Source organism: Sinorhizobium sp. GQ132 (assembly GCF_059758575.1).
Map to the genome: position 1 here is coordinate 1 of NZ_JCAXDX010000015.1, position 55,252 is coordinate 55,252.

Below are 55,252 nucleotides of genomic sequence, written 5' to 3' on the forward strand. Positions count from 1 at the left end.
GGTGGAAATACCCGATCCTGTTGGCGACGACCCAAAGGGTGCCGAGTGGCTCCGTCCGTCCTATATATAGGGGAACGAGCAAAACCTCTGGCAGCGACAAGCCCGCTGGTATCCAGTTATAGACGCGTTCCGGATGGATCGCCAGTGTTGGTGCGCTGCGGTCGAGCGTAATGCCACACGGCGAGTAATCGCGGGGAGTAGTCGCCCCGTTGAACGGCGACAGAATTCCCTTCAGATTATGCCAGCGGAACACCGAAAACGACTCTGTCTGTTCGAGCAGGCTGACACCCGCGGAAATCGCGCCTGTCAGCTCCATGGCGAGTTCGACGAACTTTGGGAGCATTTCTCCAGGCGCATCGTGCAGGCGTCCGGCGAGCTGAAGTAGTGCGGCCTTCTCGAGCGCGGCATCTCCGCGTGGCACTGGCCGCTCACTCAGGTCGACCGTGTAGACCGCCGAAACGTCGGGCTTAGACACCTTCGCCGCTTCCATCTTCTCGCTTCCCTCTCGGTGCGCAGCCCCTCAAGCGTCATCGGCATCCTATTTACACGATGGAGGCAAAGCAGCTGACATGGGCCAGTCTTCAAGACGCACCTATTTGTGACGGTCATCTGCGCTCGCTTAACTGCCCCAGTAACGCCACTTGGGCACGTGTGGCATTGTGCAGGAGCTCGCGAGACGGTGCAAGCGCTTGCGTGCCAGCATGCGTGCTCGCTATGAGTCGCGGTCGTTGGCAAATCCCGAGCGATAACGAAGCCAGGCTCAGCTCTTGCTCAAAATCCATAGCGTTCCGTCCCGGTGCGGAAACAGGAGGTTCTGCGCGCCGCGCAGTCCAACCGGCGCTTCCAATTTCGGATCAGTTTGGCAGTCGGGGACCAGAGCGGCACGCTGCTTGCCGACGCGCAGACCGATGGCGCATTGCCTCGTCGAAAACTTCCTGAATATTCACCAAAGGATCGCATAACATATCAAAGGGAATTGCTCGTCGAATCTGGCAATGGAGAGGCCGTCCGGTCGGACGGGAGAACAAGCGTCCACATTTGGCTGGGTCTCCTCCGGCCTCTGAAACCGCGGCGACCACCCGTGCGAGATCCCAACGCTCGTGAACTGCTCGGCGATCGCAAGGTGTTCGCGCAGATGCTTGCAGTCGAGCAACGGTGTGACGATCGTTGGCCGCGGATCTTCATCGTGGCATGCGAGCGCTGCCTCGACGTCCAATCCAGATTGGCGTGGTCTGCCTCTTCGAGATAGTCCGGTTTCTCCGACCAAGCGACCATAGCGACCCGTCCAGGACTCTGCGTCCGGGACGTTATAGACCACCAGTCTCCTGCGAATTTCGGCGGCACGGCGTTCAGAAGACAGCTTGCCACGTGCTTTCCGCCGTTCCCTTCAACTGCGCCAGAAGTTGAATGGCGGGGTCCCAAGTTCTGCTCACATTAAGGCGAGGGACCTGTCCGAAGTTCAGCGCAAGCTTATTCTGATATGCGGCCTGTTTGGCCTTCGTTAGGATTGGGAGCTGCGGATACATCGATGCGGCTCAAAATATGTTCCGAGATGCTCCGCGCGATTTCCCGCTCGCCCATGATGATGAGGTTCGCTCCCAACCTTGTCAGGTAATCGACCTCAGCGTCGGAATGCGCGCGGGCGATGATCTCGAGTGTCGGATTCACTGTGCGGGCGCGCTCGATGAGGTTGCCACTTTCGAACGGACTTGGAATGGCGCTGATCAACCATTTGGCTGCGCCAACGTTGGCCGCCTCAAGTAACCCGGGCTGAGCGGCATTTCCAATAATGACTTCGGCGCCAAGCGCCCGAAGTTGATCGGCAACCGCTTGCCGCTCCTCAATTATCAGGTAAGGCAACCGTGCTTTTTGCAACGTCTCTGCAACCAGGCTCCCAACCCGCCCATAGCCGACAAGGACAGCATGGTGGGTGAGACGGGTACCCGTGAGCTCGGGTGTGTCTGTCTTGCGGTCTTCTTGTACGGCGCCGACCGGCTCGCGTTGCTTGAGCCATGGCGTTAGGCGACCGAATCCGGCGAATAGAAGAGGGTTGATGAGAATGGACAGGATCGCTCCGGCAAGCACCAGGTCCCGCCCTGCCTCCGGAAGAAGCTTGAGTTCAACTCCCAGCGCCGCAAGTATGAAGGAGAACTCGCCGATCTGTGCGAGGCTGAGGCCGAGTGTCAGAGCTACAGGCAGGGAATAGCCGAACGTGATGGCGATCGCGGACGCGGCTGTAGCATTGCCAATCACGATGATCAGGAATGTTGCTCCGACGAGCAGCGGCTGCTCGACCAGAATCATGGGGTTGAACAACATGCCTACCGAGACAAAGAAGAGCACGGCAAATGCGTCGCGGAGCGGCAGCGTTTCCTGAGCGGCCCTTTGGCTCAACTGTGATTCGGCGAGGATCATTCCCGCGAAAAATGCGCCAAGAGCGAAGGAGACACCGAACAGTTCAGCTGCTCCGAAAGCGACTCCCAGCGCAATCGCCAGTACCGCCAGACGAAAAAGCTCTCGCGAACCGGTGTGAGCAACATAGTGCAGTACCCACGGAATGACGCGCCGGCCGAAGATAGCCATCGCCGCAAAAAATGCAGTCAACTTGGTCAACGCAAGTGCAAGCGCGCCGGACACAGTTTGCGGCTCAAGAAACGTGAAGAGGCCGCCATCGCCTGAACTCGGCCGAGTTGTGCTGCCGCCAAGACTGCCAGCGAAGGCCGGCAATAATACGAGGGCGAGGATCATGGCGACGTCTTCGACGACCAGCCATCCGACGGCAATACGCCCTCCATCGGTTTCGAGTTGTCGCTTTTCCTGGAGGGCCCTTAGTACCACGACCGTGCTTGCAACCGAGAGTGCCAACCCGAACACCACTCCAGCTGCAACTGGCCATCCGATCGCTTGCGACACAATGAACCCGAGCGTTGTCACCAGAGCCATTTGGCCGAGAGCCCCAGGAAGCGCGATAGTCCGCACGGAAAGTAAGTCGTGGATGGAGAAATGTAGCCCTATGCCAAACATCAGCAGGATAACACCAAGCTCGGCGAGTTGGCGCGCCAGCGATTGATCTGCAACAAAGCCAGGCGTAAACGGGCCGATCAAAACACCTGCCAAGAGGTAGCCGACCAGCGGCGATAGGTGAAGTCGATTTGCCACAGTGCCGAAAATGAAGGCCAGCCCAAGGCCGGCAACGAGGGTGGCAATAAGTGGTGTGTGAGGCATTTCTCCCAGTCCGGCCGCGTTCCATTAAGAGGCCAAGTGCAGCACGAGCATAGACATAATGGACTATGGCGCGAGTGTCTCGTTATCTTTCGCTCGAATATGTGAGGGTGCTTTCGCCGGCGTCGCGTACGGTTATATGACAATTTGGCGTGTGGGTTCGGCATAGGAGCCATGCTGAATAACCGACGGGAGATCGCCATGTGCCACCTGGTAGTCGATTCCACCATCATCCGCGCCCATCAGCACGCCGAAGGCGCAAAAAAAACGGGTGAAGATCTAAAGCCGCCGTTGGGCGCGCTCGTCGGCCCGTGCAACAGGCCCATCTACGTCTCCGAATCGGCGCGCTGAGATCAGCAGGCTTAAGGCGCATAGATGAAGCCCTGACCGTTTCCGGTCAGGGAATTTCGTTGGAACTGTCGTTCTGCAGTATGAAGCAAGGACACGGAAATACGGTCCGCCGCAAAGCCCACTACAAGCACTGGCAATGCTAGAGGGTGTGTCAATGCGGGGTCGATCTTATACGAAGGTATTAGGTGTACCAGTAACAATTTAGGGGTTTTGTATTTTAACCCTTTGTCGAATTGGCCGGAGTGTGCTTGTCCGGCGAAAACAGTCCGAGCAAAGGCTTCATCGAACGGCAAACGCTCAGCACCAAGCGTGCCCAACACCATGGGTCGACAGGAGGATCCGGGGACGCAACCCAGTCGGGCCGGCCTTCCTCGATGCGCTGGCCACCACGCACTAGCAGTGCTCGAGCGGCCGAGGCTGACGACGATCGCCTCGAGCAGCTTGCGTAACTCCGTCGACATCCGTCGCGAAAAGGCCGTACCGACTTCGCCGACATAGACGGGCGACCCCCTTGCGTGCTTCCATCCTGGGTTCGGTTCAAAGGGGATCGCGCCCATTCGAACCCAAAAAGAGTGAGGCATTTGCAGCGAGCAGCGCCGAAAGCCGGTCTGCGACCGTGCGCACGGCTTCCCGGCCGCGTTCGTCGCCATGCAGGACCATCCAGAGATCATGCCCGAGCTCATCGATCACCCGCCCCGCCCGGACGAAGCCTGGATCGCTATCGCCGATGAAACATGGCATCACGCTGATGCCCGCTCCCGCCTTCACTAGATCGAACATCATCCGCGGTGAGTTTACCCAGTTCGTGATGTGCCGGCCCGGCTGTTCGAATGCCCACCTTTTCCACGGCTGGTTGGCGACGTCCGTACCCAGCAGACACTATACCTGCAGGGTCTGCGCAGGTTGACCTGCTGCGCGCACGGATGGGTGGCTATAGGAGCTGATGGATATCTGTGAGTCCTAAGACTGCAATCTGATATATAATTCTATATATATCAGCGTTTTTGATACGGCTTTGTATATCGAGATTGCATCGCTGTGAGAATCCTCTTATATATTATCCTGTTGTTTCGCGTCGTGCGATACAGGATAATGATATGGCATATAAAACGGAGCATATAAGGCAGCAGCTGCGCGCAGCGCGCGAAGCGCAGAAAATGAGCCAGCGCGAGCTGAGCGCACGATCGGGCCTGACGCAAAGCCATATTTCTCAGATAGAACGGGGCACCATGGAGCCCGGGCTTGGCAGCCTAGTGGATGTGGCGCGCGCGCTCGACCTCGAGATCGTCCTTGCCCCGAAAAAACTGATGCCGGCAATGCGCAATATCCTCGATAGTGCATCGCCATCGAGTGATGTCGTGACATCCGACCAGCGCAAACTGGTGGGGCGCCTTGAGCGGTGGTTTGCGCAGCACAGGGGCGGGTTCGGTAGTGCTTCCGAGGCAGATAGATTCAAAGATAGCCTCGCGCTCTTACGGCATCTTCCTCTGTCGGCCGAGGAGATGGACACATTCAACGAGGCGACTGCACGCCTCGACCGGTGGCAGGCTGATCCTCCGTCCCGTCAGGAGCTGAGCAGGATCGCACATGTCGTAAGACACCTACGCAATGCCGCGGTGCACCGCGAGCGTGACGACGCGGTCCCTCGCTCGGCCTATGCGCTGGATGAGGAAGACGATAATGCCTAAGGTCACGGTACTCGATGTCAGGCTGTATGGGGAACCGGTTGCGACCCTGACGAATCTGCAGGACGGGCGCACCATCTTCGCGTTCAACGATGCTTATATCGAAGACGAAAAGCGGCCGACGCTTAGCCTGTCCCTGAAAGACCCGTTCGGGGCGCTCATCACGAAGTTCAGGCCGTACAACATGGTAGTCCCGCCCTTCTTCTCGAACCTACTGCCGGAAGGACCGCTGCGCAAATACCTCGCTGATCGTGCGGGTGTGAAGCCGTCGCGGGAATTCTTCCTGCTCTGGATGCTCGGCCGCGACCTGCCTGGGGCTGTGACGGTGCATCCCTCCGAAGGGGATGATGCGCCTCCGGATGACGGGCAGGCTATCGTCGAAGCGCGGCCGAACGCGCTGCGCTTTTCGCTGGCGGGTGTGCAGCTGAAGTTCTCGGCCTTTAAGAACGACAAAAAGGGCGGCGGCTTGACCATTCCGGCCGAGGGCACGGGTGGCTCGTGGATCGTGAAGCTGCCGTCTCATCAATATAGCGGCGTGCCCGAGAATGAGTTCGCGATGATGACCATCGCCCGCATGATGGGTATGGACGTGCCTGAGCTCCAGCTGGTTGATCTCGACGCCGTAAGCGGTCTTCCGCAGGGGGTGGGTGAACTGCACGGACAGGCGCTGGCGATCAAGCGTTTTGACCGCACGCCGGAGGGAGCGGTGCATATCGAGGACTTTGCGCAAGTCTTCGGCGTCTTTCCCGACCACAAATACGATAAGGGCAATTACCGGGTGATCGGCCGCGTGCTGGGGATCGAAACCAGCACGGCCGACGTGGCGGAGTTCATCCGGCGTCTAGTCTTCAGCACGCTAATCGGCAATGGCGACATGCACCTGAAGAACTGGTCGCTCATCTATCCTGATCGCCGCACCCCTGCGCTCTCGCCAGCGTATGACTTGTTGTCGACTATCCCTTACATCGAGGGGGAAGATGCGGCGGCGCTCAATTTCTCCCGCACAAAAAAGATGGCAGCGCTGTCGAAGGACGAGCTGGCGCATCTGGCTGCGAAAGCGGAGCTTTCCGAAAAGCTGGTGATCGACACGGCGCGCGAGACGGTTGAGCGTTTTAGGGCGGCATGGGATGCGGAAAAGAAAAACCTGCCGATGGCCGCCAAGGTCGCTGACACGATCGATACGCACGCACCGACGGTCGAGCTGTATCGTGAGTTCGCGAAGTAGTGCCTTGCGGCTTGGCATCAACTTACGAGCCTTGCTGTATATTCAAGGCTTAGCCCATCCAAACAGGATGACCGTTGGTTCGAATCCCATCACGCCAGGATTTTTGTCAACGGTTCATTCAGGTGTCATCGAGTTCTTCTTTGTAGCCGGATCCACGGTCTGAGCCCATAGCAACTACCGGCCCGGCCTCGGGCCCATGCAACTCACGTCAGGTCGCCGTTCTCAGCGACTGCACCATTCTCCCGCTTTCGGGGCACGGGCTCAGGAGAACGGGGCGAAACTCAAGATCGGCGGCGCCAACGCGGCGTATTGCCTTCTAACTGCTGCGACCTCGCGCATCAGGACCAAATGCACGTTCTATCGACACCGCACCTGGACGCAGCTCAAAATCCAATCGTCATGATTTCATCATCCAGGGACGGATTGCCTGTTAGTCGCCGTCAGGGGCTGCCCATTGCAGCTGGAATAGGATGCTGTCGTCGCGTGACGGGAACCAGCAGTGGGCATCGAGGCCAGCTGTTTTTGCCTCGCCGCTTGGGTCCTTTAGAACGTAGCACCCCGCATACGTCTTCACGGACTTGCAAAGCCTCTCCAGATCCGAATGGCGGATGTTTCTGACGAGAACTGGCTGAAAAAATTCTTCCATTGGTCGCTCCCCTGCGATCCGGTCGGCAGAGAGCATTAACGAAAGCTAATAATGGAAAGATCAAGGCAGGGGGGCGGAATAAGCAGGTCTCCTCGATTTAACGGCTAAGTCTTCGTTCTCCTGGACCGAGATGCCGCCCGGAGACCAACTCGCGACGAGAATTGACGTCGCGTGTGGTACCCTTGGACGATAGTCGTTCTCACTGAACTCCCATCCGCAGGTGAGAGAGGGAAACTGGCGCTGGCCGCAGCCAAACCTTCCGCTGGATCCGGCCATTGTGATGCACCGGAATGTCCTTGCCGGCATTTCCCGTCGGCTACTCCCGCTTTTTGGACTGGCCGCTTCGTGCCGGAGGAGCATCGGCGTCTTTGGTGCCGGGTTCGGCGGCTTGATCTGGCAACGGAACGGGTTCGAAATCCATCTCCGGTGGCACTGCCTTCCGCCGGGATGGCGTCTGCTGTTGGGTGAGTTTGCCGTCTTTGGGATCACTCATCGTCGGATTCCTTTCGTGACCCGGTCTCAACCAACCGCATCCGGTAAGGTTCCGCGCAACGGGGAGAGCGTATGATGGTCTACCGCATCGCCAACTCCATTCCATCCCGATCGCGGAAGTCTACGCGCTTCTCATCGCTATGGCGCAGATGCGGACGGCATTCGCCAACCTGCCGATGCCGCCAAGCGGCCGCCTCAGATCGCCAATGCGCACATCGCCCATGCTTGCGGCACCTGTCACTCAAGGTGGCGTGAAGATCAATCGCCGGCGCGCACTCGTTGCCGATAGCGCTCCCGATCCTCTTCTGTTGCTCCTGTTGAGAGGTCTTCACCCATTTGCAACCGCTGTGCGACCGCAAGCCATGGTCGACTAGGGTTCTCTTGGGTCCAGAGGATCTTTGCTCGCCGTTCTATCTCGTGATCGTCCACTATCGCCTCCATCGGACGTGGTGACTTTAACACGACGATGTGGCGGGAACGTGCCTACCTTGATGGAGCCTTCATAGAACCATGGCTAATCCGAAACATTCAGACGAGGTAAAATGCGTTGTCGACGCTCTTGATTGTTCTTATCGCCCGGCCGTCATTGCAGTTATCAGTCGGGCGGAATTTTAAGTGCGGCCGGCTGCTGCGTTGCAGCTCATGGTAAGGCCACCACGGAGCGTAGACGTCGCGGGGAACGCCGGCAATCGCAGGCAGGTAAACTCGCGCACTTTGTTCATGGACGGCGCCCCCTATAGGGCAATCGGAGGCGGCAAGCGTGAGCTCTCCGCCGGCTACGCATGCGATCGCGCCGGTAGCCATGCCGCAAGCAGGATAGCACGTGAAGCGCTTCGCCTCGTGACGGCTTTCAAGGTTCTGCGGGCACGCCTCCGCTAGGATCGCTCGAGGATGGGATAAATATCGGCTCGGATACCTCGCCCGAGGTTACCAGTGGATAATCCACGGCAGGGCCGGGCGCCGTTCGTCACAAGGCGATGGCTCGCAAGTCCAATGGCAGAAAAACATTGCAACTGAACTTGGCGTTGAACTCGAACCAATCGTGGCGACGCAATGCGCGCCGTCGACGTCGAAGTTCCCGCAAGCCTTGGAGGATGATGTCTCCGTCGCGCAGATCGCCAAGCGCCCCGGCCACAACGGTAACAGCATGGTTGGGATCGCATTTCGAATTTGCGCGTTGTTCCCGTTGAGGCCGCGAGCTCGCATTGCCGACCGCACGAGAGCAAGAGAGCTCCGCGGAAGGACTAGACTGCAATGCGCGAGCACAGGCCCGGTTCAGTAATTATCCCTCTCCACAAGTACGACCTGGAGCGACTGCCACATGCCAAACGTCTCGTAGACTTGAGACCCGGCGAGTGCATGTGGCCCATCAACGACGGCAGTCCGTTCCTGTTCTGTGCAGCCAAGGCTGCCGGGAAATACTGTCAACACCATCAAGCCAGAGCATTAGCAGGCCAGCGCATCACGAAGAGGGGACAAGCATGAGGAGGTAAAGTTGATGCGCAACTCGCGTCCCTCGGTTGACCAGCGCATGCTCACTGCCGAAAAACGCCTGCCCGAAAGGTGCCAGGTGGAACCATCGAGTGAAAAAGTTGAATAAACCGCTGGAGGAATTTCGCGCTGCTCTGGCTGAGCTCGACTGGGATTCAGGCCCGGGCATAACCTTTAGCCGCGTGGACATTATCATCCGGCCCGAAGATCATTCCGCGAGATGCGGTGTCCGAAGCTGTGCCTGGCGTGTCGGGGCCGCAATCGAGAAGTAGGGAGGCTCTCGCAGCAGGAGACGGCCGAGAAGGTATTTGCGGCCCCGGCGGGCGCGAAGTCATTGAGGAGCGATGAAAACTGAAAGGATCGTCAGAAAATCGAGAAGGCCCCCATGAGCAGTGCGGCCCACAGCAAGGCCGACAGTTCAGTCGCCAGCAGAAACCCAAAAGCGGTGTCGCTCATATGATCCTCCTTGGGCAACCTCCATTGCCGCAAGGAAACTATAGGGGACGGCTGAAGATTCCGCCACCCTGTAAGGGTAGCCTGTAGATTTTAAGCGTTCCACTTCGAAATCACGTAAGCAGCCGATAGATCATAACGCCGACAGAACCCCAGAAGCCAACCAGTACCAGTGTCATCATCAAAACGAAGATCTTAATCACGGCAAAACTCCACAACCATTACGTGAAATCCGAACGCGGAACGCAGAACCTACAGCAGCACCGAAAGCTTGGGTATCGGACTATGGTCCGTGGTTCGTGGGGTTTAAGAACGTTCACGTGCCGTCACACAGCTTCGAGAAACCCCATGAATTTTCCGGCACCGCACCGGTCGGGAGAACGCGACAGACTTCCGACGGCTACTTTGTAGCGCGCGTGTTCGCACCGTGCGCGCACCGGCATGCAGCTCTTTGCAGCCAAGAGGGTCGGTAAGCCGCCCCCGCGCACTACGACCATGAGATTGAAGAGTCTCACAGCACCGGTTGCAGTCAAGGAGTACGAAGCGCGCCCAAAGGGATAAGGCCGAATGGGCTAAGACAATTGGCCCAATTACTATCGGACTAAAGGCTAAGGTAAGTTCGTTCAGGTGCTGCTAAAGAAATCGAGAACATTCGTCGAACTGGCTGACCGCTCCGGCAGCCAATTGATTTCGCTGCCTAGTCACAGGTCCCCACGGAACCAAATGTCTGGCCCGTCGGAGCGATAACATCCAACCACTTCCAGCCCCATACCCGCGCGGCCGAGGCCTGAGCTTTTCGCAGTCTGCCGTCAGCCACAAGATCAAACGGCTCGAGACGAGCCTCGATTGTGACTTGCTCGGCCGGAAGCCGGGCGGAGCCATGTTCACGGCAGCCGGAGAGGATCTGCTGGATTATGCCGGGCGAATCCTCGGCTTGCATGACGAAGCGCTTCTGAGCTTATCGAAAGCGTCACTTGAAGGACGCATCGCGCTCGGCTTGACCGAAGACACCGCGTGCAGCGACCTCGCGCGGATACTGGGGAGATTTCGCCGCCTGCATCCGAATATCGCTGTCCGTACCAAAGTCCGCATGAGTCTGCTCCTGCGGGCAATGCTGGAGCGGGGGAGCTAGACGCCGCGATCCTGCAGGTTTTCGCCCATGAACCAGCCGACCGACGTCGTCCTGTTCCGGGAGGAGCTTCATTGGGTCAAGCACCCGGAGCCGCGACTGCCGCAGCAAGGGCCGATTCCCTTTCTGTCCTTCGACGACGAATGTTTCTATCGAAGGTGGGCGCTCGACATAGGACAGGACGGTGGAATCGTTCTTGAAACGGTATACGAATGCGCGAGCGCTGCCGGTATTGTTGCCGCGGTGACTTCGGCCATGGGTGTGGCACTTCTGAGCGGGCGCCATCTGCGGCCCGAGATGCAGATCGTCACCGAACGCTTGCCTGCGCCGCCTGCCTTAGTATATGTCGCGCGGCGCGCCGGAAAGGTGAGAAATTCCGCGCTGGATACGCTGGTCGCTGAAATCGAAAACGAGATCAATCGATACGGAGGGCTGGTTCTAGCGAGTTGAGCTTGCTGGCGTAGAAGAAACCGGGTTCCTTTGCGAAGGATTTGCGCAGAAGGAAACAGCAGCAAATCGCCTCTAATGCCATTGTCGCCAGAGATGGTGGTGAGACAGCCTATGGCAGTCACCCAAACGGGTAAAGGGTGCGGCCAATGATTGGGTGTCTCCGATAGGAGAGACTGCAAAAAAAGCGGATCGGATCGGCCCTGAATTCTTCGACATCCCGGTCACTGCCTATTCTGCGGATCACCAGCGTGACGAAGGCGGCCAGCAGGTGGCGCCAGCCGAAGAGGCCGCAAGGCCTCCAAGCGGCCAAGCGCGCCATCGCGGCCGCTGTGGACGAAGGCCCTGTGGCTCGTCGAGCTGCCTTCTGATCGCGGTTCGTTGATGTTTTATTTCGCGACAGTCAAAATCCTGCGTGCGCTAGTCGGAAGGCCACGAGTTGGCGCAGGGCGCCCAGCAAATCAGGACGACGTGCCCAGCCTATCGGCACGGCAGTCCCACTTTGCTCGGCTGTTCTCCCCATCTGACAGGCTCACTACACATGAATGTTAATGGCAGATAATAGCCATTAAGTCTGCGGCTTTCTCTGATGGATGCCCAGCTTCAGTCTCTCAAATACCTCGGGACAGAATTCGAACTGCCTCGCAGTTCCGCGCCCCATCGAGTTCTTCACACGTGTCTCCCTCAGTATACCCCGCGCGACGAGCGGCTCGATTGATTCCTTCACGCCGTTGCGCGTCAAACCGGTGATTTCGATAATATTAGAAAGAGTTAGCTTCTCGTGACTCTGGTGCATCATATAGAGCACCGTCATCATTCCGATCTGCTTCAGTCGGGATTGCGGGGTTTCACCCTCCACCGGATTGTCGAGGACTTCCTGCAGGGCGAAGGCCGAAAACAGTTGGTTCTGCCATTGGGCGTTGAGTGTGCTTGCCATCGTTTTAACTATCGTATATAAGCTAGTATAAAGAAGGGTGATCCCGCGGATCACTTTGGCTCCGAGCGGAATCGTGCGTGTCAAGGGTAGTGACCATGAAAAACTCTCTCCTACGGGCATTCGTCGCTGCGATCAGCTTAGCGTCCTTCTATCTTGTTTTCGACGTTAGAGCGCGTGCGGATGAGTGGGGATGCCAGGTTATTCTATGCCTTTCCAATCCCGGCGGCGCCACGCAGTACCCTGAATGCCAGCCGCCGATCCACAGGCTGTGGGACTGGCTTGCCAAGGGTCGGTCGTTTCCGACCTGCAGCGGCGTCGGCTTCCATAGTTCACGCCCTGGCTACCAGCCATATTACTGCAACAACGGCTATCGGCTGGCTAGCTCGTTCGGCCCACGCGGCCGCGATGCCATTTGCATTTCGACAAGGCTACACCCGGTTAGTAGGCGCTTCTGCTCATTCCGGCGCGATGACCAAGGCGGTAACCGTGGTTCCGTCTCTTCGCCGCGATGGCAACGGGAGGGCGAGCGATCCAAGTGCATGGCGCACGTCATCACCCGGCCAAATAAACGCCAGCAGCCGCACTACATCGACGTAACCATCGACGGCGTCGGTAAGGAAAGGATCTGGTACTAATCCATGCCCATTGCATTCGTTGATCTCGCGCAGACATGCGCACCCACAGTTGCAGCCGAAACGCTTGCCGGTGTCGTCAGCCTGGAAAGCCGGTTCGAACCCTACGCCATCCGGATCAACAGCGGTCCGTCGCCATCGAGGCAACCGGCGACCAAGGCGGAAGCGATCGAGATCGCCACGTCACTGGTGGCCGAGCGCGAAGACATCCAACTTGGCCTTGGTGGACTCGGCTTGCCGGAGATCCAGAAACTAAAGCTTTCGATCTCCGACGCGTTTGATCCGTGCGTCAACCTTCAGGCCACGGCGACGCTGCTCAACGGATACTACCGGCTCGCAGTGAAGGCCGGGGCCGATCCGAAGCGGGCCGAGCGGGTGATGCTGCAGTCCTGGTACGGGCGCGACGATCCCTCCCTCGGCGCAATGGTCAACTATGACGAGCAGGTCCGCCAGGAGGTGAAGCGCCTCGGTAGGACCCTCGCGACACTGACGATCGCGAATGGTTGGCAGGGAACGGGGCCGGATGAAGAAACGACTCTCGCTGTCCCGATCGAAGGCGCGGCGCACGATCGGCCTGCCGGCGAAGCAGTATCTGCGCCATCCTGGGACGTCTTCAATTCGCGCCGGCGATCCTCGGTCCTGGTATTTCAGAACAGTCAAATGGAGCAGAGTGAATGACTTTAAGTTCCCGTATCCGCCCAATAGCCGCCAGCGGTTTAATGGCCGTCGCCATTGTGGCCACTCTGGTCGAACCGGCCTTCGCGCAAGCCGCCGGCATCGAGACCGTACTGCAGAACATCGTCGACATGCTGACCGGAAACATCGCCAAGCTGCTGGCCGTCATCGCGGTGATCGTGATCTGCATCGCCTGGATGTTCGGCTACATGGATCTGAGACGGGCAGGGTTCTGGATCATCGGCATCGGCGGCATCTTCGGCGCCACCGAACTTGTGAACACCATCGTCGGAAGCTGATGTCATGGCGACCGCGCGGCCAACGCTCGAGGACGACACGCTGTTCATCGCCTGCACCCGGCCGGCGATGATCGCCGGCGTGACGATGGAAGCGATGGGCGTGAACATCATGCTGGCGACCATTCTCTTCATCGTTGCCGGCTCGGTCGCCTACTTGGCTGTCGGCGTCGTCTTCCATCTGGTGTTCCGCGCGCTCGTCAAGCACGACCACAACATGTTTCGCATCCTGCTTGCCTGGGTGGAGACGCGCGGCCGGTCACGCAACGGCTCCTATTGGGGTGGGGCGACGCTTTCGCCACTGAGGCAGGCCCGGCGTTACGACGAAAAGGACCTCGGATTTGCCTAGTCTCGCCACACTCAGGTCTCGCGAGCTTGGCCCGGAGACCTTCATTCCCTATGTCCGCCACGTCGACGAATCCACGATCGCGCTCGATTCCCGCGCGCTCATGGTGATGATCGCGCTTGAGGGCGTCTCCTTCGAGACCGCGGACGTTCTCGACTTGAACGCGCTTCACCGCGATCTCAACACGCTTTATCGGAACATAGCCGACGAACGGCTTGCCCTTTGGACCCATCTCATCCGCCGTCGCGACAACAGCTATCCGGAAGGCACGTTCACCACGCCGTTCTCCGCCGCGCTCAATGACAAGTACCGCGCGCGCATGGTGGGCGAGGATCTGTTTCGCAACGATCTCTACCTGTCGATCCTGTGGTCTCCGGCGCGCGATCCGGCCGACAAGGCGGCGAAACTGTTGTCCCGCCTGCGTCACGCTCGTCGCGCTGGCATCGAGCTGGATCAGGAGGCCTTCAAGCAGCTTCGCGATAAGGTGGTCGATGTCACGGCGGCGTTGAAGCGCTTCGAACCGCGCGTACTGTCGCTTTACGAGCACGATGGCTTGCTGCTCTCGGAACCGAGCGAGGTCCTGCACCAGATCGTCGGTGGCCGACGGGAGCCGATCCCGCTGACCGACGGGCGCATCGCCTCGGCGATCTACTCCGACCGCGTCATCGTGGGCCGCGAGACGATCGAGATCCGGCACGAGGCGACGAGCCGCTTTGCCGGCATGCTGAGTTTCAAGGAATATCCGGCCCGCACCAGGACCGGCATGCTTGATGGTGTGCTCACCAGCCCTTTCGAACTGATCCTGGCCCAATCCTTCTCCTTCGTCTCAAAGGCCGACGCGCGCGCCATCATGGGCCGCAAGCAGAACCAGATGGTGAGCAGCGGCGACAAAGCCGCCTCGCAGATCGAGGAGCTCGACGAGGCCATGGACGATCTGGAGTCCAACCGGTTCGTGCTGGGAGAGCACCACCTGACGCTTTCCGTCTTCGCCCCGTCGGTGAAGGAACTGACCGACAACTTCGCCAAGGCGCGTGCCAGCCTAATCAGTGGCGGCGCAGTCGTCGCGCGCGAAGATCTTGGCCTTGAGGCGGCCTGGTGGGCGCAGCTGCCGGGAAACTTCCGTTACCGCGCCCGGTCCGGAGCGATCACGTCGCGGAATTTCGCAGCCTTGTCGCCCTTCCACGCCTATCCACTCGGCCGGAAGGACGGCAACGAATGGGGTCCCGCCGTCACCCTGCTCAAAACGGCCTCGGGGTCTCCGTATTATTTCAATTTCCACTATGGCGATCTCGGCAACACCTTCGTCTGCGGACCCTCCGGCACCGGTAAGACCGTGCTTCTCAACTTCATGCTGTCGCAGCTCGAAAAGCACGATCCGCATGTGGTGTTCTTCGACAAGGACAGGGGAGCCGATCTCTACGTGCGCGCCGCCGGCGGCACCTACCTTCCCCTCAAGAACGGTGTCCCGACCGGCTGCGCCCCTCTGAAGGCACTCGAACTGACGCCAGAGAACAAGGTGTTCCTGACGCGCTGGGTCGGCAAGCTTGTCGGTTCGGCAACGCGGGAACTGACCGTGACTGAACTCCGCGACATTGCGTCCGCCATCGACGCGCTCGCCGACCTGCCGGTCGAGCGGCGGACGATTGGCGCGCTCAGGACTTTTCTCGACAACACCGATCCAGAAGGTATCGCGGCAAGGCTGCGGCGGTGGGAGAGGGGAGGGCCGCTCGGCTGGGTTTTCGACAATGTCATCGAGGACATCGGCTTCGGCGAGTTTGGTGTCGGCGGCAAGTTCGTCGGCTATGACATGACCGACTTCCTCGACAACGAGGAGATTCGCACGCCGCTAATGGCCTATCTTTTTCATCGCGTCGAGCAACTGATCGACGGCCGCAGGATCATCATCGTCATCGACGAGTTCTGGAAGGCGCTTCAGGACGAGAGCTTTCGTGATCTCGCCCAGAACAAGCTCAAGACGATCCGCAAGCAGAACGGCCTCATGCTGTTCGCCACGCAGAGCCCGCGCGATGCGATCGTCTCGCCGATCGCCCACACCATCATCGAGCAATGCCCGACCCAGATTTTCCTGCCGAACGCCCGCGGCAACCACGCCGACTATATCGACGGCTTCAAGCTGACGGAGCGCGAATACGAGCTGATCGCGCGCGAGCTCTCCGTCGAGAGTCGCCGGTTCGTGCTGAAGCAGGGGCACAACAGTGTCGTTGCCGAGCTGGATCTCAATGGCTTCGACGACGAGCTCGCTATCCTCTCCGGCCGGACCGCCAATATCGAACTCGCCGATGCCATTCGCGCGGAGGTGGGCGACGGTGCCAAGGACTGGCTTCCCGTTTTCCAACAAAGAAGGAGTGCGAGCTGATGGCTTTCCATCGACTTCACGGTGCGGCAATCGCCGCGGCGCTGATCCTTTGCGCCGGCAGTGCGGCGGGGCAGGGAATCCCGGTGATCGACCAGACAGCGATCGCCAAGCACATCGAGAGCATTGCGCAGTTGAAGTCCCAGCTCGATGCCCTGCATCAGCAGATCGAGCAGGCGCAGCAGCTTTATGGTTCGTTGAATAAGCTGACCGACATGGCCGATGTCGCCAGCGTCCTGAATGATCCGGCGATCCGCAAGGCGCTGCCGGCAGATTTCAATGCCATTGAAGGATTGTTCAAGGGCAACGCCACCGGCCTCTTCGGCGATTCCGCGTCGAAATTCCTCGAAGGCAATACGACCTACCGGACCAGCGCCGACGACTTCTATGCGCAGGAGCTTTCCCGCATCCAGAACAGGAATGCCGGGCAGATGAGCCTTGGCGAGCAGATCTATGACGCCGCGACCAAGCGCATCGATGGTATCGACCAGTTGCGGCAAAAGATCTCCACGGCTGGCGACGCCAAGGATATCGCCGACCTTCAGGCGCGGCTTCAGGCCGAAACGGCTTTCCTCCAGACCGATGTGCTGCGGATGGAGGGGCTGCGGATGGTGCAGCAGGCTCAGGCGCAGGTGGACGAACAGCGTAAGGCCGAGGACTGGCGCCAGCGCATGGACACGATGAAGGCGGCCCTGCAATGAGGAGACTGCTCCTTCTTCTGGCAATGCTTGGCCTGGCGGCCTGCTCGGAGCCGTCGGACCGGAGCTACACCGTCGATGAGTTGGTGGCCGACGAGGCGCTGCTTACCGACATCATCACGAAGTGCCGTAACAATCCAGGCGAGCTTCGCGACACCACGAACTGCAGGAACGCCGAAGCCGCCGACGGCAAGCTGCGGCTGCAGCGCATGCGTGACTCCTTGGGAGGCTGATGCGCATGTATGAGGTGTTCAGCTTTGTCGACGAGCAGTTCAAGACCCCCCTGGAGACCTTCATCTCCGACGGAACGTCGAACATCTCAGAGTGGGTCTCAGGCCCGTTGACGGCGGCGGTCACCCTCTACATTGTACTCTACGGCTATCTCGTCCTTCGCGGTTCGATCCAGGAACCGATCCTCGATTTCGCCTACCGGGCGATCAAGCTCGCCATCATCGTGATGTTGGTGAAGAACGCCAGCGAATATCAGACCTATGTCACCAACATCTTCTTCGACGTCCTGCCGCGCGAGGTCTCCCAGGCGCTGAACACCGGTACGGCGCCGAGCGCCTCGACCTTTGATAGCCTGCTCGACAAGGGGCAGGCCTCTGCTACCGATATCTGGTCGCGTGGTTCCTGGCCGGTCGACATTGTCACGGGCGTCGGTGGCATGATGGTGATCGGCGCAAGCTTCATCGTCGCTGCGATCGGCTACATCGTTTCGCTCTACGCCCGGCTGGCGCTCGCCATCGTGCTGGCGATCGGGCCGATTTTCGTGGCGCTCGCCATGTTCCAGTCAACGCGACGCTTCACCGAGGCTTGGATCGGGCAGCTTGCCAATTTCGTGATCCTTCAGGTCCTCGTCGTGGCCGTCGGCTCGCTGCTGATCACCTGCATCGACACGACCTTCACGGCAATTCAGGGATATAGCGACGTGCTGATGCGCCCGATCGCGCTTTGCGCCATCTGCCTTGCCGCCCTCTATGTCTTTTACCAACTCCCCAACATCGCTTCGGCGCTGGCCGCCGGCGGGGCGTCGTTGACCTACGGCTACGGCGCCGCACGCGACGCCCACGAAAGCACGCTGGCTTGGGCAGCATCACACAGCGTCCGTGCGGCCGGGCGCGGTGTCCGAGCCGTTGGTCGAACCTTCACCTCGAAAGGCTCGGGATCATGACGCCTTTCGCACGAACAAGAAAAAGGCTCTCCAGGAATGATCAAAATATTTTCGCTGTTCTGCATGGCGGCCGCCTTAAGCGGCTGCACATCGCTGACCTATCCGCTACCGAAATGCGACGGCTATTCGCGCAGGCCGCTCAATCGCTCGATGTGGCAATGGGAGGACAATAGCAATCTCAACCAGAAGCATTCGAATACGTGGTCAACGACCTCCCAGCACGCGGCCACACCCTATGTCGAGGAAAGCAGGGAGCCGCCGGCTTTCGCCCATCTCACCATTGCTGCTTTTTACCGACGTTGCGAGGGGTGACGCCATGGTTTCAGGGGATGAACTCAAGACATACTTCGACAAGGCGCGGCGTTTCGATCAGGACCGTATGGCTCAGGTGGAACGATCGAACCGCATCGCCTGGACGATTGCCATCGTCGCCAGCATCATCGCCGGCGCCTCGATCTTTGCAGTCGCCGGTCTTACGCCGCTGAAGACGGTGGAGCCCTTTGTCGTGCGGGTCGACAATTCGACCGGAATCGTCGATGTCGTATCGGCGCTGACGTCGACGGCGGGAACCTACGATGAGGCTGTCACCAAATACTTCGCGGCGAAATATGTGCGCGCTCGCGAAGGCTACGTCTGGAGCGAAGCGGAAGAGATTTTGCGCACGGTCGCCCTGCTGTCCACTCAAGCAGAGCAAGCCCGGTTCGCGGCCTTATATCGCGGCGGCAATCCGGAATCGCCACAGAACGTCTATGGGCGCGGTGCCACGGCGCGCATCAGCATCGCCTCGATCTCGCTGATCAACCCGCACGTCGTCTCCGTCCGCTACATGCGGACGATTACCCGTGGCGAGGAAGTCCGTACAACCCACTGGGTCGCGACCCTCACCTATTCCTATGCCAACGCCCCTATGTCCTCGACAGACCGGCTGGTGAACCCCCTCGGCTTTGCGGTCAGCGAATACCGCGCAGATCCGGAGGCTATCAATTGATAAGAAAGACAATCTTCGTTACGGCTTTCCTTGTGGGAGCCGCCTCTACAGCCTTTGCACTCGACATCCCACGCGGCGCTTCACAGGACAGCCGTGTCCGGTTCGTGAACTACCAGCCGTACAACATTACCAGAATCGTCGGCACGCTGCGCTCCTCCGTACAGGTCGAGTTCGCGGCCGACGAGGAGATCGCCCATGTGGCGCTCGGCAACAGCGTTGCCTGGGAGGTGGCGCCGGCGGGAAACATCCTGTTCCTGAAACCGCGCGAGAACCAGCCGGTCACGAACATTTCCGTGGTGACGACGCGCCGGGATGGATCGACGCGCAGCTATCAGATGGAACTCACCGTACGCGACGGCTCCGTCGCGGTCGGCCAGAACACATACTTCTACGTGAAATTTCGCTATCCCGGTGATGAGGCGGAGCTCCGCCGCCGGCAGGCCGCCGCTCGCGCACTCGCCAACCAGGCGAAGGAAGCCGACAATGTGCTGGCTCTTCATGAAGCATTTGGGCCGCGCAACTGGCGCTATTCGGCACAAGGGACGCAGGCGCTGGAACCGCAGAGCGTCTACGACAACGGCAAGATCACGACCTTCGCATTCGTCGGCAACCAGGAGATGCCCGCCATTTACATGGAGAACTCCGACGGCTCCGAGAGCCTGGTGCCGAAGTCGGTCGATGGCAATCTGGTGATGGTTCACGCGATCAGCCGCAAGTTCATCCTGCGCCGCGGCAAGGATGTGCTGTGCGTTTTCAATGAGGCCTACGATCGTGTCGGCATCAACCCGGACACCAACACAACATCACCGTCGGTCGAGCGCGTCGTAAAAGCCGACGACGCTGTTCAATAGGGAAGGGGAATCATGGCTCAGGAAGACGAAACCCGGATTCCCGGAGAGCGTGCCGAAACGGTGACCGGCCGGCGCATCGACAATATCCCCGTGCTCAAGCGCGGCGCGGTGGCGCTCGCCGCCCTGGCGTTCGTTGGTTTTGCCCTTTGGTCGACAACCGGGAAAGAAGCGAAAGATGAGAACGCGCAACCCGAGCGCATCGTTATTCGGCAGACAAGCGACTTTGAGGCTGCCAAGGAGAAGGTCGAGCCGACGCAGGCGGTCCCGGAAGTGAAGCTGCCAACCCCGGTCGTAGAACCAGTCACCCAGGAGAAGGATGAACTGCTCGACTCTGCTCGTCGCGCGCCGGTCATGGCCTTCAGTGGTGGGCAGAAAAATGCGACGCAGCGCCGCGAGGCGGATAGTTCGGAGACGGCTGCGAAAAGCAATTTCCTGCCGTTCGATAGCAATATGATAGGGCAGAACCAGCAGAACAGCGACGAGCAGCGGTTCGACGGCCTGTTACGACCGACAAAGCTCGAAGGCTCGCGTGCCGGCACGCTTGGCAATCGGAATTACATTGTCGCCATGGGTACCTCGATACCCTGCGTGTTGGAAACGGCGATGGCGTCGGATCAGCCTGGCTTCACAAGCTGCGTGATCAATCGCGACGTTCTTTCCGACAATGGCCGCGTCGTGCTGATGGAAAAAGGCACGCAGATCGTCGGCGAATACCGTGGCGGCTTACAGCGTGGGCAAAAGCGCGTGTTCGTGCTTTGGAGCCGTGCGAAGACGCCGAACGGCGTCATCGTCACGCTGGCGTCACCGGCGACCGATGCGCTCGGCCGTGCCGGCGTTGACGGCGATGTCGACACCCATTGGTGGGAGCGCTTCGGCAGTGCCCTTCTCCTTTCCATAGTCGGAGACGCCACGAGTTATGCTAACAGCCGCCTGCAGGACAGTGACGTCGACGCGCAGAACACCACGAGCGCCGGCCAGCAGGCCGCAGCGATCGCGGTGGAGCAGTCGATCAACATCCCGCCGACGCTCCTGAAGCACCAAGGTGAGCTTGTATCGATCTTCGTCGCACGCGACCTCGATTTTTCTGGCGTCTACAGGCTTCGAGTAATGGAACCGCAGTACAGAATTCTTGATCGGGCGGTGCTGGGTGACTTCAGACCGCAATCGGCGTTGGTGACAAAGTAGGTCGGCACATGACTGAGGGACCTGACGCAGCAGTTGTCCGCGAGCTGCTTGCTCCGTTTTCGCGGTTCTTGAAAGACAGGTCCCTTTATGAGGTGATCGTAAATCGGCCCGGGCAGGTTTTGACGGAAGGCGCCGAAGGCTGGCGGACCCATGACACCCCGGAGCTGACCTTCGAGAAGCTGATGCGCCTTGCCCGGGCGGTGGCGTCGTTTTCCAATCAATCCGTCGACGAGAGGCGGCCGATCCTGTCAGCGACCCTGCCGGGAGACGAAAGGATACAGATCGTCATTCCGCCGGCGACAAGCAAGGGCATAGTCAGCATCACCATCCGGAAACCCTCTTCGGTGACACTGAGCCTCGAGGACCTCGAGAAGGATGGGCTGTTCGCGAACGTGACGCACGCTGGCAATGAGGGTTCAGTGGACCGTAGAATTGTCGATCTTCATCGAAATGGTGCTTATGCTGAGTTCCTGCGCGAGGCGGTGTTGGCGCGCAAGAACATCATAATTTCGGGAGCGACGGGGTCAGGTAAGACGACACTCTCCAAGGCGCTCATGCGCCATATCCCGATCCATGAGCGGATCATCTCTATCGAAGATACCCCGGAACTCATTATCCCGCAGCCGAACCATGTGCGGTTGTTCTATTCTAAGGGAGGACAGGGGCTCGCCGACATCGGTGCGAAGGAGCTCCTCGAGTCCTGTCTGCGCATGCGGCCGGATCGTATCCTGCTTCAGGAACTGCGCGATGAGACCGCATTCTATTACGTTCGCAACGTCAATTCCGGGCATCCAGGATCGATCACGACGGTCCACTCCGATTGCGCAGCGCTGGCGTTCGAGCAGCTAACGCTGCTCGTGAAGGAATCAGAGGGCGGCCGGGACCTCGATAGGGATGATATTCAGAAGCTTCTGAAGGTCGCGGTCGACATAATTGTCCAATGCAAGCGCATCGATGGGCGCTTCCGCGTGACGGAGATTTATTTCGACCCGGGCCATGCCGGGGCATTGAGATAAGCGGGTGCGGTTCTGATTGTTTGGAGAGCGGACGCCCGCTGCAGCTGGCACCGACGACCGTGCCCTATTCGCGTATAGTGCTCCTCGGGATGCCGAGCAAGTTGATTGCTTCGTTCCGGAGCCCAGCCCTGGGGCGGGAGAGAGCGGCCATGTTCGACCAGCGGGAGAAGATCGTGCTCCTCATCGACGGCGCCAATCTGTTTGCCGCCGCGAAGGCGCTCGGCTTCGACATTGATTACCGCAAGCTGCTCGAGGCTTTTCGCAAGCGCGCTTATCTGCTCCGTGCCAATTACTATTGCGCGCTGATGGAGGATCAGGAAGCGGCTACAATCCGGCCGCTGATCGACTGGCTCGACTACAATGGATATCAGGTGGTGACCAAACCTGTCAGAGAATTCACCGACTCGCTCGGACGTCGCAAGGTCAAGGGCAACATGGATGTGGAGCTAGCGATCGACGCCCTCGAGATGTCGAAGACGGCCGATCATCTCGTGATTTTCTCAGGCGATGGCAACTTCACGAGTCTTGTCGTGGCATTGCAACGTAATGGGCGTAAGGTCTCGGTAGTGTCGACCATGGCGACTCGGCACGCCACACCCATAGCGTCTCTGAATCGCTTCTTCGCGACGATCCCCTCGAGCAGCTTGCGTAACGCCCTCGACATCGGTCGCGAAAAGGCCGTACCGACTTCGCCGACATAGACGAGCTCACCCCCCTTGCGTGCTGCCATCCCGGTTCGGTTCAAAGGGGATCGCGCCCATTCGAACCCAAAAAGAGTGAGGCATTTGCTGCGAGCAGCGCCGAAAGTCGGTCTGCGACCGTGCGCACGGCTTCCCGGCCGCGTTCGTCGCCATGCAGGACCATCCAGAGATCATGCCCGAGCTCATCGATCACCCGCCCCGCCCGGACGAAGCCTGGATCGCTATCGCCGATGAAACATGGCATCACGCTGATGCCCGCTCCCGCCTTCACTAGATCGAACATCATCCGCGGTGAGTTCACCCAGTTCGTGATGTGCCGGCCCGGCTGTTCGAATGCCCACCTTTTCCACGGCTGGTTGGCGACGTCCGTACCCAGCGAAACCCAGTTGCAATGGCGCCGGTGGTCAAAACCTTGGGCGCAGTAGGGCGCATAGGCGACGGCGACGGAACGCCGGACCGCGACATTGCCCAACTGCGGCCGCTCCGGGGCGAGCCCAATGTCCACGTCGCGGTGTGTCAGGTCGATCGCGGCCTCAGTTGTCTTGAAACAAACGCGAAAAGCATCGTGTGGTGTCCAAAGGTGCCGAAGGCTTGTTGCCGTGAAGCACGACACCGTGTTGTCCGAAAGAAGCCGTACGATCGGCATCGAATGCACCGTCTCTTGCCAATCGACGATGTCCTGCGCTGCCTCCTGCATCGCCCTCACGCGGTCCAGCAATATCTGCCCGTCCGGTGCGAGCTCGTATCCCGTCCGCGCCCTGACGAACAGCGCTCGTCCCGTGGCACGTTCCAGCGCCAGCATCCGCCGCCCAATGGTCGGCGCGCTGATCCCCGTCTTCTCAGCGGCACCCGCAAGCCCGCCTTGCTCGGCGACGTGCAAAAAGAGACGAAGATCTTCCCAGTTTTCGACTTCATCCGGTTCGACTTTCATCCATGAAAGATGGCTTTCGTTCGCGCCTCTACAGTTGCATGGCCTCTCGAACCATCTTCCGGGTAACGCCAGATGCCCGGAGAAACGAGATGCTACTTGAATGGACGATCCTATATAGGGAGCTGGTAAGCCAACAGCGCAAAAAACGCTGCGACGCGTTCGCCGATCCACTCGACGGCGCCGAATGGGAAGGATTCGGCTGGCTCGTGAAATGGATCGCGAGGTCTGCGGCGCGCCGTTCGCAAGCCGGTGACCACAGAGGGAAGGGCACGCTCGATGAGCCGTGCCGTGCGCAACCGTCCGCGGCGCCCTTGGGCTTGCCTGCGCCTAGCCCGCTCGGCTCTCGCTGCGCACTGGAGTGAGCCCGTCCTCCTGCCGCGATCTTACTCGGTCGATGCGAACAAGCATCCAAGCAGAAAAGTTTCCCCGGATCATCTGACGTTGGGAACAGTGCAATTATCCGGAATTAGGACGGAAAAGGCCATCGTCCGATCCCATTGTTGGATGGCACATCTTAGAGGAGAATGCGGCGTTATGGAGCAAGTGCCACATGCGTCAGCCGGCGCGTTAGGAGGTTGTCGCCTCTACCGACGCGGTTTTACCAGTGTTTCCGGGGTTATCAGATGCAGCCGCTCGTCTTCTTTCGCCAAACTCTCGACATCGCTTGAAAAACCACTTCTACTGAAAAACAGGTAGTGCTTGCCCGTCGCTCCTTCCCCGTAAGTCGTTTTCTCGGATCGCTCACGCAACAATCGGACGTGGCCAAGGTCGATCACGCGCGATCGCCATTTGCATTCGCCATAGAAAAATGCACCATCCAACAATCGCCCCGCGACATCGATGTCGAAATCGGCGCGACCCCAAATCTGGCCAACCTCCTGCGTCGGAACCGCAAGGACCTCCTGCAGATGAAGCCTTGCAAATTGAAGGGCGATCGGTTCGAACGCAATACCCATATAGTCGGAGAACGGAGGCTCCACGACGCGGTCGTAAACCTCCTCGCCAAACCCGCTGCTGATCGCGCTCAGGTTTGGTCGCACGAAACGATGCCACAACGACATCAGGCTGTCTGTAACGCGATAGCGGCGGTTTCGGCCCTTCTCGTCGGCATCCAGCGATTTCGAATTATCGATCAAATCGAGCGCGAGCAGTTTTGCCAGGTACGGTCCAATACCGTCTGCTTTGACACCCAGTCTGTTTGCGATCTCCGACTTAGTGTTGCAACCGTCAGATACAGCCGCAACCACGCTTGAGTAAAAGGACGGCTCTCTGAGTTCGGTCTGCAGCAGCGTGTTCGGTTCGTCGATCAGCGTGCCTGTCTCTGTGAGCAAGAGTTTGATGACGTTGTTGCGGAGCGGTTCCTGAGCGTCGCAAAGCTGAAGATAGTAGGGAATGCCGCCGAAAATCGCATAGGTTCTGATAATGTCGTCGGCCGTGTACTCCGGGAAAGACTTGGCGACATCGACAAGTGGCAAGGCCTTCATGTCGAGCGACAGGGTTTTTCGCCCGTAAAGCGGGTTCCGTTCCGCCAACAGGTCTTCCATTTGAGAAATGGCAGAGCCGCAAAGGATCAGTTTCATCGCCCCATCTGCAAGCGCGCCGGAATCCCAGAATTTCGCACGATCGATGGCAGTGCTGGCTCGTTATCAAGCAGATAGAGAAATTCGTCGATCGTGACGATCAATCCCGGATGCTCGCCGGCACGCTCGGCAACATAGTGCAGTACCCCCTCCCAGCTTGACAGGGCTTCGAGCTGTGGCTTTGATCCGATTGCCTTTCCGACATCGGATTTGAACTGCTCTAGGTTCAAAAGTGATGAGACGCGGGTCGCTTGAAAGTAGATTCCGGGCGATTCTTGGCGGCCTCCCGAAGGAACCGCGATTTGCCGATCCGCCGTCGGCCAAATACGATGATGAGGGAAGGTCGTTGCGAATCCAATTCGGTCCGCACCAGCTTGAGTTCACGTTCGCGCCCGAGAAACTGCATATGCCTGCCTTTTGGTAAATGTAATTACCTTAATCGTGATTACCTTAATCCTGAATTTCTTAGTGGCGATTCCTTTGTCAAGTTCTGCGCGCTGCGGACTCTTCAAACCTTCTCCAGATTGTCGATTTTTCCTCAGGCAGGAGGGCAAGCCTATTCCCTTTGAAACCCGGCAGTTGATCTCTCGTGGGCAGAAAGAGTTTCGTAGCGCAGTCGGTACCGAGATCGGTTCTCCTGCTTCGCGCAGGACCTCCAAGACGGCTTGGCGCTTGTTTATGCCATTCATGGCCGCTTTTACCTCGGACGACGACGGCTTTGCCTTACGAGGTCGATCACCGCACCTGACCCCGGCTGTGACGATGCCGGGAAGTCTGGCTCATAGCTCAGGATCACGCGCTCCAGCGCTCTCATCAGTTCCTGAATGTCTACCCGCTCCCTTTCAAGCTGCTGCAGCCTGTCAATCAAGGCGGCTCGCTTCTGCTTCAACTCGTACACTACACTCATTCGAGGCTCCGTTTTTACCGGAAACCAGGGTTAGTCGGGATACCATTTCAGGTCTGGTGGTTTTTGCTACCTAATGCCGGGAGAATGCAACCTACGCGGGTTCCGCAGGGGCCGGGGCTACTTTGTGGCATTTGCTACCTAATTCACCTAATTCCGCAATTATCGCTGTTGTCAGAAGGGTGAGCACAAGCAATGGCCGCGATCCACTCGATTACGTCGGCGCGATTGAAAGGGCGAACAGCTTCTCCTCCCACCGGAAACGTCGATCTTCACGATCCGGCATATTCCTCGTCTCGAGGAGCTGGAGCTGGAGCATATCCAAGAGAGGGAGCGCCACTCAACTCCGCTCCACAGTCGTGGAGCTCCTCCGGGTCGATTCCCTTCCAGGCGAGGGATAGAAATCGACCTTCCCACCAAAGCGGCGGGTGCTACCGTATCGATGGGGCGCACCTGGACGCAGGTCAAATCCGACCTCGATCTGACGCGCACCATCCGAACGGTCCCGGCGCTTTTGGCAAAGACGACCGCTTGGGAGGATTACTGCGATGGGCGGCGTCCGCTTGAGCGGGCGATCAAGCGGCTCGGCAAGCAGAAGTCGGCCGCATGACATTTGAACGGCGGCGTGTTGGGACCACATAAGAAGTATGAAAAAGCAGACGATACCGATCGAGCAACTCGCACGCCTCCGGCGTATACGGGGCCTGGCCCGGCTTATGGACACGGCGCTCCGAATTCCCGGCACCCGCGTCTCGCTCGGCGCGGACTCCGTGCTCGGTTTGATCCCCGGCATCGGCGATTTCGGCGCTGCGGCGGTCAGCCTCTTCATCGTCAACGAGGCGCGCCGTCTCGGCGTGCCGAACGACAAGCTTCTCAAGATGCTGGTCAATGTAGGATTCGACACGGTCGCGGGGAGCGTCCCGGTGGTCGGCGACGTCTTCGACGTCTATTTCAAGTCCAACCGCCGCAATCTCCAACTGGTGCTCGACCACTTCGGACTCGATCACGCTGACCCTGATCGATCGCGATGAAAAACGGCCGCCGGCCGGAACGGTCATAGAACACCGCGGCATTGTCCTGAACTTCGCGCAGGCCTTGTAGGAGGCGTGGCGCTTCTCCACGCAGAAAAAGCCTTTTTATTTGTTCTATGCAGATCGATGCGGACCAAAGCTGGAGCTGCTCAGCGCATGGAGGCGAGCGAAACCATTAGCAAGTCGGCAGATGATGTTGGCCGTAGCTACTGGGCTTCGGACCGTTACTGTTGTTCTGGCAACTCGTCTGGACGGATCACGGGCGTTCTTCCGACGTCAGGAGCGGGCTCGACCATTTCGGTGTCGCCGACGGTTGGCGGCTTCAGAACTCCGTCGCAATCATCAAGTTTTTCTGTGAGTGTCCCCCGATTGGCGCCGGCACCCGGAGCGACGCGGCAACGCTCATTCTGCGCGCCAGTTCCGGGGTCGTTGGAGAGTGCTGACGTTGTGAACAGGGCGCCGATTGCAAGCAATGGGGCGGCGACGAAATCTCTGGTCAGTTTGTACCTCATAGGACTCGTCCTTCAGTTTAGGCGCCGCGGAGTTGCAGCCCTTCCGCGGCGATAGAGCCTTGAAGTTGGGATCTCTAGAAAACCCGAGCTCGCCAGCAATAGTTCCGGTGAGTAGCTGCCAAGCGAACGCCAGTCACAGACAGCCCGTAATGGGTGGAGCGGCCTATCGGAGGAACCATTTGACGATCGCCATTCGCGACGCGTTGCTGACGCCTTCGCTTAAGGTGAGCCTTCGCACCCTGGCCATCGTGCCAAATCACCTTGATCAAGCCGCCGCTCCAGCCCCGGAAGACGAAAAGAGGGCCGCTTATCGGTTATGTGGCGCGCCACATAACCGTTCTTATGTGCCGGGCGAGATTATGTGGCGGATCCGTCCCTGCGCCAGCCGAGGCCCGTCTAATCTGGAATTCTCCGCCACATAATACTCAGATGCTGTTCAGTAGTTGCAGCACGGCGTCATTTGGTCGGAAGCGGACGCCAAGATCGCCGGCGACTCCAGCCTTCTCGAGACCTTTACGCATCATCTCGACATCGGCGGCGGCATAGCGATGGGTTGTAGCGACCTGTGCGTGCCCGAGCCAGGCTTGGATCGTCAGAAGGTCAACGCCCGACTGGAGGAGCTTCATGGCCAGTGAGTGTCGGAAGATGTGCGGCGATATAGGCTTTTGGGCCAAGGCGGGCCTGATGGTCACGGCCTGGGCCACCGCTCGCCGCACGATGTGGGTTGCTCCGAAGCGCGTCAGGCGCTCGTTGCGGGCGCCGACGAATATCGGTCGCGGCTCGTGGTTCGCGATTCCGTGTTCGGCCAACAAGGCTGTCAGTGCTCGCGCCAGATCCTGAGGGATGGGGATGACGCGGTCTCTGCGCCCTTTGCCGCGCAGCAGCACTTGCGGGTGCGACCGTTCCAACTGAAGGTCGTTTGCGTTGACGCCGGTAGCTTCGGAGACCCGCGCGCCGGTCCGTGCCAGGAACAGTAGAAACGTACGGTCACGCCGACCGCGGGGCGTCCTTGGATTAGGCGCCTCAATGAGGGCGTCCACTTCGGCCTTGATGAGGTGATGCGTCACCTCGATGTGCGCCCGTTTTATGGGAATCGACAGCACGCGTTGGGCGACACCGAAGGACGCCGGATCGGCGGCTGCGACATGGTGGAAGAACGATCGGATCGCCGCTAGGCGGGCGTTGCGCGTGGCGATGGTGTTGTTCCGCTTCTCCTCGAGTTCGTCGAGAAAGGCGAGAATGAGGTCTCGATCGAGCTCCTCGAGCACCAACGCCGCCGGCTTCTTCCGCAGCCGGGTGGCGGCAAAGAGGATGAGCATGCGCAAGGCGTCGCGATAGCTGGCCATGGTCGCGGGAGTCGCGTTGCGTTGCTTGGTCAGGCGCCGGCGAAAGTAGGACTCCAAGAGCGGCGCCAGGAGTAAGTGTTCACTCATGCTGCGCCTCCATCGAGGAAGGCGCGCTCCGCCGCCATGGCGAGAAGCTCCACCGAGCCAGTGAGGTAGTAGGCGGTGTCACTGTAGTTGGCGTGGCCGAGATAGGTGGCGAGCACCGGGAGTAGCGCCTGGACGTTGGCGCGTTGTTGATGCCAAAGGCTCATGCGGGTCACGGCAAACCGGTGCCTAAGATCGTGCGGCCGCAACGGCTTGCCGTCATCAAGGCCGGCGAACTTGCGGACCTGAGCAAATCCGCTTTGCAAGCCAGTCGCCGAGAGGCGGTTGCCACGAGAGCTGAGGAAGAAGGCCTGGTCCTTGAGACTGGGAAAAGCGGCATCGCGCTCACGGGCATAGCGGCGAAGCGCTGTTTGGGTCGTCGTGTGAACTGGAACGAGACGGTCCTTGCGGAACTTCGTCTTCCGAATGAGAAGAACCCCGTTGGTCAGATCGACGTCGGAACGATCAAGCCTGACCACTTCGCCCGATCGCAGTCCCGAACTTGCCAACAATCCGATCAGCGTCGCCATCGTCCGCCCCCTGAGGGGGATGCCTGGCGAAATGCGGGTGCATGCGTCGATGAGCGACGCCAACTCTGCCTCGCTGAGGATACGTGGAGGTGGAATCGCCCTGGATCTAGGAAAGGCTCTGCGCTCCAAGGCTTCGGTTTGGGCGTCATAGACGGCGAGATACTCGTAGAAGCGGCGGAGCACGCCGTGACGAGTAGCGCGGCTGTTGGCGGCGCCGCCGAACGACAGGACGAAGTCCAGCGCCATCGTCCGGGTGGCGGGCGCATCGAATTGAGTGCGTTCAACGTAGCGGACGAAAGCGCGCAACGTACCGGCTTGTTTGCTGAAAGAGTAGCCGAGTGAGTGGCGCAGTTCGATGTAACGCTCGACCTTCTCGCCGAGGAAACGGGCAAAGGCGGTCATGCAGCGCCTCCCGGAAAGGGGAGTGCGACCTCGGCGAGCTGCGAGGCCGCAACCTTCACGTACAGCGCCGTTGTGTTGATGCTCCGGTGACCAAGAAGATCGGCGACCTCGTTGATTGGCCTTCGCTGCCCGACAAGCTGGGTGGCGAGGCTGTGGCGCAGGAGATGTGCACCGGCGACCCGCCCGAGTTCGACCCCGCCATGCCGCAACCGCTTCCTCACGATCCTTGAAACAGGCGCCGCAGACTTGAACGCTCCCACCGGCGGCGTGAACGACAGGAACAGATACGGACTGTCCACCTTCGGTCGAGCGCGCAGGATGTAGTCGACGAGCGCCGCGCCGGTCTCCTCGAGGAGTGGCACCACCCGATCACGCTTGCCCTTGGTACGCCGGATAAAAACCTCGCCAGTACGCCAGTCGATATCCTGCAGCCGAATGGCACGTAACTCGCCGTTGCGAATGCCCGTGGTGGCGAGCAGCAGCAGGACGGCTCGATCGCGGATAGCGACCGGCGTCGTTGGGCCGATCGCATCGATTGCGCGCCGAACGTCACCCCATGCAAGGCGCGGCGGCAGATGCGCCAAACGCCAATACGGCGTTCTCGGGACGATGCGGGCGAGATCTTGGTGATGGTGGCCAGCCCAACATAAGAACCGAAGAAATGTTCGAATGTGAGAAGTCGCTGCCGTGCGGGTGCCGGAGGTCGCCGATAGCGACAGCCGATGCTCGACAGCAGCAAGCACGTGCTCAGCTGTCAACGCCTCAAGACTTTGGCCGGGGTGGCGATGGCGGAACCAATCCAGAAAGCGGCGGCCGCCCAGAAGAACGCCTTCGCGGGTCTTCGACTCCAGGCCCCGTACCCTGCGCAGATAGTCCGAAAAGGAGGCCAGAAGCGGAGCATCCGGATCATCCTCTTCACTTGAAACGGAAATAATGAACCGCTCCGGAGCCACTCGCCGTGCATGTGCCAGAGCCGATACTGCCCCAATGCGCGGAGTATCAGTAGTAAACGCGCCCAAATAGCTGTCGATGACATCTTGATGGATTGGCATCGGACCACAGCGCGTCAAGGCAAACTGGCTAAAACGCGCAATCCGGCTCAGGTAAATCTTGGCGGACGCCCGCTTATAACCGAGCGCGAAAAAATGCTCCGCGAGGCGATCCATCTCGCCACCAAGCGCACCACTACGCAGGCGCTTGAGCACCCCACGATACGAGAAATAGAACTCGAGCATATTGTCCCTCCGAATAGCGGCGCGGGGGGATCCCGCACCCATCCCAAGAGGCACGAAATATTATGTGGCGGAGAATTCCAGATTAGACGGCCCTCGGCTGGCGCAGGGACGGATCCGCCACATAATCTCGCCCGGCACATAATATCGGATCGCGCTTCAAGGTCTCCTGTACCATTAGGACAGGCTGGGAAAGCCTCTCCGGATGTCCGTATAGCCGCTCGCCAACCAGACCTTCACACCGCTCGGGACCGGGATCATCGCCGCTCCAGCACATCAGAAATCCGACCGAGCGCTTCGGGGTCGACGTCACTCTCGACCCGCAGGCGACGGCCTCGGCCAAGCTCGATCGTGACGATACTTGCCCTTTTGCGCGGTCGGGAGACCGGCGGCTCCGCTGGCGACGAAGGCGGCTCGACGATCTCTACCGGAATGAGCTGCGGGACGGACGGCCCGGATATCTGACAGAGTTCCTTGCGCCAGCGAAAAAGCTGGCTCACATGGATACCGGCCGTTCGCGCGATCTCGGAAACTCGCGCCTCTGGCATGACTGTCGCGGCGACGAGCCGTTCCTTCTCCTCGCGAGACCAGCGCCGACGCCGCTCGACCGACGTGATCACCTCAATCTGATGCTTCGTCATAGGACTAGTCTTAAATGGGGTATTCAGCTTGCGCTGCATCTGTGGTGGGTGAAGAGAGGTGCTGCGCTTCGAGCTGATGATAAAACGTGGTCTGCGAGACCTTTCCTGCACCGCGAGCTTGACGCCGTCTACAACGCCATCGAACTGCCGTGGAGCAACGGCCAAGCGGAGGGCCAAATCAACCGCCTGAAGACAATCAAGCGTGCGATGTATGGCAGAGCTGGCCCGGAGCTGCTCAGGGCCAGCTCTGCCACTCGACCAAAATCGCCACCAGACAAAGTGAGGAAGACCCCAATTAAAGGCCAAGCGGCACCTTGATCCCGCCTCGCCGATAATTGCGGAACCAGAGAGGAAGCCGGCTGGGCAGCGTCTCCGCGGAACTTTTGCGCTCGTTTTAAATTTAGCCAATGCTCGTTTCCGAAAGGCCCGTCATGAACGTAAGCGACGAAAGAACCGTCTCGCTGTGGGCGACGGTCAAGGCTGCGCCTGACGCGGTTCCACTCATGGAAAACGATCAGGCCGACGTCATCGTCATCGGCGCCGGAATTGCCGGTTTGTCGGTAGCCTACGAGTTCGCCATGTGTGGGCAGAAAGTCGCTGTTATCGATCGCGGCGAAATCGGCAGCGGGATGACCGCGCGGACAACCGCTCACCTTTCATCGATATGCGATGACTATTTCTCCCAGCTGATCGAGCTGCGGGGGCGCGAGGTGGCCAGGCAGTTTTATCAAAGCCAGTCAGCCGCAATTGACCGTATCGAAGCGATCCAGGAGAGCGAGGGCATAGCCTGCGACTTCAGACGTGTCGACGGCTTTTTATTTCCGTCATCCGGAGCGGAGGATGCCAGTCTCGAGCGCGAGCTCGACGCAGCGCTCCAAATCGGGGTCGCGGTAGAAAAAATCGTTGGTTTGCCGTTTGTTGAGTTTTCAGCGGCGCCAGCCCTCCGCTATGGCCGTCAGGCGACGTTCCATCCGCTCAAGTATCTACGTGGGCTGGCTACCAGCATTTGCGCGCGTGGCGGCAGGTTATACTGTGATACAGTTGTCGAAAAGGTCGAGGAAGCCGAAGACGGCGTCCGCGTGTCAACGAGCTCTGGGCTCAGCGTCACCGGAAGATGGGCCGTTGTCGCAACTAATTCGCCGATCAATGACCGTGTCGCCATCCACACCAAACAAGCGCCATATCGGACCTACGCGATGTCGTTCGAAATCGACCGCGGAGCCGTTCCGGATGGGCTCTACTGGGACATGGAAGATCCGTATCACTATGTCCGCCTGCAACCCGGTGAGGGCGCGAGCGACTTTCTCCTGGTAGGCGGCGAGGACCACAAAACGGGTGCGGCTGACGATGCTGAACGGCGGTTCGCCGCTTTGACGGCCTGGATCAAGCGCCTGGTGCCCAATCTCGGCGCTGAAACCCATCGCTGGTCCGGCCAAGTAATGGAAGCCATCGACTACACTGGTTTCCTTGGCCGCAATCCGGGGAGCGAGCGTGTGTTTGTGATCACCGGCGACTCCGGCGAAGGCATGACGCATGGAGTTGTCGCTTCGCTATTGATCCGGGACCTGATCCTTAAAGGCAGCAGTCCGTGGCGGGACCTTTACGAGCCGTCTCGCAAAACCACAGGAGCGATTGTGGACTATCTCGTGGAGAACGCAACGGCGGTTAAGAATTTCGCAGAGTATGTTGCGCCTGGCGAGGTCGACTCCGTCGATAAGCTCCAGCCAGGACAGGGTGCCATCGTCCGCGAGGGCTTGACCAAGGTTGCCGCCTTCCGCGCCGAGGACGGGACGTTATACAAACGATCCGCGTCCTGCACGCATATTGGCTGCCACGTGCATTGGAATTCCCTTGAACGTTGCTGGGACTGTCCTTGCCACGGCTCGCATTTCGCGGTCGACGGCACGGCCCTGAATGGGCCCGCCGTCTCGCCTTTGGCTGACCTCTGATAGCTACGAGCATTGAAGTCTCGGCCGCAAATTCTACAGGTGAGTAGTTCATCTTGTGACGCCAAGTCGCCCATTTCACAACCTCGATATTTAATCTCTGAATTGCTGTCCGCGACAGTCGCCGGTTATTGTCCCACAAGTCAGTTCGACCGCCGCTAATGTCCGTGGCGAGTGGCAGGAACCCTCATCCTCTCAATCGATAGGGCAGGGCAGGCGTTGGCACATTCGATGCCGTTCGGGGCCGTCAACCCCAACAGAAGCGGCGCGATCAGAGCTCTAAATGGTCGCTTAGTGCCTTGGCGTTTCTTGGCCTTCCCTGATGTTGCGCACTGGCCAGATCACCGGGGCGCAAACTAATGCGAATGTTTGCTGCCCGTGTTCTCCTCACGCGCTTAGTCCCGTCGTTGAAGTGATCTCGGAGCCGGGTGGCCGCTCCAGATCTTACGCGCAGGCGGCTGGAGATATCGCTCGGTTGATCGCCATTGAAGAATTTAGGCATACGAGTAATATGGTACACCGTAATATCATTAGCGTCGGCAGACGAACCGATATTGAGGTAGAATGATGAACGCTGATTTGCGGGAGACCGACATCCGAGTAGAGCGTCCGGCCAAGACATTGAGGGAACTAGCACTCGAAAAGGTTCGGGATGCAATTGTAGACGGCTATTTCAAACCTGGCGAACGCCTCGTCGAGCGTGATCTCTGCGGTCAACTGGGCGTGAGCCGCACGGTCGTCCGTGAGGTGCTACGCCATCTCGAATCCGAGGGGCTCGTAGCGAGCTTACCGAACAAGGGACCGATCGTCGCGCTCCTCGACTTGGATGAGGCAAAGCAGATTTATGAAATCCGTGGTGCCCTCGAAGGAATGGCTGCGCGGCTGTGCGCGGAACGACGCGACCCGGCCATCGCGGAGGCTCTCCAAGCGTCGTTGAAGGGCATCCGCGAGAGCTATGCCGCCAAGGACATGCATGGCGTTCTCAACCAGACTTCCGCTTTCTATCAAACATTGTTCACCCGGGTTGATCGGCACGTCGCCTGGGGCGTCGTGAATCTTCTGACCGTCCGGATCAACCATCTGCGCTCCATGACGATCAAGACCAACAATCGCGACGTCGAAGGACCTGCGCAAATGGAAAAAATCGTCGATGCGATCAGAAGGGGCGACGGCGAAGCGGCCTGCAGAGCCGCCCTTGACCATGTCGCCCGCGCCGCTGCCATCGCCGAAACGCTCATCGCCGCTCAGCAGACGGGCGAGTGAATAGTCACGGTGGAAGGCAGAATGGCCCTGCCTTCCCGAGACGATGCTGTCGACCTGGCCCACTCCGGTTATCCGGGAGCTGGTCACCGATCGCTTCTGCCAAGGCGACGGCATTGTAATTGAGCCCGCGCACCTCCTTTTCCTGCAATAGCGCCCCACACACATCGGACGCCTAGGCAGCGGCCGGCGCGACCAGTGTGGCGTTCGGCCCTGGGTACGTCTGACAGGCCTCGCGCACCCGCACCGCGACAGGAGGTTGGCTTCTCTCCCGCCAGTCGCCGACGCAAGGCGATTTTCTTCAATGCCCATCCGTTGCTCCCGACGTTTCTGGCTCGGCTTCAAGGGACGCTTGACACTGCAATATTATGGTATACCATAAGACGTAATAGATATGGTTGGGAAGGATTTCCAATGCCCGTTCAGATCCGCAAAACGCTGCTCCAGATCGAAACGACCTTGATCGAAGGAGGCAAGGCCACCCCGCAGCCGTTGAAGCTGTTTTCGGCGCTGGCGGTGGTGAAAAATCCGTGGGCGGGGCGGGGCTTCGTGGAGGACCTCAAGCCGGAGATCCATGCGGCAGCACCTGTGCTTGGGGAGCTCCTGACCAGAATGATTATCGACGCCGTCGGCTCAGGCGAAGCGGTCGAAGGCTACGGCAAGGCCGCCGTTGTGGGGCTTGACGGTGAGATCGAGCATGCCTCGGCACTCATCCATACGCTGCGCTTCGGCAATCACTATCGCCAAGCGGTCGGCGCCAAGTCGTACCTCGCCTTCTGCAATACGCGCGGCCCCGCCAACGCCACCGTCATGATCCCACTGATGGACAAGAACGATGAGGGTCGCCGTTCTCACTACCTGACGATTCAGACGGCGATGCCTGATGCGCCGGCCGCCGATGAAATCGTCGTGGCTCTTGGCGCATCGGTTGGCGGACGCCCGCACCATCGGATAGGCGACCGCTATCAGGATCTGAAGGACCTCGACCAGGACGCCGCCAATCCGGCCGGCGTGTAAACGGCAGGCACTTCGATGCAGACGGTCACATCAAATACGTCCGGGGAGGGCGGCACTGCGCTGCCGCGCAAGATGACTGTGCGCGGAGCCGCCTACCTCGAAGCCGGTGAGGGCGAGCCGTTGATCCTCATTCACGGCGTCGGCATGCGCCTCGAGGCCTGGGCGCCGCAGATCGAAGCCTTCGCCAAGACCCATCGCGTCATCGCGGTGGACATGCCCGGGCATGGCGGGAGCGAGAAAATCGCGGCGGGCAGCACGGTGCGCGACTTCGTCGACTGGTTCGGCCGCTTTCTGGACGATATCGGTATTGACCGTGCGAATCTCGCGGGGCACTCGATGGGTGCGCTGATTTCCGGCGGCGCGGCGGCAACCTTCGCCAACCGCGTCACGCGTGTCGCTTATCTCAACGGCGTTTACCGCCGCGATCCCGCGGCAAAGGCGGCCGTTCTGGCCCGCGCAGCGGCGATCCGAACAAGCGGCGTGGACACGGCGGGACCGTTGCTGCGATGGTTCGGCGATGATCCGCAGAGCCAGCGAGCACGGGAATTGACCCGCGTGTGGTTAGAGGCGGTCGATCCGGAAGGCTACGCGATCGCCTATACCGCCTTTGCAAACGGCGACGAGGCCTATGCCGATTGCTGGCCTTCCGTCACTTGCCCCGCCCTTTTCCTCACGGGTTCGGGAGACCCGAATTCGACGCCGGAAATGGCTGAGCAGATGGCGTCGCTGACGCCGAACGGATGGGCTCGCGTCGTCGATGGTCACAGACATATGGTCAATCTGACCGCGCCGGAAAGTGTCAATGCGCTGATGGCGGAGTGGCTGAATTACCGGGAGGAGCCGGCATGAGTGTGGAAGATCCAAGAGCCTTGCGCGACGCCTTTGGCGCCTTTGCGACCGGAGTGACCGTGGTGACGGCGAACAATCCGGCGGGCCAGCCAATCGGTTTTACCGCCAATTCCTTTACGTCCGTCTCGTTGGATCCGCCCCTGCTGCTCGTGTGTATTGCCAAGACCTCGCGCAATTATGAGACGATGACCGGAGCGGAGCGTTTCGCCGTCAACGTCCTGTCCGAAACACAAAAAGACATCTCCAACACCTTCGCCCGGCCGGTGGAGGATCGGTTCGCGTCCGTCGACTGGAGGAAACGGCCGAATGGTTGCCCGATCCTTTCCCAGGTCGCGGCCTGGTTCGAGTGTTCGAAGCAGGACCTCATCGAGGCTGGCGATCATGTGATAATGGTTGGGCGCGTAACGGCCTTCGAGAACAGCGGGCTAAATGGCCTCGGCTATGCCCGCGGCGGCTATTTCACGCCTAGGCTGGCGGGCAAGGCCGTTTCCGCGGCCGTCGGGGGCGAAATTCGTCTCGGCGCAGTGCTCGAGCAGCAGGGCTCAGTATATCTCGTGGGCGATGAAACGCTGTCGATCCCGAGTTGCACCGTCGAAGGCGATGACCCCGCCCGGACCCTGGCGGCGCATCTCGAGCAATTGACCGGACTGAACGTCACCATCGGCTTTCTCTATTCGGTCTATGAAGACAAGAGCGATGGACGGCAGCACATCGTCTATCACGCACTGGCCAGCGACGGTGCCCCCCAAAGAGGCCGGTTCCTGAGGCCGGAGGACGCCGCCCAGGCGAAATTCAGCAGCACCGCGACCGCCGACATCATCAATCGTTTCGTGCTCGAAAGCTCCATCGGCAATTTCGGTATGTATTTCGGCGACGAGACCGGCGGCACGGTTCACCCGATCGCGAAGAAGGACGCGCGCTCATGAAATTCTCGCTTTTCGTTCACATGGAGCGCCTGGATGCCTCCCAGGACCACAAGACGCTGTACGAAGAATTCGTCGCGCTTTGCGAGATCGCCGACCAAGGCGGCATGCACGCGATCTGGACCGGTGAACATCACGGAATGGAGTTTACCATTGCGCCCAATCCCTTCGTCACGATTGCCGACCTTGCCCGCCGCACCAGAACCGCGCGGCTTGGAACCGGCACGGTGATCGCCCCGTTCTGGCATCCGATCAAGCTCGCGGGCGAAGCCGCGATGACGGACCTGATCTGCGATGGCCGGCTCGACATCGGGATTGCCCGCGGCGCCTATTCCTTTGAATACGAGCGGCTGTTGCCGGGCCTCGATGCCTGGAGCGCCGGGCAGCGCATGCGCGAGCTCATTCCGGCGGTGAAGGGGATTTGGGCGGGTGACTACAGCCACAATGGCGAGTTCTTCAAGTTTCCTGCCACGACCTCGTCGCCGAAGCCGTTGCAGAAACCCCATCCGCCGATATGGGTTGCTGCGCGCGATCCGAACTCGCACGAATTTGCCGTCGCGAACGGCTGCAATGTGCAGGTGACGCCGCTCTGGCAAGACGACGACGAGGTGCGGAGCCTGATAGGACGGTTCAACGACGCCTGCGCGAAAAGCCCTGAGGTCGAGCGGCCGAAGATCATGCTGCTGCGCCACACCTATGTCGGCTCCGACGAGGTGGACATCGCACAGGCCGCGCATGAGATGAGCGTCTACTACAACTACTTCTTCGCCTGGTTCAAGAACGAGAGGCCGATCACACAAGGCCTCATCGAGCGGATTCCGGATGAGGAGATTGCCGCCAACGCCATGCTCTCGGCCGAGGCGATGCGACGCAACAACGTCGTTGGTGCAGCCGACGAGGTCATCGCTCGCATCAAGAGCTACGAGGCGATGGGTTATGACGAATATTCCTTCTGGATCGACACGGGCATGACCTTCGAGCGCAAGAAGGCGTCGCTTGAACGCTTCATCGCCGAGGTCATGCCGGCATTTGCGGAGTAGGGCACATGCAGCGCTTCCAGTGTTACATCAACGGTGAATTCGCGGACGGCGAAGTCCGGTTCGAAAGCATCGACCCGGCGACGGGCCGTGCCTGGGCGGAGATGCCGGAGGCGCGCGAAGCCGATGTCGATCGCGCCGTTGGAGCGGCGCACAATGCCCTCTATGGCGGAGCATGGCCGAGGCTGACCGCGACGCAGCGAGGCAAGCTGCTGTACAAGCTCGCCGATCTGGTGGCCGCGAATGCCCAGAAACTGGCGGAACTCGAGACGCGCGACACGGGCAAGATCATCCGCGAAACCTCGGCACAGATCGCCTATGTCGCCGACTATTACCGCTATTACGCCGGGATCGCCGACAAGATCGAAGGATCCTATCTGCCGATCGACAAGCCGGACATGGATGTGTGGCTTCGCCGCGAACCGATCGGCGTCGTCGCCATGGTCGTGCCGTGGAACAGCCAGCTTTTCCTTTCGGCGGTGAAGATCGGCCCGGCGCTTGCGGCCGGCTGCACCATGGTGGTGAAGGCGTCGGAAGACGGGCCGGCGCCGCTGCTCGAATTCGCCCGGCTGGTTCATGAGGCCGGCTTTCCGGCCGGCGTCGTCAATATCATCACCGGCTTCGGCCCGCCCTGTGGGGCGGCCCTCAGCAGTCATCCCAAGGTCGACCATATCGCCTTTACCGGCGGGCCCGAGACCGCGCGTCATGTGGTGCGCAGTTCGGCGGAGAACCTCGCCTCGACCTCGCTGGAGCTCGGCGGCAAGTCTCCCTTCGTCGTCTTTGCCGACGCCGATCTCGAAAGTGCGGCAAACGCGCAGGTCGCCGGCATCTTCGCGGCGACCGGCCAGAGCTGCGTCGCCGGCTCCCGCCTCGTCGTCGAGCGAACCCTCAAGGACCGCTTCCTGGAGATTCTCAAGGCGAAGGCCGAGGCGGTGCGCCTCGGCAGCCCGCTCGACATGGCGACGGAAGTCGGGCCGTTGGCAACCCGGCGCCAGCGCGCGCACATTGAGGCCCTGATCGCCCGCTCGCTCGCCACCGGCGCCAAAGTGGTGACTGGAGCCAGCGCTCCCGAAGGCGACGGTTTCTACTACCGGCCGACCATTCTCGACTGCGACGGCGGCCGCTCGCCCGCGCTGGAGGAGGAATTCTTCGGGCCGGTCCTTTCAGTCGCCTCCTTCGAGACCGAAGAAGAGGCACTGGCGATCGCCAACGACACCCGTTACGGCCTTGCGGCCGGGCTGTTCACACGGGATCTCACGCGTGCGCACCGGCTGATGAAAAGCATCCGCGCCGGGGTCGTCTGGGTCAACACCTATCGGGCGGTCTCGCCGATCGCGCCTTTCGGCGGTTTCGGGCTTTCCGGCCACGGCCGCGAGGGTGGCATGGCGGCGGTGCTCGACTACACTCGGACCAAGACCGTGTGGCTGAGGACCTCGGATGATCCGATCCCGGATCCCTTCGTGATGCGGTGACGGCGATGTTCTACGAGATCCGCACCTATCGGCTGAAGAATGGCGCGATCCCCGCCTACCTGCAGGTGGTGGAGGAGGAAGGGATCGCCATCCAGAAGAAGCATCTCGGCGAACTCGTCGCCTACTTCTTCTCCGAGATCGGGCCGATCAACGAGATCGTCCATATCTGGGCCTATTCGAGCCTCGACGACCGGGAGAAGCGTCGCGCGGCGCTGATGGACGACCCGGACTGGCGGACGTTCCTTCCGAAGATACGCGACCTCATCGAAGTCGCGGAGAACAAGATCATGAAGGCTACGCGCTTTTCGCCCACCGGCGGCGCATCACCAGAATAACCAATCAAGTAAAACCGGGAACAACGGAGCAAGGGAACATGAAGAGGATATTCGCTTTAACGATCGTCGCCGCCGCCATGGCAACATCCGCGCCGGCATCCGCCGCCGATCTCGTTTTTTCAAGCTGGGGCGGCACGACACAGGACGCGCAGAAGGCTGCCTGGGCTGACAAGTTCGCGGAGAAGACCGGCATCAACGTGCTGCAGGACGGGCCGACCGACTACGGCAAGCTCAAGGCCATGGTCGAGGCGAATGCCGTCACCTGGGACGTAGTCGACGTCGAAGGCGACTACGCCGCGCAGGCCGGCAAGAAAGGTCTGCTCGAAAAGCTCGACTTCTCAGTTATCGACAAATCGAAACTCGACCCGCGTTTCGTCACCGACTACTCGGTCGGCAGCTTCTATTATTCCTTCGTCATTGGTTGCAACAAGGACGTGGTCGATGCCTGCCCAAAGACGTGGGCGGACCTTTTTGATACGGAAAAGTTCCCCGGCAAGCGCACCTTCTACAAGTGGTCGGCGCCTGGCGTCATCGAAGCGGCGCTTCTCGCGGACGGCGTGCCGGCCGACAAGCTCTATCCGCTTGATCTCGACCGCGCCTTCAAGAAGCTCGACACTATCAAGGGCGACATCATCTGGTGGTCCGGCGGCGCGCAGTCGCAACAACTCCTTGCGTCTGCTGAGGCACCCTTCGGCAGCCTCTGGAACGGTCGCATGACAGCGCTTGCCCAGAGTGGCATCAATGCCGAAACCTCCTGGGAGCAGAACATCACCGCCGCCGATTCACTCGTCGTACCCAAGGGTGCGAAGAATAAGGAAGCGGCAATGCAGTTCATCGCGCTTGCCACATCGGCCGAAGCTCAAGCTGAACTCGCCAGTTTAACCGGCTACGCGCCCATCAATCTGGATTCCCCAAAAATGATGGACCCGGAAGTGGCCAAAACGCTGCCGGACGCGCAGACGGCGAGCCAGGTTAACGCAGACATGAACTACTGGGCAGAAAACCGCGACGCGATTGGTGAGCGCTGGTACGCCTGGCAGGCGAAATAACCACCGGGAACCACTGGGAGGACGGCTGTGGCGTTCTTCCGGTGCTCCGGCGGTCAGAGGGCTGCGTGCTGTCCCGTGACGGCGCATTGCCCTCTTAATGGGAGGAAAGACGACGATGGTTACGCAGACCGAAACCGAGAGCGGGAGAGCGTTTGCGCCCGTACGCGCCCGGCGGCCGAGCGACTTTCATCTGACTTTGCCGGCGCTCGGCCTGCTGATCCTGTTCTTCGTGCTGCCGGTCGCCATCCTGCTGATGCGCAGCGTCACGGAACCAATGCCGGGCCTCGGCAACTACGCCGAACTGCTGGGCTCTTCGACCTATTTGCGCATATTTGTAAACACCTTCATCGTATCCGGCCTGGTGACGTTTGTCTCACTGCTGATCGGTTTTCCGGTCGCTTGGGCGCTCGCCATCATGCCCAGCCGCGTCGCTTCGATCGTCTTCGCCATTCTGCTCCTGTCCATGTGGACCAATCTGCTGGCACGCACCTATGCCTGGATGGTGCTACTGCAGCGCACCGGTGTCATCAACAAGCTGCTGATCGGGATGGGGCTCATCGACAAGCCGCTGCCGCTCGTCAACAATCTGACCGGTGTGACGATCGGCATGACCTACATCATGCTGCCCTTCATCATCCTGCCGCTCTATGGCGTTATTCGGAAGATCGACCCGGCCATCCTGCAGGCGGCCGCACTTTGTGGCGCCAACCGCTGGCAATCACTCGTCCGCGTGCTCTTGCCGCTGGCGATGCCGGGCATGGCGGCGGGCGCGCTCATGGTCTTCGTCATGTCGCTCGGCTACTTCGTCACGCCGGCGCTGCTCGGCGGTACCGCGAACATGATGCTCGCCGAACTCATTGCGCAGTTCGTCCAGTCTCTCGTCAATTGGGGCATGGGTGGTGCCGCAGCCCTTGTGCTGCTGGTCGTCACGCTCGCACTTTATGCCGTCCAGCTCCGCTTCTTCGGCACCGATCGGATGGGAGGGCGCTGAGATGCTTTTGAACTTCGATCGCCTCGGCTGGTGGAAGCTCGTTCTCCTCGGCATCACGCTGCTGACTACGGCATTTCTGCTTCTGCCGATCCTGTTCATCGCGGCGCTGTCCTTCGGATCGTCGCAATGGCTGATCTTTCCGCCGCCCGGCTGGACGCTCAAATGGTATCAGGAGCTTCTCGCCGATCCGCGTTGGCTCGAGTCCGCCTGGACGAGCTTCCAGATCGCAATCATTGTCACTGTCCTCTCGGTTCTGCTAGGGCTCGTGACCTCGTTCGGCCTAACCCGCGGGCGTTTCCCGCTCCGAGAAGCCTTGAAGGCGCTGTTCCTGACGCCGATGATCTTGCCGGTCGTGGTACTTGCGGTCGCGCTCTACGCATTTTTCCTGCAGATCGGACTCAACGGGACCCTAACTGGCTTCGTCATCTCCCATCTGGTGCTGGCGCTTCCCTTCTCGATCCTGTCGATCACCAATGCGCTCGAAGGCTTCGACAAATCGATCGAGGATGCCGCCGTGTTGTGCGGCGCGTCTCCGCTCGAAGCCAAGCTCCGGGTGACGCTGCCGGCCATCAGCCACGGCATCTTCTCTGCAGCGATCTTCTCCTTCCTCACCTCCTGGGACGAAGTGGTCGTTGCAATCTTCATGTCGAGCCCGACGCTCCAGACGCTCCCCGTGAAAATTTGGGCGACGCTGCGGCAGGATCTGACACCGGTCGTTGCCGCGGCTTCCACACTTCTCATTCTCTTGACCGTGCTTTTGATGGTGCTCGTCGCTCTCGTTCGCAAAGGACTGAAATCATGAGCAAACCTTTTCTGCAAATCCGGGGTATTCGCAAAGAGTACGGGCCGGTGACCGCCGTGCAAGACGTCAATCTCGATGTCGCGCAGGGCGAGTTCCTGACATTTCTCGGCCCCTCGGGATCGGGCAAGAGCACCACGCTCTATATTCTCGCCGGCTTTGAGAACCCGACGCGCGGCGACATCCTTCTCAACGGGCAGACTCTGCTATCGACGCCCTCTCACAAGCGCAACATCGGAATGGTATTCCAGCGTTATACGCTGTTCCCCCACTTGTCCGTCGGCGAGAACATCGCCTTTCCGCTGAAGGTCCGCCGCCTGCCGAAGGCGGAGATCGACGCCAAGGTGCGCGAGATGCTGAAGCTCGTGCGGCTCGAAGGCTTCGAGGACCGCAAGCCCGCGCAGATGTCCGGTGGGCAGCAGCAGCGGGTCGCATTGGCGCGCGCACTCGCATATGACCCACCTGTGTTGTTGATGGACGAGCCGCTCTCGGCACTCGACAAGAAGCTACGCGAGGAGATCCAGCACGAGATCCGCCGGATTCACCAGCAGACGGAAGTGACCATCCTCTACGTTACGCACGACCAGGAGGAAGCGCTTCGCCTTTCCGATCGGATCGCCGTTTTTTCGAAGGGCGTGATCGACCAGATCGGTACCGGGCCGGAGCTCTACGCCAATCCCGCCACGCGGTTCGTCGCCGAGTTCATCGGAGACAGCGATTTCCTGCCCTGCAATGTGGTCTCCACGGCGAACGGCCGGGCAGAGGTCGCTATCTGTGACACAATGAGAGTCGCCAACGTTCCCCTGCATGGAACTGCCTCCTCCGGAGGCAAAGCCTCCCTCATGCTGAGGCCGGAACGCCTGCTCCTGTCTAAAACGCGATCGGACACCGGGTTGCCCGCCACGGTTAGCGATATCACCTTCCTCGGCAACAACGTGCACGTCGCAACAAAGACCAACAAGGGCAACGATCTGTCTGTCCGCCTTCCGTTCGGTCACGAGGCGATCTCGGGCCTCGCTCGCGGCGATGCCGTTTGGTTGAGGTTCGATGCCGGATCGGCGCACGTCTTCGGTCAATGACGGTAGCCGACGCGGCATCGGGACGACACAAATCTGGCTCTTCGGGAGCAAGACGCGCACGTTTGCGCCAGGAGGCCTGCGAATGACGATTTCGGAAACCCTGCTCGTCAAACTGAAGGATACCAGCCTTGCCGTTGACAAGGGGCTGGTGGGCGCCGAGTGGCTCGCGAGAAGCGACAGCGGCAAGACATTCGACGTCACCAATCCAGCGACAGGCGAGGCTATCGCGACATTGCCCGACATGGGCCGGGCCGAAACCGCGCATGCCATCGATGCGGCGCACGCAGCGCAAAAGGCATGGGCGAAAAAGACCGGCAAGGAACGCGCCGCGGTGCTGCGCAACCTCTACGACCTGATGGTTGCCAATGCCGACGACCTTGCTACCATCTTGACCATGGAAATGGGCAAGCCGCTCGCGGAGGCGAGGGGCGAAATCCTTTACGGGGCGTCCTACGTCGAATGGTTCGGCGAGGAAGCAAAGCGCGTCTATGGCGACACCATTCCGGGACACCAGCCAGACAAGCGCATCATCGTGATCAAGCAACCGGTCGGGGTCGTTGCCGCGATCACTCCATGGAATTTTCCGAACGCGATGCTCGCCCGCAAGATGTCGCCGGCGCTCGCAGCCGGTTGCGCCATGGTCTCAAAGCCGGCGGCGGAAACGCCGCTTTCGGCGCTGGCGATCGCGGTCTTGTCGGAGCGCGCCGGCCTGCCGGCGGGACTCTTCAACGTCGTCCTGTCGACCGACTCGGCCAGTGTTGGCCAGGAAATGTGTGCGAACGACAAGGTGCGCAAGCTGACCTTCACCGGTTCCACCAATGTCGGCAAGATCCTGATGCGCCAGGGCGCCGACCAGATCATGAAGCTGGGTCTGGAACTCGGCGGCAATGCCCCCTTTATCGTCTTCGATGACGCCGATCTCGACGCGGCGGTCGAAGGGGCCATGATCTCCAAGTACCGCAATAACGGCCAGACCTGCGTCTGCGCCAATCGGCTGTTCGTGCAGGCCGGGGTCTATGACGCCTTTGCCACGAAGCTCGCGGCCAAGGTGCGGGAGATGAAGATCGGCGACGGGTTTGAGCCGGGAATCGACGCCGGTCCACTGATCTCGGAAAAGGCGCTCGCCAAGGTCGAGGAACATATAGGCGACGCGGTGGCAAAGGGCGCGGAAGTGGTTCTCGGCGGCAATGCCCGAGGCGGTCTGTTTTTCGAGCCAACCGTGCTGACGGGTGTCACCATCGACATGAAGATCGCTCGCGAGGAAACTTTTGGACCTGTTGCGCCGCTCTTCAAATTCGAGACAGAGGAGGAGGTCATTGAAGCGGCCAGCAATACCGAGTTTGGCCTGGCGTCCTACTTCTACTCGAAGGATATGAGCAAGATCTTCCGCGTAGCGGAGGCGCTGGAATACGGCATGGTCGGCATCAACACCGGCCTGATCTCCACCGAGGCGGCCCCCTTCGGCGGCATCAAGCAGTCCGGCCAGGGCCGCGAGGGCTCCAAGTATGGCATTGATGACTATTTGGAGATTAAATACCTCTGCCTAAGCATCTGACCGTAGCGCAGGTTTCGCGCTGACCAATGCACCGGGGGCAAATCTCGACACGGAGTGTGCGTCAAGCTTCGCACTTGGATGGTGACGCGAGCCAACTCCTTCTTCAGCCGCCTGATCTCTTCGGCCTCGTCTTAGGGTCGATCTTTTGCGTTCGAAAGACAGCGCAAAGCGTCATGGAGGCCGTTCCTGCGCGGGCGTAGCCGCGATTTCTGCGATGTTCCGCTCTGTGCACAGACGTTCGCCGGGCTTCTGGCTGACACTACTGGATCAAAAGCAGACCGCGCTTGCGGTCGCCATCAAACGTGTCCATGGCTTTGAATAGGCGTTCGCGTTCGACAAGCCAAGGCTTGTATCGTTCATTGACGTCCAGAACGAAAACCATGTCTTCTTCTTCGAGATACCCTCCAATCGGTGAGTGATGGCCACTGCCGGCGGCGAAAATGCCTTCTCGATTGAAGTTGATGATGTAGCGACGACTTGGATCGTTTGACCGCTTCATGTGTTCCCGAAACTCGTCTGCGGTCAGGTCGCGGAGCACCGTCACGCTGCGTCTGGTCTTTAAACGTGTAAGCTCCGCGAGTTCGTCCAACGTCAGTCCGATGACACAGAAGCCTGTCCAGCAATATCCGGTATCATCGAGCACAGCCGCTTCCGTCGTTTCTTCTTCGCCGATCGAACGAAATGTATTGGCGATACTCGCCGGGCCACATCGCGAGGCATTGGACTGCCAGACGACTTGATGTTGAAAGGTCCACGCGACCGGTAGCGACCAGGCCCGTTGCAAAAGGTCGGGTGTTCTCGTCACCGATCGCTGAATCGTCTCGCTCGAAACGCCGGCAGGCATGCCAAGAAGGGTCACGGCCCCGGCACCGAGCACCGCCGCGACTGCAACGCCGGCAAGTACCCTAACCCACCTCATTCATCACCATTCGCTTGCCTGAATGCCACTGCGGAATTGCTGCTTTCCCCTCAGCGGCAAGGTGATCAACCACGTCGCGGAGACGGCCAGCAGCTGAGGTTCGAAATACGCGATACGTCGTCAACATTTCGCCAGAGGGTCAAGCTGAACTTGCCACCAAAATGCAGATCTGAAGGACGTGCGATGCGCATCGACACTGCCACCCAGTTGAAGTTCAGGGTAAACGAATATCCGTACAATCTAAAGGTCCGTGAGCGCCGATGGACGCTCTTTGCCCCTTTGTAAAGGGCAGGGGCCTTGGAGCCTGCGGATGGCTGAATTGTCGCGCGCGGCAGCACACAGCAGGAGGTGGATTCGCATGTGTACGTCACGAAACAATGCAGTTATGTATCAAAAGGCGAAGACCGATGGCTGGTCCAAGAACTTGTCTCGAAAGCGGTTGCGGCGGCTGATCACCCACAAATGCACAACAAATCCATTCCGTGAGGATGAATGCGTGATCGGCGGCGCGACCAGGGTTCCAGCGTAGTTACTGGCATTCTGGGCATCTAAGCAAGGCCGCAGCGCGCGCCGGGTTGTCGAGCCCTCGCGATGAATTATTGCCGGACCCTCGCACTCGTTGCCGCTATCGTCCCGCTCGTCATCGCCTCGAAGGCATTTGCCGACGTGGACAACAATTCGAAGGCATCTACGCAGGGGCAACACGACCAACCTATGTAGGCACATGGGTCGCGGCCGATGGCCACGTGCGGTATGAGCTGCTGCCGGGTGGTCGCTACAACGAAGCGGCGGAAAGCGCGAAAGCGCCTATCGAGGGCGCCATGAAATCGCGGCAATTACGTCGACTCTGGGACGACACGGGCTTCACGGCCGACGGGGAATTCATCGACGGCGTCCTGTATCACGGTGGCATGATCCTTTACCCCGGAAGTGACCTCCATCTGCCACCGCAGGGACGTTCCTCGCAGAGCGTCCCTCACCCCGCAAAGCCACCCTCATTTAGAAATCGCTGCTCCTCCTCCTTCATCGTCCGCGCTAGGATCCCGTTCCGGTGCGGAAAGCGGCCGAAGCGGTGGATGATGTCGCGGTGACCCTTGGCGTGGGAAAGACTCGGTTCGCCGAGGCGTCCGGCAAGCTCGACCGATCGCTCCTGGTCAACGAGGTCCTCCGAATGGCCAAAGGGAAGATAGAAGAAGAGCTGCAGGTCGGCCGGCCCTCTGAGATCATAACCTGCGTTCACCGCGGCGCGTGCGATGCCGAGCGCCAGAGAGTCGGTCTGATACATGCGAGCCGTGCCGCGAAAGCCGTTGCGCGGGAACTGGTCGAGGAGAAGAAGGAGCGCCAGCGTCTTCTCCGGCGAAGTTGTCCAGTTCAGAAGCGCGCCGCGCGCCGCAGCCTCATGGGCAGCGATGAAGCGCTCGCAAAAGGCGCGGTCGAATTCGGGCTCCTTGGCAAACCATCGCGCAGGTCCCGCCTCCCGCCAGAAGGAGATGACGGCCGCCGCCTCATCCTCCCCGGCAAGCGCCTGGCGCAGCCGTGTGTTGAAGGCCGGATCGGCAGCCGCCGGCGCGCGGAATTGCGCCTCTGCGCGCTGCAAGCTGCGCAGCGCCAGGGCTTCTATGTACCCGATGAAATCGCTCATCTGTTCCTCCGTTTGGGTGTCGGAAGACCGTGTGGCCTCCATGACCTCGAAAAAACTAGGCATTTGCTCATGCTGAATGAAGTGATATGATTTCATCATTATGCTGAATGAGATTGATCTCTCGCGCGCGGACCTTAACCTGCTGGTGCTCTTCGAGACGGTGCTTGAGGAGCGGAATGTCGGCCGCGCCGCTGAAAGGCTGAACCTTTCCGCTTCCGCCGTCAGCCACGGTCTCGGCCGCTTGCGGCGGCTGCTCAACGATCCGCTGTTCCTGAAGACCCCGAAGGGCGTGGTACCGACCGAGCGCGCCAGGGAACTGGCGGCGCCGATCGGCGATATTCTCGCGCGGGTGCGAAGCGTCATCTCCACCGCTGAACCTTTCGAGCCGGCGCGCTCACGCCGGCGATTCACAATTGGCACGTCCGATGGCTTCTCGGTGTTCCTGCCGCCGCTGCTTGACGAAATCGCCCGCAAGGCGCCAAGCATTGATCTCGTCGTGCGGCACATGCAGATGGAGACGGCGTTTTCCGATCTCGACGGGCGGCTGATCGATATAGCGATCGCGCCTTTCTACGAACTGCCCGCCCGCTTCGCCGCGCAAAGGCTTTACGAGGAGGAGTTCGTGGTCGCGGCGCGCAGCGGCCATCCCTTTTCGAAGAAACCTACGCTCGAAAACTATTGCCGCATGCAGCACCTGCTCGTAGCACCGCGAGGCGATCCCTCGGGCGTCGTTGACGAACTGCTCGCAAGCCGCGGCCTTTCCCGCCGCGTGGCCCTGGCCGTCCCGAACTTCCTGCTGGCACTCGACCTCCTCACCAAGACTGAGCTCGTCTGCGTCCTGCCCAAGAGGTTTGTCGAGATGCATGCGGCGCGCTTTGCCGTCGGCACCGCAAAGCTGCCGCTGGATCTTGGCGCGTCAAACATCCAGGCGGTCGTGCCGAAGTCGGCGCTCATGGACGTAGGTCTCGTCTGGCTCCTCGATGTGCTCGGGTCCGACCAGCAATAAGGGTCTTGCTGCCGGTCAGCGCACCGCCTCTACGACAAGCGCCCTTATGCTCGTGCCATCTTCATTGGCACGCACACGACATCGATGAGCTCGTGCGGCTCATGCAGATAATCCGAAGGAGAAAGGCCGTGACCGCGAGCTCGTCTCAGAACGGGCGCATGAGGTCGCATACCGCATGAAAACGCCCAAAGTGACGCGGCAGAAAGCGGTCGAGGCGATCTGAGAAATCTGGGCCGCACCGACAAAAGGCGATGGCCTACCTCGGCAAGACATTAGCGCAACCGGGCTCGCCGACGGGCCCACTCCGTCTCGCCGTACTCGAAGCACTTAGCGTTCAAGGAGCGCTGTCTAACTAGAATGATCCCCCTCAAATTCCAGCACGCCGATTTTACGTGAGTTGGGAGGGGTTGGCGCTTAGTCTATCCGGGCTAGCTCGCCCGGACGACTCAGTGCAGCAGCGCCGGTCCGCAACAGTATTGAGACGTTTGCTGTGTTCGTCGGCTCGCTGCCATGCCATGAGTCTGGCATCCACGTCTCCAATCTTTTCTTCCACCTGGGCGTATCCCGCCGCCTGGCTCGCGAACACTTCCCGCGCCAGCTCAGGCACGGTCTCGTCGGACTGTATCCGTTCAAGCAGCAGGGGAATGTGCGCCAGCTCCTTGACGACGGAAATGCCGAATCAGCGGTGTACCCGCGGATCGCACTGGCGAGTTGGGTGCGGTTGCGGATCAAACGCTCCCGGACGCTGGCCAACACGGCGGCGGCTTGCTCATTGACGGCCTTGGCCGACACGAACCGCATCGTCGGGGCAGGCCTTGGCGGAGGGAGCGCATTTCGTTTCCCAGGATCAGAATGTCGCGCTTTATGGCATTCCGTTCGCGACTTGCTGGGTTCCTTTTGTCTCGTGATCACCGCCGGGCCTGGTTCCGCTACTAAGCCGGGTCCGATCGCTCGGATGGGGCGCGTGCCGCGATGTGCCTGGAGAACACCAACAGCGCAGATTGCCGGGCGCGGGGGGGAGTGGGGGACGATCACATATCGCTCACGCGAACGGCTTCATCAGGTGTTGCCGCGCCGGCTGCAGGCGGCGATACATTCGCCGCGTCTAACTCTCGGATCAACTTAAGGGGTAATATCGTTAGCGACGTGCTCACCCGCCTGCAGTAGCTGAGAGAGGGCGAGGGCATGGCGTTGACCGGCACGCGGACCAACGTATCAACGGATGCGCGGCCGATCTCCCGCGGCGTGGACCGGACAGCCATAATGGTTTGTCGCGTCCTTCAGTTGCCCCGAACCATTCCCGTTTTGTGTCGCTCGTATAGACGACCGCCTGCTTTTGCGGCCAACCCCTAAAGGGGTAAGACTCGTCCGAAATTTTTGAAAAATTCGATTTCGGTTCTTTTTCTCTCGGCGGAAAATAGAATTTTGCAAAAATTTCGGCCGAGCTGACCGCAGCAGGTCGGCCGTCTCTTCGTGCGCCATCGGGAATGGTCCCGAGCAACCGAAGGAGACAGAACCATGGCCACCACGATCGCAACCCTGACGCAGAAGACCGACGGCATCCTCGAAGGCGTCTTCGCCACCATCCGGGTCAACGCCCCGATCGCCATCATCCCGAACGCAAGCAAGTCGAGCGAAGAAGCCCCCGATTACCGCGTCATCAACCGCAAGACCGGCTTCGAAATCGGCGCGGGCTGGAACCGCGTCGCCCGCCAGACCGGCGAGGAATACCTCTCAGTGAAGCTGGAGGCTCCCGAGATCGGCGTGATCTTCGGCAACCTCGCACAGGCACCCGGCGGCGATCCGAGCAAGAAGGTGATCCTCTGGAACAATCCGGACTGACGAGCCAAGCGAGCGGCCCCGAGAAATCGGGGCCGACTTCGCCGTTACTCGGTTTGATCGTTAAACGCAGCACCGGGAACAAAAGCGGGCATCGAACCCGCTTTTGCTCCTCTCCCCTGCCACACGAGGCGAAAGCTTGTCTGATCAAATAGCCAAGTCTGCCATGAGGGCGCGCGCCGCCTCAAGGCCTTCGCGGCCCCTCCAATTTTCAGCCGCTGCCTTGAGGGCACCGCCAGAAAATCGGTTCCTCCGCTCGCCGCCTCCGGCGGTCGCTGACGCGATCCTTGACCCGGCCCGATCCTCTCGACCCCGTGGCGTCATCTTCACATTATCCAAGGAGAAGACGACGATGACGATTGCAACAGAAATTCAGGTTGAAGAACTGCGCGCCGAGCTCAGGAACGCGGACGCCGCCGAGCGCCGCCAGATCGAAGCCGAGCTGGAATTGGCTCAGGCCGAACTGGCGGCGACCGCCGAACAGGAGGGCACCTTCGACCCCGCGCCGCCCTTCTGAGGGCGGCGTTTGCCTTCCCGCCTGGGCCGACACGCGAAACGACCGACGCGTCGGCCGAAGCTCCGCTTTACCAATGATCACCGGCGACGATCAGGGCGCGCTCGCTGCGGGAAACCCCAGGCAATGTGTTCACGTCGAACGCGTGTTTTCGGTCTTTAGCCGCGCGCCTGTCTGGTCCGCAGCAGATCGATGATCATGTGCACAGCACCCTCTTCCTTGTCGAAGTGATGCACCATGGCCCGATGCGCTCCAACGCCGTGTCAGGCAGGGCGTGCCGGTCAGCGTCGGTTCGATCGGGAGCGTGTAGAAGCGCGCCACGGTTTTCGTCGCATCCGTGCGTTCGATGTAGAGCGGATAGGGCTGAGTGAGCATGACGGAAGAAACGCCCGTTCCGGCTTTTGAGTCCAACGACACATAGGAATCGATCGGCCCACACCGATTCATTTTCGTGATCGATCGTCGAGACTGGAGATCGTTGTTCGGGCGAGCCAGCCGACGGCCGACGGGTTGCTATTCTCTTCGCTCACCGGTCCCGCAAGCGGTCTCCGCCTGCGGTCACGCCCGCCTCTCGCTCGATGTTGCGACCCGGATCGGCCGCATTATCGCAAGAGGACTTCCTCGCTTGCCCTTGGGTGTGCGAACAGTATGACCATTTTGTTGCTTCGATCTGGGCTAGCGAATACCGAGGAGCCCGTCATGTCAACAGAGCCTCAAAACGCTTAACGCGAAACCGGCGCGATGAGCCGAAGCGGAGCTTTTCGCGCGCTTCGATTCATCGTCAGCCCTCCGTACGCGATTGCCTTCGGCGTCCTCAGGGCGGCGGTTTACAGCGCGTGGTATTTCGCCTTCTATACCCTTTGCATGTTCCCCCCGGCACAGGTTTCATGATGCTTACGGCGATCGTCGTGTGCCAATGTCGATTGTCGTCCATGCCCATCCCGACGCGGCCAACGGCATGCCCTTTTGGGCGTTTGGTCTAACAGTGCCCGGGCTCACTCCTTCGGCCATACACTCTTTCTAGACTGGTTCACGTCGCCAGGCGCGGAGGACCCGTTCGCCCTGTATTGCCGCACCGAGCGATAGAGATTTTTTCCCGGCGTCATGTTGGCGGCCCATCACGGGATCGGCTTGACGAAGCGGTTTGCCTTCGCCGCCTCCTTCATGTCCTTTCGCCGGAAGTAGATCGCGCGCCCGCAGCGGATCGGGCTGTGCCCCTGGACGATGATGATCTGTTCGTCCTTTCGCATCGAGTGGGTGATTTCGTGCGGCATGATCAGCGGTCGCCGCTGGTAATTGACGCTCTCTGATTTGCGCGAGGCGGCGTTCTTCGTATCCCAGCCGATATTGCGGGAGCTTCCCTTCACCTCCACCGTCATCTCACCGCATTGCGCCGAGACATTGCGCGCCGTGTCGAACGCCTTGATCGCGGCATAGGAGGCCAAGGCGCAGCCATCAATCCATGACGTCGCGCCATCCCTCCCGAAATGCCGCTCCAACTGCCCCAGGGATTGGTACATCAGCATCATGCTGATGCCGTACTTGCGGCCGCGGTCGCGTGCCTCCTCGAGGACGCGCATGTATCCGAGGAGATCGACCTCATCGAGCATGAAGAGTGCCCGGCGCTGGAAGGCACCATCGGCCTGGACCATGGCATTGATCAGCGAGCCGATGATGACGCGGCCGATTCCTGGATAGGAGCGCAGGATCGTTGCCGGAATATTCAGAAACACGTCCTTCTTGGCTGTAACGATGTCGCTCGACTTGAAGGCGCTGCCGCAGACGAGCGCGGCATAACTGTCGAGCGACAGCCACTGCGTGTCTTTCGAGGCGGTCGAATAGACGCCGCTGAACGTCTGCTCGGTCATGTTGGTGAAGACGCCGAGCGTTTCGCGGATGAAGGCAGAGTGCGAGTGCTCCTGAACGTCGCGCAGCATAGCGAGCACCGAGGGCTCAGGCTCCGAGACGATTTGCCGGAGGCTGCGTAAGTTGCGCCGCCCTTCAAAGTCCGGCGAGAGTATGACGTGGGCAAGCAAGCCTGTCAGTAGATTGTGCGCCTGGTTCTGGAAGTAGGCGCCGCTCGAGCTTTCGAAGCGAGCGCTTTCCGACAGCAGCATATGCGCAAGGCCGACAATATCCTCTTCTTGTCTCTTCGACGCCTCGATCCCGTCGAGCACATTAAATCCCATAGTCGGGTTCGTTGGATCGAGCACCATCACCTCGCGTCCAAGGACGCGGCTTCGGTGCTCGACTACCATCGGCGCGACCTCGGTCGACGGGTCGAGGCAGATCAGTGGTCCGGTATAGCGCAGCGCCGTCGGAACAACGTTGCTCGTCGTTTTGTAGCCACCTGACCCGGCGAAAAAGAGCATATGGGTGGAGTCGAAGTCCTGCTTGTAAGTGAGCAAAGGGGCTTTGCCCCCCTGTCCCCAAGTACTGCGATCATTTGGATCGAAGGGCAGTCCATGAACGATATCCTTGTCGACTCGGTAGCGCTCACCGACAACGATCTCGCCCCCCGGCGAAAACAACTTTCCGGCGGCCGACATTGGCAGCCAGTCCGCGTCGCCGAAGGTGCCGCGCTTGGCGCGCTTCAGCGGCTCGGGCACGACGGTGGAAATGCGCGCGGCCACCGCCGCCGCCACGAAGCCAGCGATTGCACTGAAAACGGCGACCATATCGAGATAGGAAAGGGCACGGTCCCATGTCACCACTCTGCTCTCCACCGACGGTGCGAGCCGGCCGAACTCCCGCAGCGCGTAAAAACCGGCGACCGCCAGAAAGCAGACGAGGCTCGCCATCGCGACCGGCCT

At 60.2% G+C, this 55,252-nt stretch carries 51 protein-coding genes and 8 pseudogenes (1 of these 59 cut by a window edge); 39 read left to right on the forward strand and 20 right to left on the reverse strand.

All coding sequences use genetic code 11. From position 1 onward, the window contains the following. Together AC6CIG_RS25855 and AC6CIG_RS25860 are read right to left on the reverse strand one after the other, a co-directional pair. Nucleotides 1-490 (reverse strand): annotated as a pseudogene (locus AC6CIG_RS25855) (histidine kinase); the annotation flags it as partial. Nucleotides 491-1,470: 980 nt separating this feature from the next. Further along, complete coding sequence (locus AC6CIG_RS25860; RefSeq protein ID WP_018099200.1) at nt 1,471-3,225, reverse strand: cation:proton antiporter domain-containing protein; 1,755 nt, start codon at nt 3,223-3,225, stop codon at nt 1,471-1,473. A gap of 171 nt (nt 3,226-3,396) precedes the next feature. On the opposite strand from AC6CIG_RS25860, the gene AC6CIG_RS25865 reads away from it, so the two are divergent. Continuing rightward, nucleotides 3,397-3,573 carry a hypothetical protein gene (locus AC6CIG_RS25865; protein ID WP_437416947.1) on the forward strand — a complete coding sequence of 59 codons (177 nt, stop codon included), beginning with the start codon at nt 3,397-3,399 and terminating at the stop codon, nt 3,571-3,573. A 537-nt stretch (nt 3,574-4,110) separates the two neighbouring features. On the opposite strand, the pseudogene AC6CIG_RS25870 reads toward AC6CIG_RS25865, so the two are convergent. Further along, a pseudogene (locus tag AC6CIG_RS25870) lies at nt 4,111-4,446 on the reverse strand (LysR family transcriptional regulator); the annotation flags it as partial. Between the two features lie 224 nt (nt 4,447-4,670). Here AC6CIG_RS25870 and AC6CIG_RS25875 point away from each other — a divergent pair. Then, entirely contained in the window at nt 4,671-5,261 is a 591-nt protein-coding gene (locus AC6CIG_RS25875) for a helix-turn-helix domain-containing protein (RefSeq protein ID WP_437412551.1), read from the forward strand. Continuing rightward, complete coding sequence (locus AC6CIG_RS25880) at nt 5,254-6,483, forward strand: type II toxin-antitoxin system HipA family toxin (RefSeq protein WP_498324064.1); 1,230 nt, start codon at nt 5,254-5,256, stop codon at nt 6,481-6,483. The genes AC6CIG_RS25875 and AC6CIG_RS25880 overlap by 8 nt, the downstream gene beginning before the upstream one ends. 430 nt (nt 6,484-6,913) lie before the next feature. Here AC6CIG_RS25880 and AC6CIG_RS25885 read toward each other — a convergent pair whose 3' ends face one another. Both AC6CIG_RS25885 and AC6CIG_RS25890 read right to left on the reverse strand, forming a co-directional pair. Beyond that, on the reverse strand, nt 6,914-7,129 hold the full coding sequence (locus AC6CIG_RS25885; RefSeq protein ID WP_018099480.1) for a hypothetical protein: 216 nt from the start codon (nt 7,127-7,129) through the stop codon (nt 6,914-6,916). 199 nt (nt 7,130-7,328) lie between these two features. Then, nucleotides 7,329-7,622 (reverse strand): annotated as a pseudogene (locus tag AC6CIG_RS25890) (hypothetical protein). Nucleotides 7,623-10,352: 2,730 nt separating this feature from the next. On the opposite strand from AC6CIG_RS25890, the pseudogene AC6CIG_RS25895 reads away from it, so the two are divergent. Beyond that, nucleotides 10,353-11,144, forward strand: a pseudogene (locus AC6CIG_RS25895) (LysR family transcriptional regulator); the annotation flags it as partial. A gap of 118 nt (nt 11,145-11,262) precedes the next feature. On the opposite strand, the pseudogene AC6CIG_RS25900 reads toward AC6CIG_RS25895, so the two are convergent. Both AC6CIG_RS25900 and AC6CIG_RS25905 read right to left on the reverse strand, forming a co-directional pair. Next, nucleotides 11,263-11,519: pseudogene (locus AC6CIG_RS25900) on the reverse strand (capsular polysaccharide export protein, LipB/KpsS family); the annotation flags it as partial. A 190-nt stretch (nt 11,520-11,709) separates the two neighbouring features. Then, nucleotides 11,710-12,078 (reverse strand): hypothetical protein, encoded by a 369-nt coding sequence (locus AC6CIG_RS25905; protein ID WP_018099466.1) that lies wholly within the window; start codon nt 12,076-12,078, stop codon nt 11,710-11,712. 95 nt (nt 12,079-12,173) lie between these two features. Between AC6CIG_RS25905 and AC6CIG_RS25910 the strand changes: the two genes are divergently transcribed. From AC6CIG_RS25910 to AC6CIG_RS25975, 14 genes are all read left to right on the forward strand, one after another. Beyond that, a complete protein-coding gene (locus tag AC6CIG_RS25910) occupies nt 12,174-12,713 on the forward strand; it encodes a hypothetical protein (protein ID WP_498324065.1) in 540 nt (179 codons plus the stop codon). A 3-nt stretch (nt 12,714-12,716) separates the two neighbouring features. Continuing rightward, nucleotides 12,717-13,388: a lysozyme family protein gene (locus AC6CIG_RS25915; RefSeq protein ID WP_498324066.1), complete on the forward strand. Its 672-nt coding sequence runs from the start codon at nt 12,717-12,719 to the stop codon at nt 13,386-13,388. Continuing rightward, nucleotides 13,385-13,684, forward strand: coding sequence for a TrbC/VirB2 family protein (locus AC6CIG_RS25920; protein ID WP_102762269.1), 300 nt, complete (start codon nt 13,385-13,387; stop codon nt 13,682-13,684). Before AC6CIG_RS25915 ends, AC6CIG_RS25920 begins: the two co-directional genes overlap by 4 nt. 4 nt (nt 13,685-13,688) lie before the next feature. Continuing rightward, the gene (locus tag AC6CIG_RS25925; protein WP_498324067.1) at nt 13,689-14,030 is read left to right on the forward strand and encodes a VirB3 family type IV secretion system protein; all 342 of its coding nucleotides are present in this window, start codon (nt 13,689-13,691) and stop codon (nt 14,028-14,030) included. Continuing rightward, complete coding sequence (locus AC6CIG_RS25930) at nt 14,023-16,404, forward strand: VirB4 family type IV secretion/conjugal transfer ATPase (RefSeq protein ID WP_498324068.1); 2,382 nt, start codon at nt 14,023-14,025, stop codon at nt 16,402-16,404. Before AC6CIG_RS25925 ends, AC6CIG_RS25930 begins: the two co-directional genes overlap by 8 nt. Then, nucleotides 16,404-17,102 carry a P-type DNA transfer protein VirB5 gene (virB5, locus tag AC6CIG_RS25935; RefSeq protein WP_498324069.1) on the forward strand — a complete coding sequence of 233 codons (699 nt, stop codon included), beginning with the start codon at nt 16,404-16,406 and terminating at the stop codon, nt 17,100-17,102. Before AC6CIG_RS25930 ends, virB5 begins: the two co-directional genes overlap by 1 nt. After that, nucleotides 17,099-17,332: an EexN family lipoprotein gene (locus tag AC6CIG_RS25940; protein WP_102764694.1), complete on the forward strand. Its 234-nt coding sequence runs from the start codon at nt 17,099-17,101 to the stop codon at nt 17,330-17,332. Before virB5 ends, AC6CIG_RS25940 begins: the two co-directional genes overlap by 4 nt. A 5-nt stretch (nt 17,333-17,337) precedes the next feature. After that, nucleotides 17,338-18,273, forward strand: coding sequence for a TrbL/VirB6 family protein (locus AC6CIG_RS25945; RefSeq protein ID WP_498324070.1), 936 nt, complete (start codon nt 17,338-17,340; stop codon nt 18,271-18,273). Nucleotides 18,274-18,309: 36 nt separating this feature from the next. Continuing rightward, on the forward strand, nt 18,310-18,585 hold the full coding sequence (locus AC6CIG_RS25950) for a hypothetical protein (RefSeq protein WP_411923967.1): 276 nt from the start codon (nt 18,310-18,312) through the stop codon (nt 18,583-18,585). A gap of 4 nt (nt 18,586-18,589) precedes the next feature. Continuing rightward, the gene (locus AC6CIG_RS25955; protein WP_498324071.1) at nt 18,590-19,261 is read left to right on the forward strand and encodes a VirB8 family type IV secretion system protein; all 672 of its coding nucleotides are present in this window, start codon (nt 18,590-18,592) and stop codon (nt 19,259-19,261) included. Continuing rightward, nucleotides 19,261-20,112, forward strand: a complete 852-nt coding sequence (gene virB9, locus AC6CIG_RS25960; RefSeq protein WP_498324095.1) for a P-type conjugative transfer protein VirB9 — start codon at nt 19,261-19,263, stop codon at nt 20,110-20,112. Before AC6CIG_RS25955 ends, virB9 begins: the two co-directional genes overlap by 1 nt. A gap of 12 nt (nt 20,113-20,124) precedes the next feature. Further along, nucleotides 20,125-21,297 carry a type IV secretion system protein VirB10 gene (gene virB10 / locus AC6CIG_RS25965; protein WP_498324072.1) on the forward strand — a complete coding sequence of 391 codons (1,173 nt, stop codon included), beginning with the start codon at nt 20,125-20,127 and terminating at the stop codon, nt 21,295-21,297. A gap of 8 nt (nt 21,298-21,305) precedes the next feature. Continuing rightward, the gene (gene virB11, locus AC6CIG_RS25970; RefSeq protein ID WP_498324073.1) at nt 21,306-22,313 is read left to right on the forward strand and encodes a P-type DNA transfer ATPase VirB11; all 1,008 of its coding nucleotides are present in this window, start codon (nt 21,306-21,308) and stop codon (nt 22,311-22,313) included. Nucleotides 22,314-22,462: 149 nt separating this feature from the next. After that, the gene (locus tag AC6CIG_RS25975) at nt 22,463-23,014 is read left to right on the forward strand and encodes a LabA-like NYN domain-containing protein (protein ID WP_498324074.1); all 552 of its coding nucleotides are present in this window, start codon (nt 22,463-22,465) and stop codon (nt 23,012-23,014) included. Between the two features lie 40 nt (nt 23,015-23,054). Here AC6CIG_RS25975 and AC6CIG_RS25980 read toward each other — a convergent pair whose 3' ends face one another. The 4 genes from AC6CIG_RS25980 to AC6CIG_RS25995 form a co-directional block, all read right to left on the reverse strand. Continuing rightward, nucleotides 23,055-23,945, reverse strand: coding sequence for a LysR family transcriptional regulator (locus AC6CIG_RS25980; protein ID WP_498324075.1), 891 nt, complete (start codon nt 23,943-23,945; stop codon nt 23,055-23,057). A 584-nt stretch (nt 23,946-24,529) separates the two neighbouring features. Further along, nucleotides 24,530-25,525, reverse strand: coding sequence for an ATP-binding protein (locus AC6CIG_RS25985; RefSeq protein WP_498324076.1), 996 nt, complete (start codon nt 25,523-25,525; stop codon nt 24,530-24,532). Between the two features lie 226 nt (nt 25,526-25,751). After that, nucleotides 25,752-25,931, reverse strand: coding sequence for an ATP-binding protein (locus AC6CIG_RS25990; protein WP_437406873.1), 180 nt, complete (start codon nt 25,929-25,931; stop codon nt 25,752-25,754). Between the two features lie 291 nt (nt 25,932-26,222). After that, nucleotides 26,223-26,432, reverse strand: coding sequence for a hypothetical protein (locus AC6CIG_RS25995; RefSeq protein ID WP_498324077.1), 210 nt, complete (start codon nt 26,430-26,432; stop codon nt 26,223-26,225). Nucleotides 26,433-26,841: 409 nt separating this feature from the next. Here AC6CIG_RS25995 and AC6CIG_RS26000 point away from each other — a divergent pair. Beyond that, nucleotides 26,842-27,039: pseudogene (locus AC6CIG_RS26000) on the forward strand (hypothetical protein); the annotation flags it as partial. A 37-nt stretch (nt 27,040-27,076) separates the two neighbouring features. Further along, on the forward strand, nt 27,077-27,460 hold the full coding sequence (locus AC6CIG_RS26005; protein ID WP_498324078.1) for a DUF4112 domain-containing protein: 384 nt from the start codon (nt 27,077-27,079) through the stop codon (nt 27,458-27,460). A gap of 224 nt (nt 27,461-27,684) precedes the next feature. On the opposite strand, the gene AC6CIG_RS26010 is transcribed toward AC6CIG_RS26005, so the two are convergent. The 5 genes from AC6CIG_RS26010 to tnpA form a co-directional block, all read right to left on the reverse strand. After that, the gene (locus AC6CIG_RS26010; RefSeq protein ID WP_018097233.1) at nt 27,685-27,972 is read right to left on the reverse strand and encodes a hypothetical protein; all 288 of its coding nucleotides are present in this window, start codon (nt 27,970-27,972) and stop codon (nt 27,685-27,687) included. Between the two features lie 425 nt (nt 27,973-28,397). Next, nucleotides 28,398-29,405: a tyrosine-type recombinase/integrase gene (locus tag AC6CIG_RS26015; protein ID WP_498324079.1), complete on the reverse strand. Its 1,008-nt coding sequence runs from the start codon at nt 29,403-29,405 to the stop codon at nt 28,398-28,400. Next, complete coding sequence (locus AC6CIG_RS26020; protein WP_498324080.1) at nt 29,402-30,334, reverse strand: tyrosine-type recombinase/integrase; 933 nt, start codon at nt 30,332-30,334, stop codon at nt 29,402-29,404. Before AC6CIG_RS26020 ends, AC6CIG_RS26015 begins: the two co-directional genes overlap by 4 nt. Beyond that, on the reverse strand, nt 30,331-31,569 hold the full coding sequence (locus AC6CIG_RS26025) for a site-specific integrase (RefSeq protein WP_498324081.1): 1,239 nt from the start codon (nt 31,567-31,569) through the stop codon (nt 30,331-30,333). The genes AC6CIG_RS26020 and AC6CIG_RS26025 overlap by 4 nt, the downstream gene beginning before the upstream one ends. Before the next feature lie 254 nt (nt 31,570-31,823). Then, nucleotides 31,824-32,207: an IS66-like element accessory protein TnpA gene (gene tnpA / locus AC6CIG_RS26030; RefSeq protein WP_498324082.1), complete on the reverse strand. Its 384-nt coding sequence runs from the start codon at nt 32,205-32,207 to the stop codon at nt 31,824-31,826. Between the two features lie 431 nt (nt 32,208-32,638). On the opposite strand from tnpA, the gene AC6CIG_RS26035 reads away from it, so the two are divergent. The 13 genes from AC6CIG_RS26035 to AC6CIG_RS26095 all read left to right on the forward strand — a co-directional run bounded on the left by AC6CIG_RS26035 (nt 32,639) and on the right by AC6CIG_RS26095 (nt 46,519). After that, the gene (locus AC6CIG_RS26035; protein WP_437416817.1) at nt 32,639-34,156 is read left to right on the forward strand and encodes an FAD-dependent oxidoreductase; all 1,518 of its coding nucleotides are present in this window, start codon (nt 32,639-32,641) and stop codon (nt 34,154-34,156) included. Nucleotides 34,157-34,720: 564 nt separating this feature from the next. Continuing rightward, nucleotides 34,721-35,416, forward strand: a complete 696-nt coding sequence (locus AC6CIG_RS26040) for a GntR family transcriptional regulator (protein ID WP_026168832.1) — start codon at nt 34,721-34,723, stop codon at nt 35,414-35,416. A 411-nt stretch (nt 35,417-35,827) separates the two neighbouring features. Further along, the gene (locus AC6CIG_RS26045; RefSeq protein WP_498324083.1) at nt 35,828-36,430 is read left to right on the forward strand and encodes an amino acid synthesis family protein; all 603 of its coding nucleotides are present in this window, start codon (nt 35,828-35,830) and stop codon (nt 36,428-36,430) included. Between the two features lie 15 nt (nt 36,431-36,445). Continuing rightward, nucleotides 36,446-37,279, forward strand: coding sequence for an alpha/beta fold hydrolase (locus tag AC6CIG_RS26050; RefSeq protein WP_498324084.1), 834 nt, complete (start codon nt 36,446-36,448; stop codon nt 37,277-37,279). After that, entirely contained in the window at nt 37,276-38,205 is a 930-nt protein-coding gene (locus tag AC6CIG_RS26055) for a flavin reductase family protein (protein ID WP_498324085.1), read from the forward strand. Before AC6CIG_RS26050 ends, AC6CIG_RS26055 begins: the two co-directional genes overlap by 4 nt. Further along, entirely contained in the window at nt 38,202-39,242 is a 1,041-nt protein-coding gene (locus AC6CIG_RS26060) for an LLM class flavin-dependent oxidoreductase (protein ID WP_102764164.1), read from the forward strand. The genes AC6CIG_RS26055 and AC6CIG_RS26060 overlap by 4 nt, the downstream gene beginning before the upstream one ends. Before the next feature lie 5 nt (nt 39,243-39,247). Continuing rightward, nucleotides 39,248-40,711, forward strand: a complete 1,464-nt coding sequence (locus tag AC6CIG_RS26065; protein ID WP_498324086.1) for an aldehyde dehydrogenase — start codon at nt 39,248-39,250, stop codon at nt 40,709-40,711. A gap of 5 nt (nt 40,712-40,716) precedes the next feature. Next, entirely contained in the window at nt 40,717-41,046 is a 330-nt protein-coding gene (locus tag AC6CIG_RS26070) for an NIPSNAP family protein (protein WP_411922594.1), read from the forward strand. A gap of 38 nt (nt 41,047-41,084) precedes the next feature. Continuing rightward, the gene (locus AC6CIG_RS26075; protein ID WP_411926782.1) at nt 41,085-42,095 is read left to right on the forward strand and encodes a polyamine ABC transporter substrate-binding protein; all 1,011 of its coding nucleotides are present in this window, start codon (nt 41,085-41,087) and stop codon (nt 42,093-42,095) included. Between the two features lie 115 nt (nt 42,096-42,210). Then, a complete protein-coding gene (locus AC6CIG_RS26080) occupies nt 42,211-43,086 on the forward strand; it encodes an ABC transporter permease (protein ID WP_437408712.1) in 876 nt (291 codons plus the stop codon). Nucleotide 43,087: 1 nt separating this feature from the next. Beyond that, entirely contained in the window at nt 43,088-43,888 is an 801-nt protein-coding gene (locus tag AC6CIG_RS26085) for an ABC transporter permease (RefSeq protein WP_102762286.1), read from the forward strand. Beyond that, nucleotides 43,885-44,964 (forward strand): ABC transporter ATP-binding protein, encoded by a 1,080-nt coding sequence (locus AC6CIG_RS26090; protein WP_018097218.1) that lies wholly within the window; start codon nt 43,885-43,887, stop codon nt 44,962-44,964. Before AC6CIG_RS26085 ends, AC6CIG_RS26090 begins: the two co-directional genes overlap by 4 nt. An 82-nt stretch (nt 44,965-45,046) precedes the next feature. After that, nucleotides 45,047-46,519 carry an NAD-dependent succinate-semialdehyde dehydrogenase gene (locus AC6CIG_RS26095; protein WP_018097217.1) on the forward strand — a complete coding sequence of 491 codons (1,473 nt, stop codon included), beginning with the start codon at nt 45,047-45,049 and terminating at the stop codon, nt 46,517-46,519. A gap of 259 nt (nt 46,520-46,778) precedes the next feature. Here AC6CIG_RS26095 and AC6CIG_RS26100 read toward each other — a convergent pair whose 3' ends face one another. Next, nucleotides 46,779-47,438 carry a phytochelatin synthase family protein gene (locus AC6CIG_RS26100; RefSeq protein ID WP_018097216.1) on the reverse strand — a complete coding sequence of 220 codons (660 nt, stop codon included), beginning with the start codon at nt 47,436-47,438 and terminating at the stop codon, nt 46,779-46,781. Between the two features lie 599 nt (nt 47,439-48,037). Between AC6CIG_RS26100 and AC6CIG_RS26105 the strand changes: the two genes are divergently transcribed. Beyond that, nucleotides 48,038-48,529, forward strand: coding sequence for an Atu4866 domain-containing protein (locus AC6CIG_RS26105; RefSeq protein WP_437408713.1), 492 nt, complete (start codon nt 48,038-48,040; stop codon nt 48,527-48,529). Here AC6CIG_RS26105 and AC6CIG_RS26110 read toward each other — a convergent pair. Continuing rightward, entirely contained in the window at nt 48,415-49,080 is a 666-nt protein-coding gene (locus AC6CIG_RS26110; protein WP_018097215.1) for a DUF924 family protein, read from the reverse strand. The genes AC6CIG_RS26105 and AC6CIG_RS26110 overlap by 115 nt on opposite strands. Before the next feature lie 100 nt (nt 49,081-49,180). Between AC6CIG_RS26110 and AC6CIG_RS26115 the strand changes: the two genes are divergently transcribed. The 5 genes and pseudogenes from AC6CIG_RS26115 to AC6CIG_RS26135 all read left to right on the forward strand — a co-directional run bounded on the left by AC6CIG_RS26115 (nt 49,181) and on the right by AC6CIG_RS26135 (nt 52,442). Further along, entirely contained in the window at nt 49,181-50,086 is a 906-nt protein-coding gene (locus AC6CIG_RS26115; protein WP_018097214.1) for a LysR family transcriptional regulator, read from the forward strand. 103 nt (nt 50,087-50,189) lie between these two features. Continuing rightward, nucleotides 50,190-50,349: pseudogene (locus AC6CIG_RS26120) on the forward strand (DUF3606 domain-containing protein); the annotation flags it as partial. Between the two features lie 546 nt (nt 50,350-50,895). Further along, nucleotides 50,896-50,994 (forward strand): annotated as a pseudogene (locus AC6CIG_RS26125) (type II toxin-antitoxin system VapC family toxin); the annotation flags it as partial. A gap of 610 nt (nt 50,995-51,604) precedes the next feature. Next, nucleotides 51,605-51,928 carry a DUF736 domain-containing protein gene (locus AC6CIG_RS26130; protein ID WP_498324087.1) on the forward strand — a complete coding sequence of 108 codons (324 nt, stop codon included), beginning with the start codon at nt 51,605-51,607 and terminating at the stop codon, nt 51,926-51,928. Nucleotides 51,929-52,277: 349 nt separating this feature from the next. After that, nucleotides 52,278-52,442 (forward strand): hypothetical protein, encoded by a 165-nt coding sequence (locus AC6CIG_RS26135; protein ID WP_164866870.1) that lies wholly within the window; start codon nt 52,278-52,280, stop codon nt 52,440-52,442. Between the two features lie 129 nt (nt 52,443-52,571). Here AC6CIG_RS26135 and AC6CIG_RS26140 read toward each other — a convergent pair whose 3' ends face one another. Together AC6CIG_RS26140 and traG are read right to left on the reverse strand one after the other, a co-directional pair. Next, entirely contained in the window at nt 52,572-52,886 is a 315-nt protein-coding gene (locus AC6CIG_RS26140) for a WGR domain-containing protein (protein ID WP_498324088.1), read from the reverse strand. A gap of 671 nt (nt 52,887-53,557) precedes the next feature. Then, nucleotides 53,558-55,252: the 3' portion of a Ti-type conjugative transfer system protein TraG gene (traG, locus tag AC6CIG_RS26145; protein ID WP_102764166.1), read on the reverse strand. It continues 225 nt past the right edge of the window; 1,695 of the gene's 1,920 nt are visible here — the last part of the coding sequence; its start codon lies beyond the right edge, outside the window; the stop codon is at nt 53,558-53,560.

What these genes read in the sequence shown, in the direction of transcription:
- AC6CIG_RS26140 (WP_498324088.1), bottom strand. Translation starts at nt 52,886, where the DNA reads ATGAATCGGTGTGGGCCGATCGATTCCTATGTGTCGTTGGACTCAAAA.
- virB11 (WP_498324073.1), top strand. Translation starts at nt 21,306, where the DNA reads ATGACTGAGGGACCTGACGCAGCAGTTGTCCGCGAGCTGCTTGCTCCG.
- virB5 (WP_498324069.1), top strand. Translation starts at nt 16,404, where the DNA reads ATGGCTTTCCATCGACTTCACGGTGCGGCAATCGCCGCGGCGCTGATC.
- tnpA (WP_498324082.1), bottom strand. Translation starts at nt 32,207, where the DNA reads ATGACGAAGCATCAGATTGAGGTGATCACGTCGGTCGAGCGGCGTCGG.
- AC6CIG_RS26115 (WP_018097214.1), top strand. Translation starts at nt 49,181, where the DNA reads ATGCTGAATGAGATTGATCTCTCGCGCGCGGACCTTAACCTGCTGGTG.
- AC6CIG_RS26135 (WP_164866870.1), top strand. Translation starts at nt 52,278, where the DNA reads ATGACGATTGCAACAGAAATTCAGGTTGAAGAACTGCGCGCCGAGCTC.
- AC6CIG_RS25885 (WP_018099480.1), bottom strand. Translation starts at nt 7,129, where the DNA reads ATGGAAGAATTTTTTCAGCCAGTTCTCGTCAGAAACATCCGCCATTCG.
- AC6CIG_RS25945 (WP_498324070.1), top strand. Translation starts at nt 17,338, where the DNA reads ATGTATGAGGTGTTCAGCTTTGTCGACGAGCAGTTCAAGACCCCCCTG.
- AC6CIG_RS25905 (WP_018099466.1), bottom strand. Translation starts at nt 12,078, where the DNA reads ATGGCAAGCACACTCAACGCCCAATGGCAGAACCAACTGTTTTCGGCC.
- AC6CIG_RS25940 (WP_102764694.1), top strand. Translation starts at nt 17,099, where the DNA reads ATGAGGAGACTGCTCCTTCTTCTGGCAATGCTTGGCCTGGCGGCCTGC.
- AC6CIG_RS26035 (WP_437416817.1), top strand. Translation starts at nt 32,639, where the DNA reads ATGAACGTAAGCGACGAAAGAACCGTCTCGCTGTGGGCGACGGTCAAG.
- AC6CIG_RS26005 (WP_498324078.1), top strand. Translation starts at nt 27,077, where the DNA reads ATGAAAAAGCAGACGATACCGATCGAGCAACTCGCACGCCTCCGGCGT.
- AC6CIG_RS25920 (WP_102762269.1), top strand. Translation starts at nt 13,385, where the DNA reads ATGACTTTAAGTTCCCGTATCCGCCCAATAGCCGCCAGCGGTTTAATG.
- AC6CIG_RS25860 (WP_018099200.1), bottom strand. Translation starts at nt 3,225, where the DNA reads ATGCCTCACACACCACTTATTGCCACCCTCGTTGCCGGCCTTGGGCTG.
- AC6CIG_RS25910 (WP_498324065.1), top strand. Translation starts at nt 12,174, where the DNA reads ATGAAAAACTCTCTCCTACGGGCATTCGTCGCTGCGATCAGCTTAGCG.
- AC6CIG_RS26130 (WP_498324087.1), top strand. Translation starts at nt 51,605, where the DNA reads ATGGCCACCACGATCGCAACCCTGACGCAGAAGACCGACGGCATCCTC.
- AC6CIG_RS26085 (WP_102762286.1), top strand. Translation starts at nt 43,088, where the DNA reads ATGCTTTTGAACTTCGATCGCCTCGGCTGGTGGAAGCTCGTTCTCCTC.
- AC6CIG_RS26010 (WP_018097233.1), bottom strand. Translation starts at nt 27,972, where the DNA reads ATGAGGTACAAACTGACCAGAGATTTCGTCGCCGCCCCATTGCTTGCA.
- AC6CIG_RS26045 (WP_498324083.1), top strand. Translation starts at nt 35,828, where the DNA reads ATGCCCGTTCAGATCCGCAAAACGCTGCTCCAGATCGAAACGACCTTG.
- AC6CIG_RS26050 (WP_498324084.1), top strand. Translation starts at nt 36,446, where the DNA reads ATGCAGACGGTCACATCAAATACGTCCGGGGAGGGCGGCACTGCGCTG.
- AC6CIG_RS25880 (WP_498324064.1), top strand. Translation starts at nt 5,254, where the DNA reads ATGCCTAAGGTCACGGTACTCGATGTCAGGCTGTATGGGGAACCGGTT.
- AC6CIG_RS25950 (WP_411923967.1), top strand. Translation starts at nt 18,310, where the DNA reads ATGATCAAAATATTTTCGCTGTTCTGCATGGCGGCCGCCTTAAGCGGC.
- AC6CIG_RS26110 (WP_018097215.1), bottom strand. Translation starts at nt 49,080, where the DNA reads ATGAGCGATTTCATCGGGTACATAGAAGCCCTGGCGCTGCGCAGCTTG.
- AC6CIG_RS25875 (WP_437412551.1), top strand. Translation starts at nt 4,671, where the DNA reads ATGGCATATAAAACGGAGCATATAAGGCAGCAGCTGCGCGCAGCGCGC.
- AC6CIG_RS26070 (WP_411922594.1), top strand. Translation starts at nt 40,717, where the DNA reads ATGTTCTACGAGATCCGCACCTATCGGCTGAAGAATGGCGCGATCCCC.
- AC6CIG_RS25975 (WP_498324074.1), top strand. Translation starts at nt 22,463, where the DNA reads ATGTTCGACCAGCGGGAGAAGATCGTGCTCCTCATCGACGGCGCCAAT.
- AC6CIG_RS26080 (WP_437408712.1), top strand. Translation starts at nt 42,211, where the DNA reads ATGGTTACGCAGACCGAAACCGAGAGCGGGAGAGCGTTTGCGCCCGTA.
- AC6CIG_RS26075 (WP_411926782.1), top strand. Translation starts at nt 41,085, where the DNA reads ATGAAGAGGATATTCGCTTTAACGATCGTCGCCGCCGCCATGGCAACA.
- AC6CIG_RS25915 (WP_498324066.1), top strand. Translation starts at nt 12,717, where the DNA reads ATGCCCATTGCATTCGTTGATCTCGCGCAGACATGCGCACCCACAGTT.
- AC6CIG_RS25865 (WP_437416947.1), top strand. Translation starts at nt 3,397, where the DNA reads ATGCTGAATAACCGACGGGAGATCGCCATGTGCCACCTGGTAGTCGAT.
- AC6CIG_RS26060 (WP_102764164.1), top strand. Translation starts at nt 38,202, where the DNA reads ATGAAATTCTCGCTTTTCGTTCACATGGAGCGCCTGGATGCCTCCCAG.
- AC6CIG_RS26065 (WP_498324086.1), top strand. Translation starts at nt 39,248, where the DNA reads ATGCAGCGCTTCCAGTGTTACATCAACGGTGAATTCGCGGACGGCGAA.
- AC6CIG_RS26015 (WP_498324079.1), bottom strand. Translation starts at nt 29,405, where the DNA reads ATGAGTGAACACTTACTCCTGGCGCCGCTCTTGGAGTCCTACTTTCGC.
- AC6CIG_RS26040 (WP_026168832.1), top strand. Translation starts at nt 34,721, where the DNA reads ATGAACGCTGATTTGCGGGAGACCGACATCCGAGTAGAGCGTCCGGCC.
- AC6CIG_RS26100 (WP_018097216.1), bottom strand. Translation starts at nt 47,438, where the DNA reads ATGAGGTGGGTTAGGGTACTTGCCGGCGTTGCAGTCGCGGCGGTGCTC.
- AC6CIG_RS26055 (WP_498324085.1), top strand. Translation starts at nt 37,276, where the DNA reads ATGAGTGTGGAAGATCCAAGAGCCTTGCGCGACGCCTTTGGCGCCTTT.
- AC6CIG_RS25995 (WP_498324077.1), bottom strand. Translation starts at nt 26,432, where the DNA reads ATGAGTGTAGTGTACGAGTTGAAGCAGAAGCGAGCCGCCTTGATTGAC.
- AC6CIG_RS26025 (WP_498324081.1), bottom strand. Translation starts at nt 31,569, where the DNA reads ATGCTCGAGTTCTATTTCTCGTATCGTGGGGTGCTCAAGCGCCTGCGT.
- AC6CIG_RS25955 (WP_498324071.1), top strand. Translation starts at nt 18,590, where the DNA reads ATGGTTTCAGGGGATGAACTCAAGACATACTTCGACAAGGCGCGGCGT.
- virB10 (WP_498324072.1), top strand. Translation starts at nt 20,125, where the DNA reads ATGGCTCAGGAAGACGAAACCCGGATTCCCGGAGAGCGTGCCGAAACG.
- AC6CIG_RS26090 (WP_018097218.1), top strand. Translation starts at nt 43,885, where the DNA reads ATGAGCAAACCTTTTCTGCAAATCCGGGGTATTCGCAAAGAGTACGGG.
- AC6CIG_RS25985 (WP_498324076.1), bottom strand. Translation starts at nt 25,525, where the DNA reads ATGAAACTGATCCTTTGCGGCTCTGCCATTTCTCAAATGGAAGACCTG.
- AC6CIG_RS25990 (WP_437406873.1), bottom strand. Translation starts at nt 25,931, where the DNA reads ATGCAGTTTCTCGGGCGCGAACGTGAACTCAAGCTGGTGCGGACCGAA.
- AC6CIG_RS26020 (WP_498324080.1), bottom strand. Translation starts at nt 30,334, where the DNA reads ATGACCGCCTTTGCCCGTTTCCTCGGCGAGAAGGTCGAGCGTTACATC.
- AC6CIG_RS25980 (WP_498324075.1), bottom strand. Translation starts at nt 23,945, where the DNA reads ATGAAAGTCGAACCGGATGAAGTCGAAAACTGGGAAGATCTTCGTCTC.
- AC6CIG_RS25925 (WP_498324067.1), top strand. Translation starts at nt 13,689, where the DNA reads ATGGCGACCGCGCGGCCAACGCTCGAGGACGACACGCTGTTCATCGCC.
- AC6CIG_RS26095 (WP_018097217.1), top strand. Translation starts at nt 45,047, where the DNA reads ATGACGATTTCGGAAACCCTGCTCGTCAAACTGAAGGATACCAGCCTT.